Raw genomic sequence first — 56,146 nt, 5'->3', positions numbered from 1 at the left:
CAGGTGATGCTGACGCTGCAAAATACCCCCGACGCGTCGCTGTCCATGGAAGGCCTTGAAGCCACTGCGGACATGGGAAGGGAGCCGGGCGGGGCAAAGTTCGATCTCCTCCTGGACCTGGCCGAAACGGCCAGCGCCGGCATCTCCGGCTCGCTGGCCTACAACCCCGCGCTCTTCAGCCGGAGCACCGTGGAGCGGCTTGTTGAAGGGTTCACGCTGGTTGCCGGGCAGTTTGCCGACCACCCTGCCGTGACACTGGACCGCTTGCGTATTCAGACCCCAAGCCAGCATGCAGAAGTACTGGCACACAGCTCCGCCACGAAACTCGACGTTCCGTGGCCCACCATCCTGGACGCCTTCGCGCAGACCGCCGCTGCGAATGCGTCCCGCATTGCCGTGCTGACTGAAGGAACGTCCTGGAGCTTCCATCAATTGCAGGACCGGGTGGAAACCATCGCCAAGGGACTCACTGCCAGGGGCGTCCGTCCCGGTGACCGCGTGGCCGTGGCCATCCCACGATCCGCGGACGTGGTGGCCGCTGCCCTGGGCGTGCTGACTGCGGGTGCCGTATACATACCGATCGACCTCGCCTATCCCTCCGAACGGATCAGTATGATCCTGGAGGACAGCAGCCCGGCGGTAGTGATCGTTCATGGCCAAGCGGGTACCGGCGTCGAACCTTCCAAGGCGGTGACTCTCGGCAACCTGCTGGCGGCCGGGGAAAATGCCCCCGGAACGGCAACGGCAGAGTGCGCCCCCGGCGACCTCGCCTACGTGCTGTACACCTCGGGTTCCACCGGAAGGCCCAAGGGCGTTGCCGTGACCCACGGCGCCCTGGCCAACCTCTACGCACACCATCACCGCACCCTGTTTGCGCCGCGCCTTGCCGCGGACGCGGGAAACCCTGTTGCCGTGGCACACATCGCCGGGCTGGGCTTCGATGCTTCCTGGGACCCGATGCTCTGGATGGTGGCCGGCGCCGAACTGCACATGGTGGCCGACGCGGAGCGCGGCGACGCCGAAAGCCTCAGCCGCTACTGCCTCCAGCACGGAATCGACGTCCTGGAAACAACGCCGTCGTTCGCCGCGCAATTGCTGCAGTATGGCCTGCTTGACCAGCACCGCGAACAGCCGCTGATCCTCGCCCTGGGCGGCGAGGCCGTATCCGGCACCCTCTGGGATCGTCTGGCCTCAGACCCTTCCGTCCAGGCGTTGAACTTCTACGGCCCCACCGAGTTCACTGTTGATTCGGTGATGGCGGAAATCACCGGCACCAAGCCAGTGATTGGCAGGGCCGCGGGAAACACGTCCGCGTGGGTGCTGGACGCGTACCTCCAGCCGGTCCCCGCGGGGGTTCCCGGCGAGCTGTACCTGGCCGGCGACGGGATGGCGCAAGGTTATGACCAGCGGCCTGCCGAGACGGCCTCGCGTTTCGTGGCGAATCCCTTCGCGGCCGACGGAAGCCGCATGTACCGGACAGGCGACCTGGTGAGGCGCGACGCCACAGGTGTGCTGGAATTCCTTTCCCGCACCGATGACCAAGTAAAGGTCCGCGGGTTCCGGATCGAACTCGGTGAGGTGGAGTCTGCCCTGTCCAGCCATCCGGAGGTGCAGCACGTTGTTGCCGTCACCGATGGCGTTCCTGCCCAGCGAATCGTCGCCTATGTTGTGGGCGCAGTGGACACCGCCGAGCTACGGGCACACGCGGCCACCAGGCTGCCCGACTACATGGTCCCGGCCCTGATCATGCCTATTCCGGCGCTTCCACTGACCTCCCACGGAAAGCTTGACCGCAAGGCCCTTCCCGCGCCCGCGGCAATGGGCGCAGGTGAAGGAAAGGCTCCGTCCACCCCCGAGGAGCACGTCATGGCCGGAATCTTCGGTGAGGTTCTCGGGCTGGAGACGGTGGCCATGGATGATGACTTCTTCCTGCTGGGGGGACACTCCCTCCTGGCCATCACCATCATGGGAAAGATCCGGGAAGCCTTTGGCGCTGCCCTCCCGTTGCGGACGCTCTTCGATCAGCCAACTCCAGGGGCGCTGTTGGACGCAATCTCTGCCGGACGGTCGGCCGGGTCAACGCCCGACGACGGCCCGGCGGCTCCCGCTGGCCAGGCACCTCATGCTGAGCTGGCACCTCATGCTGAGCTGGCATCTCATGCCGACCTGGCATCTCATGCCGAGCTGGCATCTCATGCCGACCCCGCCCAAGAGACCGGCCCGACGCTCGCTGAGTGGCTGGAAACCGGAACGGCACGCCGCCATGGGAACCCAGCCCTGTCCTTCGCCCAGCAACGCATGTGGTTCCTCAATCAGCTGGATCCAGGCTCCGCCGACTACAACATCTCCCTGGCCGCCCAACTGGAAGGCGACGTGGATGAGCAGGCCCTCTCCGCCGCCGTCGATTCCTTGGTGGCCAGGCACGAGGTCCTGAGGACCAGCTACCCGGCAACTGCCGGCACCCCCCACCAGCTGGTCCACCCGGCCGGAGATGCGGGTGGGCTGCTGCGGATCATCCCGGTGGGCAGCGAGGATGAGCAAGCCTCCATCCTGGAAGCGGAAGCACGCACGGGCTTTGACGTCACCAGCGACCTCCCCCTGCGCGCGGTGCTGCTGCGCCGCGGTGACGGCCCCCGGCCTGCATGGATCCTCCAGCTGGTGATCCACCACATCGCCAGCGATGGTGCGTCCCTGGCACCGCTTGCCCGGGATCTTTCCGAGGCCTACTCGGCTGCTGTGACAGGAACCGGGAACAGCCGCGCCCCGCTCAGCCTCCAGTACGCAGACTTCAGCGCGTGGCAGCAGGAAGTCCTTGGTGCCGCAGGAGTGGCGGACAGCAAGGTCCGGTTCTGGCAGGAAACCCTGGCGGGCATACCCACCGAGCTCACCCTTCCAGCCGATCAGCGCCGCCCCCGTGACGCCCGGCAGCCCGGAAAACAGCGCACCTTTGAGCTCAGTACCGAAACTTTGAAGGCCCTGAACTCCCTGGCGGTTACCTCCAACGCGAGCCTGTTCATGACTCTCCACGGCGTCCTGGCCGGATTCCTGCAGCGCATGGGGGCCGGCGATGACATCGTGATCGGCTCACCCACGGCAGGGCGCGCGGACCCGGCCCTGGCGGACCTGGTGGGATTCTTCGTCAACACCTTGCCGCTGCGGATCAGCGCCGCCGGTTCTCCCACCGTGCGTGCCATGGTTGACCGTGCCCGCACCAGCGTGCTGGCAGCGTTCGATCATGACGACGTCCCGTTTGAACAGCTGGTGGAGGTACTGAACCCCGCCCGTGAGCTGGGACGGCACCCCCTGTTCCAAACGATGCTGACCGTGGACAGCTCCCCCGCTTCCGTTCCGGAACTGCCCGGCGCAACAGTCACAGCCCTGCCGGACAGCAGTTCGGGAGAGGCGAAATTCGATCTCTCCTTCACCTTCCGTCCCGCCGCCTCGGGCCTTTCAGCCACGCTGGAGTACAACGCGGCAATGTTCCAGGACGCCACCATCGAACGGCTGGTCAAAACCTTGGTGCGTTTCGTGGAGCGGGCTGCCGCTGATCCGGAGACCCGTGTTGCGGAGGTGCCCCTGCTTGACCCCGAGGAAGCCGACGCGTTGGCGGGGCTGACAGCGGGACGGCGTTCCGGCGTCGTACATCACCCGGAAGAGGCCGACGGCGTCCTGGCCGCCTTCGCTGCCAGTGTCCAGTCCGCCCCGGACTCCTTAGCGCTGGTCAGCGGGGACAGCAAGGTCACCTTCGCGGAGTTGGCAGACTCCGTGATCCGTGTGGCGGACGGACTTCACATGGAGGGGGTGGCCGCGGGCGATGTTGTCTCGGTGTTCCTGCCCCGGTCCGCCGGAACCGTCCAAGCGTTGCTGGGAGCAGTTGCGTCGGGCGCGGTTTACAACCCGATCGATACCGAGTACCCGGATGACCGGGTGGTGGCCATCCTGGAGGATGCCGGGCCTGCCGTGGTGGTCAGTTCCGAATCGGAAGCGGACCGCATGGCCGCTTTGCTGTCCACGGTTGCTGCGCGGAACCCTGGCCGTGCTGTTCCGCGCCTGGTGTTGCTGTCCGGACTCCTTGAGACGGCCGGGGCCTCGGGTTTCGGCTCGCCCCAGGAACTTCTTGAGCGCCAGCCAGCAGGACGCAACCTCGCCTATGTCATGTTCACCTCGGGATCCACGGGGAGGCCCAAAGGAGTGGAGGTCAGCCACGGCGCGTTGGCAGCTCTGCTGGAATCGCACGGTGAGACCCTCTTTGCGGGACTGGATCCCCACACCACCGGGGTCCAGCAGAGGGTGGCCCATACCACCGGAGTTGGCTTTGATGCATCGTGGGATCCCATCCTGTGGATGGTTGCCGGGCATCAGCTGCATATGGTGGGCGAGGATACCCGGCGGGATCCCGCCGCGTTGGCAGGCTACTTTGAAGAGCAACGCATCAGCGTCTGGGAAACAACGCCCGGGTACGCGAGGCATTTGCTGACCGAGCCGGCGTTCACCAGGGTGCTGGACGGAGACGGATTCAGCCTTGCCCTGGGTGGCGAAGCCTTCGATCCCGCCTTGTGGGACGCACTTTCCGCCAAGGACAACGTGACCGCCTGGAACCTTTATGGTCCTACGGAGGCCGCGGTGGATACCGTGCTGGCGCGCGTCAGTGACCACACGGCCCCGGTGCTGGGAGCTGCCACGTCCCGGACCGCGCTGTATGTCCTTGACCCTTTGCTGCAGCCGGCGCTGCCCGGAGTTTCCGGCGAGCTATACATCGCGGGCAAGCAGCTGGCCAACGGCTACCGGGGCCAGCCGGGACTGACGGCTGAACGCTTTGTGGCCGACCCCTTCAGCGCCGATGGCGGGCGCATGTACCGCACCGGTGACCTGGTGGTGCGGCACGCTGACGGGAGCATCGTCTTCTCCGGACGCAACGACAATCAGCTCAAGATCCGTGGGTTCCGTGTGGAGCCCGGGGAGATCGAGCAGGCCGCCACCACCGCGGTGGACGTCCAGGCCGCCGTGGTCCGGGCAGTGCCCTCCGGGGACAGCGTGCGGTTGGTGGCCTGGGTGGTCCCCACGGCCGGCGTTCCCGTTCATACCAAGGATGGCGCGGCGGACTTCGCTGACGGCGTGCGCGCCCACCTGCGGAACCTGGTGCCGGATTACATGGTGCCGGCGGCCGTGGTGGCCATCCAGGAGATCCCCCTGACCCATCACGGCAAGGTGGATTTTGCTGCCCTGCCGGAAGCGGACGGCGCACCGCGCACGTCCGGCAAGGTTCCGCGGACTCCACGGGAGCAAACGGTGGCAGCAATCTTCGCGGACGTATTGTCCCTGAACAAAGCCGGAGTGGATGAGTCGTTCTTCGAACTGGGCGGGCATTCGTTCCTGGCGCAACCGTTGATTGCCCGGATCAATGCAGCGCTGGGTACATCCCTGCAGGTCCAGGCCTTGTTCCGTGCGCCCACGGTGGAGGGGCTTCTGGCCGAAGCCGATCGGGGCGTGGACGATGGCGCCGCCGCAAGCCTGCGCCAGGTTCTTCCCCTGCGCACCAGCGGCACCAAAGCGCCCCTGTTCGCCGTCCACCCGGCGTCGGGTATCGCGTGGGGCTACGCTTCAATGCTGGGTTCGCTTGACCCGGAGCGGCCCCTGATCGGGTTGCAGATGCCGGGCATGGAACCGGGCGCAACCCACGCCGTCACCGCGATGGACCTCACGGAACTCGCGGACAGTTACATTGCCCGCATCAAATCCGTTCAACCGTCCGGCCCCTACCATCTGCTGGGATGGTCCTTTGGTGGGCATGTGGTCCACCGCCTGGCTACCCGGCTCCAGGAACGTGGCGATGAGGTTGCGTCGCTGGCCATCCTCGACGCGTTCCCCGGAAACCAGGAGAGCAACGATGATGTGGGGGCAGGTGCCGGAATTTGGGCTGCCTTCCTGGAGGCGCAGGGCTACGCCCTGGACGAGTCCGACTACGAGGATCTTGGCGCTGCCAAGGCCCAGGAGATCCTCCGCAGGAACCACAACCCGCTGGGTACCGTTCCACTGGACGCCGTGCAGGCCATGGTGGAGAACTTCCCCGTGCTGGCGCGGCTGATCAGGGAACAGGAACCTGCAATTTTCGACGGCGACCTGCTGCTCTTCCGGGCCACCGTGGAGGTCCCTGAGGGCACGCCGCGAGCGGATGCCTGGGAGCCGTACATCACCGGTCGCGTGACCGCCGTCGACGTGCCGGAAAGGCACTCCCGGATGTTAAGTGACGCAGCTCTCCCGGTAATTATGCCCGCCTTGGCCATCCAGCTGGGGGGTTGAGTCCGAACCACTGGAAACGCTCCGGAACCCGGTGCATTGTTTACGCCGGAACAACCCGAAAGGTCAATCCCCGTGACGAACCCGTTTGATGACACCTCAGCAACCTTCTCCGTCCTGGTCAACGAATACCAACAGCACTCCCTGTGGCCTTCCTTCGCGGCCACACCCAAGGGGTGGGTAGCCATGTTCGGCCCGGACAGCCGGGAAGCCTGCCTGGATTACGTGTCTCAAACGTGGACCGACATGGCGCCCCGCAAGGTTGCCGAGCTGGCTGCCAGCCAGTGATCCGCGTAGACAATGTCCGCAAGTCCTACGGCTCTTTCACGGCCTTGGATGGCTTGACCCTGGATGCCCCCGAAGGCACGGTGCTGGGATTGCTGGGGCCCAACGGCTCCGGCAAAACCACCACCGTCAAGGTGCTCACCACCTTGCTGACCCCGGATTCAGGGGACGCCTGGGTGGCCGGCCATTCGGTCCGCACCGACCCGGAACTGGTCCGCCGCAACCTCGGCCTCTCCGGGCAGTACGCGGCCGTGGATGAAAAGCTCACCGCTTTTGAGAACCTCCACATGGTGGGGCGCCTCTACGGAATGAACCGCCGGAACGCCACGGCACGTGCGCATGAACTGTTGGCAGACTTCCGCCTCACGGACGTAGCAGGCAAACGGGCCGGGGCTTTCTCCGGCGGCATGCGGCGGCGGCTGGACCTTGCCGGCGCGGTAGTGGCCCGGCCCAAAGTCGTGGTGCTGGACGAGCCCACCACGGGCCTGGACCCGCGGGGCAGGCTGGATACCTGGGACGTGGTGGCCGGGCTGGTGTCGGGAGGGACCACTGTCCTCCTGACCACCCAGTACCTTGAGGAAGCAGATCGGCTGGCAGACCACATTGCCGTGATCAACCACGGCTCCGTGATTGCCGAAGGCACTGCCAGCCAGCTTAAGGACCGGGCCGGTTCAGAACGGGTGGACATCACCGTGATGAATGCGGCCGATCTGCGCAGCGCAACCTCCGTGTTGATGGAGGCAACCGGCGGGGTTGCCATTCCGGAGGTGGACGAGGCCGCGTTGAGTGTGTCCGTTGCTGCCCCCGGCGGCCATGGCGTGCTGGTCCGGGTCCTGGCCGAGTTGGATGCACGGTCCCTTCCCGTGACCGAAGCATCCCTGCGCCGCCCCACCCTGGACGACGTCTTCCTCCAGCTCACCGGAGGCTCACCGCAAACCCCCCACCAGAACAGCGAAGACAAGGAAGGGGTGCCCGCATGAGCGTCATCACTGCCGCTGTCCGGGACAGCTCCGTCATTGCCCACCGCAACCTGCTCAATGTTCTCCGCACGCCCGGCGCCCTGGTCACCGGCGTCGTGCAGCCGGTCATGTTCGTCCTTCTTTTGGGCTTCGTCTTCGGCGGCTCCCTGGGTGGTGACCAGTACCGCAGTTTCCTCATTGGCGGCATCCTCGCCCAGACCCTGACATTCAACGCGTCCTTTACGGCCGTGTACCTGGCCAAAGACCTCCAGCTCGGACTCATTGACCGTTTCCGCTCCCTGCCCATGTCCCGGGTGGCGGTGATCCTGGGACGCACCACCTCGGACCTCTACACCAGCGTCATCTCCATCGCGGTTACCCTGCTGTGCGGGATTGCCGTGGGGTGGCGGATGAACACGGGGGCCCTGCAACTGCTCGCTGCGCTGGGCGTCCTGCTGCTCTTCGCCTTCGCGGTGTCCTGGATCGGGGCACTGATTGCCCTCACCGCCCGCAGCGTGGAAGTCGCGCAAAGCCTTGGCCTGGTGTGGCTCTTCCCTGTCACTTTCGTGTCGGGCGCCTTCGTTTCCACCGCTTCGCTCCCGGGTCCGCTGCGTGCCATCGCCGAATGGAACCCTGTGACGTCCGTGGCCACGGCCGTGCGTGGGCTCTTCGGAAACGCCGCACCATCAGGCTTCGTTGCGCCGGGTGGGTGGCCTGCGGACAACGCCCTGCTCTACGCCGTCGCATGCAGCCTTGCCATCATCGCGGTCTTCGCGCCCCTGGCGATCATGAAGTACCGGCGCATCAGCAAGCTGTGAACAGCAAGGCAGGGACCCCCGGCGTCGGATACTTGATCATGCCCTCCGCCGGCGTTGAGGCGGCCTGTTCCGGCGCCGGCGGCATGGACCGCTTCCTCACCGCCGCAGAAAAGAACGCACGACGGCGGTACCGCACCTCTGCGGACAGCCGCGACTATGCGGCGTCCCATGTACTGCTTCGCCTGCTCGCAGCACACCGGCTGGGCCTGGATGCCCTCGATTCGCCGGATCTGGACATCACCCGCCAATGCCCTGGATGCGGCAGTTCAGCCCACGGGAGGACGGCGATGCCTGGAATGTCGCTCAGCCTTTCCCGCAGCAACGGCCTGGTGATGGCGGCAGTGGGACCGGCCGCTGCCAGGGTGGGTGCGGACGTGGAACTGGTTCCTCCGGCACTCTTTGACGGCTTTGATGGCTACGTCCTTTCCCCCGGGACACCGGCCGCCAAGGATGTGCGGGAAAGGATGCGCCAGTGGGTTGCCAAGGAGGCCATCCTGAAGGCGGCGGGGCTGGGACTCAGCGTCCAGCCGTCCACCGTGGCACTGGTTTCCGACGGCGAATCGCGCGGGGTTCTTCGGGCGGAGTGTCCGGATCAACCCCTGGTGCACGGGCTCAGGGTTCATCCCGTCCCGGCCACCCCAACCCACCTGGCTGCCGTTTCTGCCAGGACCATCGACCCGCCCGGGTTGATGAATGCCGCCGAAGTACTGCCTTCCGGCGGTGCCCGGCTGGCTTCAATGAGCTTGCAAATCAGCAAGGCGTAGTGTTGAACACGGACGAAAAGGAGCAATTCATGAAGAAAATCCTCATGGTACTGACCAGCGTTTCCGAGATCGGCGATACCGGCGAAAAGACCGGCTACAACGTGGCCGAGGCAGCACATCCCTGGAAGGTCTTCAAAGATTCCGGGCATTTCGTCGATTTCGCCTCCATCAAGGGCGGCCAGCCACCCCGCGATGAGGTGGACACGGATGACCCCATCCAGGTGGCGTTCACCGAGGACGAGACCACCCGCGCCGGCCTGTACAACACCGCACGCGTGGACGTTGTTGACCCCGGCCAGTACGACGCCGTCTACCTGGTGGGCGGCCACGGAACCATGTGGGACTTCCCGGACAGCGAAGGGCTGCAGAACCTGGTTGCCAGCGTCTACAACGCCGGAGGCCTGGTGGGTGCTGTATGCCACGGACCGGCAGGCCTGCTGAATGTGGAATTGGATAATGGCTTCCGATTGGTCCAGGGCCGCGACGTCGCCGCCTTTACCAACGATGAGGAGGTGGCCGCAGGCAAGGACAAGGTCATCCCGTTCTTCTTGGCAGACCGGCTGGAAGAACAAGGCGCCCGCCACGTGTCCGCCGGTGTCTTCGAAGAAAAAGTCGTCGTGGACGAGCGCTTGGTAACCGGCCAGAACCCGGCCTCCGCCGCGGGAGTCGCCAAGGAGATGGAGAAACTCTTCGCAGAGGTCATCCATCAGGAAAAGGCTGAGGAGCAGCAAGAGGCCGAGGCCCTGCGTGCCGAGAAGGATGCCCAGAAGCAGGCAGCGGCAGACGCGGAAAACTGACCTGTTTTCCATCCAGGAAACGAACTGAGCTGGCGGCTCCCCATGTGGGGGGCCGTCAGCTCTTGGACCTAAGGAACTCTTTCACCCGTGAAACTGCTTCACTATGACGGAAATGCTGATGCGTTCGTCGCCTACAAAGAGGAGTCTGGACGGACGATCCCTCCGCTGCCGGCTGGCCCCGACGCGGTGACATGGTGGCACGCTTCCACAACGGGCCCGAATGAACGTAGCGCTGTGCAATCGGCTGTGACAGTTCCCGGGCGCAAGATCGCCCTTCAATCCCTACCAGAAGTCACTCATGTGGGACCAAGGAGTGCGGCTGAAAACTTAGCCCTCCACAGTCAGCAATTCAAGGATCGCGCATTCGATGGTCTTTTCAGAATTGACCTCCCACCCAACCTCAAGGTGCTGCCCGAGGCCTACGTCGAAAATTTTGGACAACGTCAGATGAGGGAATTCGAGTCCATGCTCCTGAACTCCGGGTGCGATCTGGCCTACACCCTTAATAACAAAGAGGCGGAAAACGAGTGGACAGCCATTATTACTCGTGAAGCATTGGGAAACATCTATGGCACTCCCGGCCCCGGCGTCACCATCGAAAGGGAACCATGGATCCCGCCGCCTTTTGACTTGTACAAGTTCGTCAGCCGAGGCACTCAGTAAAGTCTTCAGTCGTCAGATTCAAACCCACCCTGCTGCTACAGCTAGGCCACGCCCAGCATGGGCCCGAAGTTTGGACGGTCAGCGAGCCGGGGGTCTTCCCTGTCCGGAACCACCAGCACGGGCCCCTTCGCGTGATGCAGAACGCCGTCCGAGGTGGATCCAAGGAGCATTCCTGCGAAGCCACCGCGCCCGCGGGTGCCCAGCACAATCAGTTCCACACCGCGGCTGGTGTCCACCAAAACGTCCACCGGTGAACCATCCCGCAGTTCGGTCTCAATGGGAAGCGACGGGAAGTGGCTCTTCAGCCAGGCAGCACCGGCGTCCAGTTGGACCTTGATATCGGCAAACAGTGCATCCCGGTCCAACGGAGCAGGAACCCAGGCCAACGACCCGCTGTACTGGGGAACGGCGCAAATGACGCGCAGCTTGGCGCCCATGCGCTGTGCTTGCTCGGCCGCTTCCAAAACAGCTACACGGGCCTGCTCAGAGCCATCCACGCCCACAGCAACGATGTTCTCCACGGCCCGCGGGCCGGTCTTGGCGTGTTCGGCCTTGATGTGTTTGTCCTCGGTGCTCTCACCCAGCCTGTTGGCGCAGTAGAGGGGAACCGTAACCGTGGGGCACTTGGCGTGCGCCGGGAGTGCACTGCTGACAGAACCCAGCAAGCGCCCTACGAAGCCGCCGCGTCCCCGGCTGCCGAAGACCAGCAGGGCGGCCTCGGCGGAAAGGTCCAGGAGCACTCCGGCGGCGTCGCCATTCTCCACCGTGGCATCCACGTCAATGTTGTAGGAAGAAACCTTGTCCAGGGCCTGCTTGACGATGGCGTCAGCGCCCTCACGGATGACGGAATCGTCAACGGTAGCGTATCCGCCATCCAGCCCCGAGGCCGCAAAAATAGGAACCGAATACGCGGTCACAATGTGCAGGGGCAACTGGCGGCGCTCCGCCTCACGGGCCGCCCACACCAGGGCACACTGCCCATGCTCCGATCCGTCCACGCCCACAACGATTCCGCCGGGTGCTACAGCCTGGTCCTCGCCATCGTTTGGCACTTCACTGTGTCTACCGTGCTGGTCCATTGGGCCCGCCTCTCCACCTGCTGCTTGATGTTCCGGCTTATTCTGCCAGAGGTTTGGGGCCACCAAATCCCTGGCTCGACACATCCCATAAGCCGGGAAGAAGAACCCTGCGGATTCCGCCTTCCACAGCCCACTATTCTCGCTGGGAGGGGGCGAATCAAGACGCGTCGAAGCTATGTGCATAACGGTCCGGGCTCAGTTCCGGGGACGCCATGATCTGCTCTCAATGAACATCAAAAACACGATGCCGCGAAGGCTATCCTTGGCCGAAAAAGTTCGGTAGTGTTCGAGTCACCGAGTAGCCGGGAACAGTGTTTCAGCACACATCCTGGCTGCTCACTTGCGGCCGCTTGGGGAATCCGGACGCTTTCCCACGCGATGCCGCCAGGCACCCACGTCAAGGAGGAACCAAGCAGTGTCAGTCACGCCTGATTCCGGTGCGGAACGAACCACCACAGTAGTCATTGGAGCCGGCCTCTCCGGTTTGGCCGTTGCGAGCGAACTCAGCCGCTACGGAGTCGGATCAATTGTGGTGGAGGGCTTTGGTGGTCTGACGGGTTCCGGATCGTCCCCCCACACAGGGATGCTCCAACGCTGCGATGTTGCCGATCCCGCCATGCAGGAACGCAGCGAAATTCTCCGCCACCTGCGCAACTACGCAGCCAGCCACCAGCTTGATGTCCGCAGCACCACCCGCGCCGTCCGCCTTGATTTCCTGGGCGCTGACGCAGCCCAGCAGACTGCCCATGGGCTGGCCAGGAAGGTCGCCACAGCCAGCCTGAGCAACGGCCTTGCCTCCGGACCACTGGAAGTAGCACCCCGCCAATGGGCAGTCCACACTGCGCACGGGATCCTGCTGGCAGACCATGTGGTGGTGACGCGCTGCGCCCAGAGCCAACTGCGCCGCATGTTGGCCGAGCTGGGAATTGCCGTGGGACAGAACTTTGCGGCAGCCATGCGTGCACTGGGGATGCACCTGGTGGGAGTGGGAGAACTCATCACACCCACGCCCAAAGAGGTGCTCCGGCAAGCGAAAGCCGTGGGGCAAGCAATCTCCTCCAAGGTGGCGCTCCCGGCCGGACCCGGCATAGCCCTGGCCTGACGGCGAGCAGCAACCCTACATCACACTTTTCCGCACATAATTTAACGCCAAAGGCCGGTATTCTCCGAGGAAGTCATTCCTCGAAGAACACCGGCCTTTGAACTGAAGCGTGAGGCTTATGCGCCTGCGCGTACGTACGTAACGGGACCAGTTGCAGTCAACCAGCTGATGGGGTGGATACCCGTCTGGTTGCCGTTGATGCCACCGCTGATGGCCTGGCCGTTGCCGATGTAGATGGCTACGTGGCCGGACTGGACGATCATGTCACCAGGCTGGGGATCGCTGACAACCCGGCCGTAGTTCATGAACTGCATGGGGGCGAGGTCGCCAACAGGAATACCAGCGGAACCCAGCGCCCTTTCCACCATGGCGGTGCAGTCCTGCATGATGCCGATCTGGGCGTAAGCGGAAGCAACCATGGCTGCGTTCACTCCACCGACGGCGGGAGCAGCGGCTGCGGGTGCAGCAGCCGGAGCAGCAGCGGCGGGAGCAGCTGCAGCAGCCTTGGCAACGGGAGCCGTTGCGGCGGCGGGGGCGACGGCTGCCTTCTTGGCAACAACAGGAGCTTCAACAACCGGAGCCGGCTTTTCGATGACCGGAGCTGCTACGGAAGCAACGGCGGGACGCTCGAAGTTGACGGTGGCGGTGGAGAGTGCGGTGACAACCTTGGTGGGTGCCTCCGAGACGGTCTCTGCCACGGTGGCCGGGCTGGAGTCGCGCTGAACCGGAGCTTCAGCTGCGTGGGCAGCAATGGAGCCGGTCAGGACAAGGCCCGAAGCTGCCGCGATAACAGCTGCCTGGCGGCCAGCGCCGGAAGCGTTGCTGGCAACAGCCTTGGAGATGGAGATGAACGGATTAGGACGTACGCTGTCCGCCTTACGACGGCCGCGAAGAATGCTTGAAGACATGAAAAAAGCCTCTCCCGATGCCTGCGAGGTTAGCTGTCGGATTCGGATGGGAGTCACCCGGCCACTATCCCCCGCTGTTCAGCGGAAGCATCGTGGCTTCACCCCAAGGCGCGCTGGAAGCGGCCTAAATTGGGTTCCCCGTCTCTGCCGTTAGGTTTGTCTGCGAACGGATTCCGGACTGCGGCAGAGCTAGGCAATCAGGCCGGAAGTGCCTGCTACATGGAACAGGCACAGGTACAACCGTACGCGATGATCACGCCGAAGTCACATTTAAGTAACGGGAACTGTTATCTGGGCGTGTCGCGGTAACCGATTCGAGATTTTCGCAGCTACGTAGAAAACCTAGTTATTCCGCGGAATCCCGGTCTTCCGGCGCGTTGGACGCAGCAAGTTTCCTGCGTGCCGTAACAGCCAGGAAAATCACCAGGGCCAAAGCCACTACCGCCAGGACAACGATGCTCCAGGGGAAGGGCTGGGACGCATCCGCCGCCGGAGCGCTGGTTCCGGTCCCGGGAGCGGCGGTGCCCGCCGTCGGGACGGTGTCCGAAGAAGCCCCGGCCCACGGCGAGGCTGCAGCGGTGCCGCCGGTCGCCGTCGTGCTTCCAGTGGTGGCCGTAAACGTGAAGGTGCCTTCGATGGGGTGCGAGTCAGAGCTGACAACCCTCCAGGTCACGGTGTATTCGCCGGCCGGAGCGCCTTCACGCAGTTTTTGCACGGCCTGGTTATCGATGATCTCGACCGAGCCGTCGGCCCAGTTCTGGCCACCTGCGGTGACCGTTACGCCGGAACCGATGGCCAGCGGACGGTTGTTGAACGTGATGGAGACCGACGCCGGTACGGTGGCCACTGTGGTCCCGTTCGCCGGAGCCGAGGATTCGGCGACGTCGTGCGCAGACGCGGGGGCCGCGGAAAACAGCAGGGCGGACGCGAAGGCAAGAGCGGCGACGACGGCGGCCAGAAGCGGACGGACGGTACGCATGGGACGGTTTCTCCTAGTGTTGGCTTCCTTACAGACTAGGCGAATCGTCCGGGCCCCCTGTATTCGGCAACATAGGATTTGAGAGAACACTCCCCCCAATCCCCGGAGACCTTCATGCTGAAACAAGGTTCTGCAGTCGACCGCTACTTCAAGATCTCCGAACGCGGATCTACCTACTCGCGGGAAATCCGCGGCGGTTTTGCCACGTTCTTTGCCATGAGCTACATCGTGGTCCTGAACCCGCTGATCCTCTCCGGGGCAGACTCCAGCGGCGCATCTCTGGGCTTCACCGCCGTGGCTGCAACCACGGCCTTCGTGGCCGGCATCCTGACCATCCTCATGGGCGCCTGGGCCAAGCACCCCTTCGCCGTGGCTACCGGGCTGGGTGTCAACGCCTTCGTTGCCGTCACCGTGGCCTCCCACCCGGGCCTCACCTGGCCGGACATGATGGGCCTGGTGGTCCTCTCCGGCGTCACCATGCTCATCCTTGTATTGACCGGTTTCCGCACTGCCGTCTTCAAGGCCGTGCCGGAGGCGCTCAAGACGGCGATCGTGGTGGGCATTGGCCTGTTCATTGCGCTGATCGGCCTGGTGAATGCAGGTTTTGTGCGCCGCATTCCGGACGCCGCGGGAACAACTGTTCCCCTGGGGCTGGGTGTTGACGGAAAGCTGCTGGGCTGGCCCACCCTGGTGTTCGCCGTGGGCCTCATCCTCACCATCGCGCTGGTGGTCCGCAAGGTCCGCGGCGCCATCCTGATCGGCATCGTCGTTTCCACGGCACTGGCAGCCATCCTCGAATTCACCCTGCACATTGGCCCCAGCTTTGACGGCAAGAACGTGAACCCCCGCGGCTGGTCCCTGGTGGCACCGACGCTGTCTGAATGGGGCGCTCCTGACCTGTCCCTCATCGGCAAGGCGAACCCGTTCGGCGCGTTCCAGCACCTTGGTTTCATTGCCGCGGCGCTGCTGGCTTTCGTGATCCTGCTCAGCATCTTCTTCGACGCCATGGGCACCATGGTGGGACTCGCCAACGAGGCCGGAACGGTGGACAAGGACGGAAACATCCCCAACGTGGACCGCGTCCTGCAAGTTGACGCCCTGGGTGCGATTGTGGGCGGCGGCGCCTCGGTTTCCTCCAACCAGATCTTTGTGGAGTCCGGCGCAGGCATCGGTGAGGGCGCCCGTACCGGCTTGGCCTCAATCGTCACCGGCGCCCTCTTCCTGGTGGCAATGTTCTTCACCCCGCTGATCAACCTGGTCCCGTTCGAAGCCGTGGCTCCGGCCTTGGTGGTGGTGGGCTTCATGATGGTGTCCCAGGTGGGCAGGATTGACTGGCAGGACTGGGGCGTGGGTATCCCGGCCTTCCTGACCATCGCCCTCATGCCGTTCACCTACTCGATTGCCAATGGCCTGGGCGCCGGCTTCATCTCCTTCGTCCTGATCCGCACCTTCCAGGGCCGCGCCCGCGAAGTCCACCCGCTCATGTGGGTTGTTGCTGCCGCCTTCCTTTTGTTCTTCGGCATCGGCACCGTGGAAGAGTTGCTCGGCGTCAAGTAACCGCTCACTGGCGGGGCAAGTCCGGGGTTTCAGACACGGCCCGGCCCGGGATGCTGGTGTCCGCCGCTTTGTTGGGGTGTGCTTGAAGGATGGATACCAGCTCTCCCTCCGTGGATGTCCCGTCGACCCCTTGGACCGGCCGTTTCGACGGTGACGGCCCGGAGCATCGCCGCTGGTGGCAGGCCGTGGAACCACATTCGACGGCGGCCACCGCAGCGGCGGCGAGGCCCGCCGTCGTGCTTGGCTTCTGCAGCGACGCCGGCGTCCTCCGCAACAAGGGTCGGGTGGGCGCGGCCAAGGCACCGGCCGCCATCAGGTCCGCCTTGGGTCCGCTGGCGTTCCACCTTGACCGGGACGTGTTCGACGCCGGTGACGTGGTGGTGGAGGACGACTCACTGGAGGCGGGCCAAGAGCGCGCTGGACGCGCCATTTCTGAACTGCTCGACGCCGGTAACCTCACCGTGGTGCTGGGTGGCGGGCATGAGACTGCGTTTGCAAGCTACCTTGGTGTGGCCGGCTCCGAAGCGGTACGCGGCAAACGACTGGGTGTACTGAATCTGGACGCCCACTTTGACCTGCGCGATGAACCCACGCCGAGCTCCGGAACGCCGTTCCTTCAGATGGCCAACGCGGAAGCTGCCGCTGGGCGCGAACTGCAGTACGCCGTCGTCGGAATCTCAGAGCCGAACAACACACGAACCCTCTTCGACACCGCAGATCGCCTTGGTGTGAAGTACCTGCTCGACGAGGTGTGCTCGCCCGAGGCCGCAGAGGTTTTTGTTACCGACTTCCTGGCGGACGTTGATGTGCTTTACCTGACGATCGACCTTGACGTCATGCCGGCATCCGTGGCTCCCGGGGTGAGCGCGCCTGCCGCGTATGGCGTGCCGCTGCCGGTGATCAGCGCGATCTGCCGGCAGGTGGCTGCGAGCGGGAAGCTGCTCCACATGGATGTCGCAGAGTTGAACCCGGAGTTCGACATTGATTCCAGGACTGCGAAGGTTGCGGCCCGGTTGGTCAACACACTGCTCGCGTAGGCCCCTGTTGCTGGTCTCCTTCTCCGCTTAGCCTATGGGCAGGGAAGGATGGCGATGAGCGCAACTCCTGTGCAGGACAAGTGGGCCTGGGCCTGGGGACTGGTGGCTACCGGTCTTGGGCTGGCCGCACACCTGTCCGCAGGTGGCAGCGCCCCGGCCCTACCGGTCCTCTTGGGGTTCGCTGCACTCTGCTGCCTCGCCGCCCAGCTGACCGCCCGCTGGGTCCATGGGCCGCTCATTCTGCTGCTGATCTCCGGCGTAGCCCAGCAATTGCTGCACTTCGGTTTCGAATCCTTCGGAGGCTTTTTCCCGGGCAACGGCTCCCTGGGCCATCTGCACGGCAGCCCGGACCTTCCGATCGCGCCCACCGGTGCGGCCGCAAGTGGGGGCGACGTTCACCTGATGCTCTACACACACATGGCTGCGGCGATCGTCACACTGTTGCTTGCCGCGGGAGTTTCCAAGCTGGTGGCATCGCATCGTGCTGGGTCGCTTCGAGGAGCGCATCACAGCCCCTGAACCTTCGCTTGGCAGTGGTGCTTTCCCGCGCCCCACTCTGAGACACAGGTCACTCGCTTGCCAGTCATCTTACATTTTTTCGACACCCAGCGATTATGATTGATGGGTCGCCCTCGCAAGCGGCAAGTACTAGGAGGCCCCCCAATGACACCTGTTATGACTTCAGAACGCGAAATTCATCTGTCCTTTTCCAAGGCAGATGAGATCCACGACGGACTTGAACGCGCCGTGGAATCCTTAATCGCGAACGCGGCAGCAGACGCTGCCTGCGGCATCGTGGTGACCCGGCACCAGCCTGGCACCTTCACTGTGGCGCTGGACGAATCCGTTCCCTTCGGCCAGATCCACGAAGTCCTCGCCGCCTGACTGCTTCCGCACTCAGGCTGCGAAGCCAAAAAACGGGGCCCGTTGCCTTCCGCCACTACTACCTGCGGAAGGGAACGGGCCCCGTTTTCTGTTAAAGCCTGGTGGCTAAGCCCGGCGGAGGGTCACGCCGTCGGACTTCATGAAAAGTTCCTTGCCCTCCTCGGTGACGCCCTGCCCCGAGTGCTCCAGCCACACAACGTTGCCGCTGCTGGAAACTTCCTCGATCCGTCCAGTGGCAATCACATGGGCGTACTTGACCACTTCCACGGCCTCCCCCACTGTCAGCGTCCTCCAGTCGGAAACCGTTGCCGAGTGGGCGCTTCGCCTGGACAGGACTGCTCCGCGTGCCTTCATTGAACTTCTACCCCTTTGTGGATGTTCTTTTTGAGCCCACGACATCTTTGGCGTGGACGTGACGTGCACCATAAGTTCTACTACATTTGGCACGCCCCGGCGCCTGCGTTGCGAACAAACACCGGGGCGTGACACATTTGCCCATCAAGTGAGCGTTTTATTCGACGTCAGGCCAAAATCCCGACCGCGGATTCGGCGGCCGCGCGGACCGCGCCGGAGCCAACCAAACGGTCAGCCGCTTCCAGTTCCGGCGAAAGGAACCTGTCGGTTCCCGGCCCCTGAACTACCTCGCGAAGTACCTCAAGCACGGCTGTACCGGCCGGACCCGGGGTTAGTTCGCCGTCGGACATCTGCGTGCGCATGTCGATGGCGCGGGCGCTGGTGACAAGCTCGACGGCGAGCACGCGGCGGAGGTTCTCCACGGACTTGCGCAGCTTCCGGGCTGCGTGCCAGCCCATGGATACGTGGTCTTCCTGCATGGCGGAGCTTGGGATGGAGTCCACCGACGCCGGAACGGCCAGTCGTTTGTTGTCCGACACCAGGCCGGCCTGCGTGTACTGGGCAATCATCAGGCCGGAATCGACGCCGGGATCCGCAGCGAGGAACGCCGGGAGACCGTGTGAGCGGGCCGGGTCCAGCATGCGGTCCGTGCGGCGCTCCGCGATGGAGCTGAGGTCCGCCACGGCGATGGCCAGGAAGTCCAGGACATAGGCCACGGGGGCGCCGTGGAAGTTGCCGTTGGACGTGACGCGGCCATCCGGGAGGACCACCGGGTTGTCGATCGCTGCGGCGAGTTCGCGGGAAGCCACCAGTGCGGCATGGTCCACGGTGTCGCGGACAGCACCGGCAACCTGCGGTGCGCAACGCAGTGAATAGGCGTCCTGCACCTTGGTGTCGTTGATCCGGTGCGAGGCCACGATGGGCGAGTTGGAGAGCACGCGCAGCATGTTGTCCGCGCTGGCAGCCTGGCCCGGGTGCGGACGAAGGGCTGCGTGGAGCTCGGGCAGGAACACTTGGTCGGTGCCCAACAGGGCCTCAACACTGAGCGCGGCAGTGACGTCCGCCGTCGCCAGCAACATGCGGATGTCGGCAATGGCCATCAGCAACATGCCAAGCATGCCTTCGGTGCCGTTGACGAGGGCAAGGCCCTCCTTCTCGGCGAGGGTGACCGGCTCGATGCCGTGCTGCGCAAGCAGCTCAGCAACCGGCGGCTGGCCGGCGGTTCCGTACAGTTCGCCGTCGGGACCGGTTGCTTCGCCTTCGCCCATGAGGACCAGGGCGCAGTGGGACAGCGGCGCAAGATCGCCGGAGCAGCCCAGCGAACCGAACTCGCGGACCAGCGGCGTGATGCCGGCGTTGAGGACGTCCACCATGGTCTGCAGGACCACCGGACGGACGCCCGTGCGGCCCGATGCCAGGGTCTTGGCGCGGAGGAACATGATGCCGCGGACCACTTCGCGTTCAACAGCCGGGCCCATGCCTGCGGCGTGGCTGCGGATCAGCGATTTCTGCAGCTGGGTGCGGAGGTCGTTGGGGATGTGGCGGTTTGCCAACGCGCCGAAGCCCGTGGAGATGCCATAGGCAGGGATGTCGCTGGTGGCCAGATCGTCAATGTGGGCACGGACCTTGGCCACGTTGTCCAGGGCTTCCTGGGAGATGGTCACCTTGGCGTCGTGGCGTGCGACGGCGACGACGTCTTCCGGGGTGACCCCGCTGGAGCCGAGGGTGACGGTGAGCTGTTCGTTGGACGTAATAGTCATGGTGTTGCCTACTTCTCGTTCATGGGGATGCGGACGCCGCGTTCGTTGGCGACCTCGACGGCGCGGTCATAGCCAGCGTCGACGTGGCGGATGACGCCCATGCCGGGGTCGTTGGTCAGGAGCCGTTCGAGCTTTTCTGCGGCGAGGTCGGTGCCATCAGCCACGGAGACCTGTCCGGCGTGGAGGGACCGGCCAATGCCGACGCCGCCACCGTGGTGGATCGATACCCAGGTGGCACCGGAAGAGGTGTTGATCAGGGCGTTGAGCAACGGCCAGTCAGCAATCGCATCGGAACCGTCAGCCATGGACTCGGTTTCCCGGTACGGGGAAGCCACCGAGCCGGAGTCCAGGTGGTCACGGCCGATTACGATCGGGGCCTTGACCTTGCCCTCCTTCACAAGCTGGTTGAACAGCAGGCCGGCCTTGGCCCGTTCGCCGTATCCGAGCCAGCAAATACGCGCCGGGAGGCCTTCGAACTCCACCCGGTCCGCCGCGGCGTCGAGCCACTTGTGCAGGTGCTTGTTCTCCGGGAACAGTTCCTTGATGGCCTTGTCAGTCACGGCGATGTCTTCCGGATCACCGGACAGTGCCACCCAGCGGAACGGGCCGAGGCCCTCGCAGAACAACGGACGAATGTAGGCCGGAACGAAGCCGGGGAACTCGAACGCGCGCTCGTACCCGCCCTTGCGGGCCTCGTCACGGATGGAGTTGCCGTAGTCGAAGACCTCAGCGCCGGCGTCCTGGAACTCCACCATGGCCTGTACGTGGCGGGCCATGGACGCCTGGGCCTTCTTGGTGAACCCTTCCGGGTCAGCCTCGGCTTCGGTGTGCCATTCGGCCACCGTGATGCCTTCGGGCAGGTAGGACAAAGGATCGTGCGCAGAGGTCTGGTCGGTGACCACATCGAAGGTGATCTCCCCGGCCTTGTGGCGGCGGAGGAGTTCCGGGAACACCTCTGCGGCGTTGCCGACGTAGCCAACAGACCAGCCCCGGCGTTCCTCCTTGGCTTTCTGGACCTTCGCGATCGCGGTATCCAGGTCCGTTTCGACTTCGTCAAGGTAGCGTTTGCCGGCACGGCGACGCAGGCGGGTTTCGTCGACGTCGACAATCAGGCAGGCGCCATCGTTCAGCGTGACGGCCAGCGGCTGCGCGCCGCCCATGCCACCGCAACCACCGGTCAGGGTCAGCGTCCCCGCCAACGGACCTTCGTTTGAGCCTTCAGCGGCAGGCGCCGGGTGGCCGGCGGTGTTCTGCCTGGCGGCAGCGAGCTTGTTTCCGACGGCGGCAAAGGTTTCGTACGTGCCCTGCAGGATGCCCTGGGTCCCGATGTAGATCCACGACCCGGCGGTCATCTGGCCGTACATCATGAGGCCCTCGGCTTCGAGGCGGCGGAACTCGGGCCACGTTGCCCAATCCCCCACCAGGTTGGAGTTGGCCAGCAGCACACGGGGAGCCCATTCGTGGGTGCGGAACACACCCACCGGCTTGCCCGACTGGACCAGGAGGGTCTCGTCCTTCTCCATGGTCTCCAGCGTCCGGGTGATCGCATCGAATGCTGCCCAGGACCGGACTGCGCGGCCGGTTCCGCCATAGACCACAAGATCGTCCGGACGCTCAGCGACCTCAGGATCAAGGTTGTTCATGAGCATCCGCAACGGAGCTTCGGTCTGCCACGACTTGGCAGTGAGTTCAGTCCCCCGGGCGGCCTTGACCGGACGGGCACCAGTTGTGAAATCGGCGGGTGCCATGGTGGCTCCTTCGTCTGTGGGAAGTATTGGGTGGAAAGATCTTCTGCTTCTACTAAAGCCCCTTAATGGCCCCGCAGGAACGGCTTAGGAGAGGGTGCTGTCCGGTATCACAGACAGTTACCGGGGTGCCAAGGGACCCATATTCCGCAGGGTCGCGGCAAGCTACCCTGCGGGTCTTCCGTGGATCCGGACGGACAGTTCGTCCGCCGCTTTCCGGATCCGGGCAGCCAGCGCCGGCCGCTGCTCACTGGAAACTTTGTCCTCCAGGAACGTCACGGCCACTGCCGCCGTCGGCCATCCAACATGGTCCGTCACGGCAACGGCAATGGAACCGAATCCGGGCGTCACTTCGCCGTTTTCCGTGGCGTAGCCGCGCTGGCGTACCTGGTCCAGGTGGGAGGAGAGCGTGGAGTACTTCATGATGGGCGACTCCACCTCATGCCGGGCCGTGAAGGCAGCGGCATTGGGGTACAGCGCCCGGACCTGGGACTTGGGCAGTGCGGCGAGGATGGCCCGGCCGGAGGCGGTGAGGTGGCTGGGGAGGCGCACCCCGACGTCGGTGACCAAGCTGGGGCGGTTTTTTGCCCGTTCCTCCACGATGTACAGGACGTCGCGGCCGTGGAGAACGGCAAGGTGGGCGCTTTCCCCGAGCACGTCCACCAGGGCGGCCAACATGGGACGGCCAAGCCTGGACAACGGTTCCTGTCGGGAGTACGCCGAACTGAGCTCGAAGGCGCTGATCCCCAAACCGTAGCGCTGCTCCTCATGCAGGTGCATCACAAAGCCGTTGGCCTCCATGACCCCCAGCAGGTGGTAGACACTGGAACGCGGCAAGCCGAGCGCCGTGGCAATGTTGGACGCCGCCATGGGGCCTCGGCGGGAGGCCAGCAACTTGAGGATCCTGAGGGTGTTCTCGGCCGCAGGAACCTTGGATGTCGCTTTGCCAGTGGGGGTGCTGATGGTTGCCATGGGTCCTCGCTGCTCGCCTTTCACGGGCCCGGAACGAATCTAGTCCGGGATACCGTACTCAAGCGTGCACCCAAGTGGTGGCAGGCACCAGCCGGTTGACGAACTTGAGTGTCTGAAATACCAGACACTCACGGCGTGGGGGCCGGCGTGTTTCAGCTCTTTGCGGGAGATCCCTTGCGGCGCAAGAGGAACGTGATGGCCCCCGCGGCTGCCAGAACCAAAAGGACGATCAAGCCGATGGTCCAACCATTGACACCGGTGGCAGAGGCGGCCAATGGCGCGGCCGCCTCTTGGGACTCGGAATCAACCGTAGGCGAACCATCCGCCGACGCATCGTTGTCCGCCGATGCCGGAGGCACCGAGATGCTGGGCGCTGGCACGGGAGACTCTGTGGCCGACTCCGGTGCAGGCTCACTGTCCGGAACTTCGACGGCGGGTGCGTACTCGCGCGGCCACGGAACCACGTTGGGGACCTGGCCGTTGCCGTACTCCTGGGAGGCACTGACAGTGCCCGAGCCCTTCGCAGCCTCGGCAGCCCTGGCAGCTTCAGCCTGGCGAGCCTCTTCTGCGGCACGCGCTTCGGCGTCCCGGCGTGCTTGTTCGGCGGCACGGGCTGCCTCCGCAGCAGCGGCAGCTGCCTGGCCGGCGTCGAGCTTGGCCTTATCCGCCAGCCCCGCAAGCTCGGTGAGCATGGCATCAACCGAGGCAATGTGCTCGGTTGTTGCGTTGTCCCGCTCCAGTGCGGCGAACTGGCCTGCCGTGGCGAATACCTGGGCATCTGCGCGGCTGCCGTCCAGTGCAACGTTCGCCGCGGCGCGAAGCTCCAAACCGGCGTCGTCCATGGTCTGGTAGGCCAGAATCCGGTTGTCCAGCTCCTGGGCGTCAGCGTAGCCATATTCCAGGAAGTAGCGGGTATCGGCGTGGCTTACTGACTCAAGAGCAGCCTTAGCGGCCTTTTTGACGTACGGACCGCCTGCAGACAAGGCTTTGTAAGCCGCTTGCCTGTCACCCTCGAAAGCGGAAGGCCTCACGGCGTCCTGCTTGATGGCAGCTGCGTAGCCGCTGCCAATGAAATTCTTCACCGCCGCATCGCCGCTGGCCAAAGCCGTCTCCGCGGCCTTCTTGACCTCCGGAGTCCCCACGAGGGCCAGATCAACCGTAGCGAGGCGGGCTTCCTTGATCAGCGCATCAAGATCCGCTCCGGGCGCGGACACCACAGCGAGCACCCCGGGCACTTCCTTGGCGGCCTTGGAGAATGCTTCCTTGAGCGGCTTCTGGTCAGCCATGCTGTTGTTGTCCGCAACCTGGCGCGGGGCAGCCTGCGCTGTCAGGAACTTCCAGTCGGCCAGCAGCCGCTTCTCATCGGCGTCCCGGGCGGTAACGGCTGCACCGCGGGCAGTCACGACGGCAGCTTGCGCACGGTCTGCGACGGCGGCCGAACCCAGGGGGTTGTCTTTGATGTCTGCCTTGACCTGCTGCAGCAGGCCAGAGACCGTGGAGAACTCGGTGTAGTGACCAGCTGCGACGAACTGGCCATAGCGCAGGTAATCGGAAACCTTCGCCGCGTCGGAGTCGGGGTCGGACGTGGCAAGGACAGTCTTCGCTCCTGCTGAAACGGCAGGGTTCGGAGAGGCAATCAGCGCGTACGCGGCCTGCCGGTCCGACACCCTGGCCTCGGTCATCCAGCCAGAGAGGACAAACTCTTCGATTGCTTCGGGGCCCGCGTCAATGCTGGCGGAAGCGGCCCGGCGGATAGGACCATCCAAGTTGAGGAACTGAGTAGCAGTGATGCGCAGGTCAAGGTCCCAGGTCCGCCACCATCCCTGAGCCAGGAAGTCGTTGATGATGACGGGATCGTTGCGGTCCAGGATGCGCTGCGCAGAAGCCCTGACTTCCACGCTTCCCCTCGTCGTCAGGTCGGTAACCAACTGCTTGCGGTCCGCCGCCAGCGGAGCGTCCTGCCCGGCGTCGACGAACGCCTGAACCGCGTCCGGGCCTCCGGCCAGGGCCACAGCGGCGGCGGCGCGTGTTGCGGGGCCCGCCGTCTTCCACAACCGGACCACGCCAGCGGCGTCAACGACCCGGGAAACATAGGGAACCGGGGCCTGCGCCGCGGTGGGGACCTCGAAGTCCGGGATGTCATAGGCCTGGGCGGGCGCAGCGAAAAGCAGCGAAGCGCCGGCAACGGCGGTCACCAGGGCGGCGGCCAGAAAGCGGCGGGCGCGGTGGATGGCAGAGTTCAAGAGAGTCCCCCAAATAAGGATGCGGCGGCAGCGCAGGATTCAAGGGGGCGACGCGTGATGCGAGGGATGCCTGACCGTGTGATGTGCTGTCCGCGGCCATCATATCCGACTGGGGACTATGACTTTTACCAGTTTTCGCGCCTCGCAGGGCAGCCCGGTTCCGCGAGTGTCTGCGATCAAAGACACCAAAGCCGCGTGAGTCCCATCACAAGCTCCTTGAAAGTGATCTGCTGGATAGCGATCCCCTCCCAAAGACGAGAAGGTTTTACTATGCAACAAACCAAGCTGGCTGCGGAGAGTTCTGTCCTCCAAGCCGCAGGTACGGCGCTCAGCCGAGGCCTCAACGTCCGTCACATCCGCTTCATGGCGCTTGGATCCGCGATCGGCACCGGCCTCTTCTACGGCTCAGCCTCCGCCATACAAAAGGCCGGACCGGCGGTGCTCCTGGCCTACATCATTGGCGGTGCGGCCGTCTTCATGGTGATGCGGGCGCTGGGTGAGATGGCCGTCCGGCACCCTGTTTCCGGGTCCTTCGGCCAGTACGCCAGCCGCTATCTGGGTCCGTTCGCCGGATTTGTGACCGGCTGGACCTACGTGTTCGAGATGGCGATCGTGGCTATTGCCGACGTCACCGCGTTCAGTATCTATATGGGGTTCTGGTTCCCCCAGGTGGACCGCTGGATCTGGGTGCTGGCCATCATCCTGTTCCTGGGCGCCATGAACCTGCTCAGCGTCAAGGTGTTCGGTGAGCTGGAGTTCTGGTTCTCCCTGATCAAGGTGGTGGCCATCATCGCCATGATCGTAGGCGGCGCGGCCATTGTGATCTTTGGTTTTCAAACGGGCGACGGCGGCGCTGTGGCACCGGGTTTGGGGAACCTGGTGAATCACGGCGGCTTCTTCCCCAACGGCTTCGAGGGCCTGCTGGCCGCGTTCGCCGTGGTGATGTTTGCATTCGGGGGGATCGAGACCATCGGCATCACCGCGGGCGAGGCCCGGGATCCCAAAAAGGTCATTCCGCAGGCCGTCAACACCGTTCCCGTGCGGGTTCTCCTTTTCTACGTGCTGACCCTGGGCGTGCTGATGAGCATCTTCCCCTGGAACGAGGTAGGCAGCAGCGGCAGTCCGTTTGTGCAGATTTTCGACGGCCTGGGGATCCCTGCCGCACCGCACATCCTCAACGCCGTGGTCATCACGGCCGCGCTTTCTGCGATCAACAGCGACATCTTCGGGGCCGGACGCATCCTCTTCGGGCTGGCCCAGCAGGGCCACGCACCCAAGAGCTTCAGCAAGATCTCCCGCCACGGCGTTCCGTGGATGACCGTGGTGATGATGGGCGGCATCCTGCTGGTGGGCGTCGTGCTGAACGCGGTCATTCCGGAGGACGTGTTCGTGCTCATCGCATCCATCGCCACCTTTGCCACCGTGTGGGTTTGGGTGATGATCCTGGCTTCGCACGTTGCCATGAAGCGGGAGATCAAGCGCAAGGGCCTGCCGGCGTCGGAATTCGGTTCGCCGCTCTGGCCTTTTGCGTCCATCCTGACCATGGCGTTCATGGCCATGGTGATCGTGATCCTGGGCGTCTTCGAGGACACCCGCGTGGCTCTGTACGTGGGCGGAACCTGGCTGGTGCTGCTGCTGGTGGCCTACAAGCTGTGGGTCCGCGGAGGCGGATTGCGACGGGCCGAACTGGTGGACGAAACGGCCGCCCTGCCGGTGGTGAAGGCACGTTAGTTTGTGAGGCGTGCGGGCTTGTGTCCCGGCAACGGTGGTGCTTTGGATTGGTAGCTATGCCCGGTGGGAGTGCGGACCTGAAGTGTATGCACGTCACCGGGCATGCTGGCCGCGGCCCAACCCGGATTTTCCTTGGTGTGGTTGCAGGCTTCGCACAGCCCCATCCCGTTGGGGAGACGTGTGCTGCCTCCTGAATGCCAGGGAATGACATGGTCGATGTGCCGGATGGGCGCGTCACAGTAGGGGGTACGGCATGTGTTGTCCCGGATGTGGATGAAGCTCCGCAACCGTTGCGGAAAGAATCGTGCTTTTGAGTCCATGGTCAGGAGCTCGCCACTGCCGGGAGCGGTGTATAGGCGGCGGAGCATCACTGCAAATTCGCTGCGGTCCGGGTCGTTGACCAAGAGCGCCCTTGCCCATTCCGCGGGGACGATTCCGTAACCATCAAGACGGGCAGGCTCGGTGTCGCCCTGGAAGAGCGTGCGGTCCGTGATGACGAGGTTGAGGTTGATACCTGCGACACCACCCGGAGTGCCCGTAACGCGTTCGGTCAGGGTGTCTGCCATGACTTGGCCTCGGGTCCGCTCATCCCCACTGGAGCGGACGGAATCAGCCGTCCGGGTCAGCGCGGCATAAACGGCCACCCCTTGGGCGACCGGGAGCAGTGCGGTGAGGTACGTCATGGTGTCCGGAGCAGGACGCAGACTGACTGTCCGTTCCGTGGCGGCATGGCTTGCTCTTTGCGCCACTGACCTCGGGTCACGGCGATACGCGGCGGCTCTTGCAGCGGAGATGATGGCCTTATCTCCGGCCCCGTCGAATGTCCCGGTGTCAGGGGCCAGTTCCTCGTCCACCGCGGCCCGGTCTTCAACGGACAGGCAGGCTGTTTCCTTCACCAGCAACGTAGCCCGCCACTCGTTCAACTGGCCCGACTCCAGCGCTGCCAGGGTCCGCGGCATCTCCATGACCAGCGCCTTGGCGAGCCCCAAGAGTCTTGATCCCTTGTGGGGCGACTCGCGTCGCGCCATCGCCACCTGAGCAGCAACGCCCATCCCGCGCTCAGCCGCAGGAATCCCGGCATGGGCCTGCTCCGCCCGCTGCGCCAGGTCAAATGCCACTGCAGCACGGGCATGCCGGGCGGAAATTGCAGACTTCAATTCCTCAAGATCGCGTATTTCATCGATAAGCCCCGGGCTATCGGAAGCGATCGCAAGCGACTCGAGGGCAAGGACGAGGCCCCGAACGCCCATGCCGACTGTGGGCACTTCAGGAGCAACCGCTGGAGCAGCCAGGACGCGGGCAGGAAGCGGCGGCCAAGCCACTGTTGCCCGCTGCGATCGCTGAATTCCGTCCATAAAGACACTCTTCCAGCGGCCTTGTCCGAACGTCAGACCCAAAGTTATCTATGTGGAAAACCCAAGTGACAGTTGGTTCCAATGCTCTCGCCGAGCATTGGAATCAACCACCAATCTGCGGGTTGTTCTAGAGGGAGGAAGTTGCCGACCGTACGGCCTCGGACAGCGGAGTCGTCGGGCGCCCGATCAACTTCTGGAGATCACCGCTGGTGACCAGCAGATCGCCACGGGCGATTCCCAGATCGGAGTCTGCAAGGATTTCGGCGAAGGCGCCCGGCACACCGACGCCCTCCAGCATCTGCTGGTAATCGGAGGCGGGAAGATCGTTGTAGGTCACCTCGCGGCCGGCAGCATCGGAAATCTCAGAGGCCAGCTGGCCCATGGTGAACGCGTGGTCTCCGCCAAGTTCGTAGACCTTTCCGGCCTGGTCATCTGCCACCAGCACCGCGGCCGCAGCGTGCGCATAGTCAACACGCGCAGCTGCGCTGACCTTGCCCTCGCCGGCACTTCCTGCGATGGCACCCTGGGCAAGGGTGCCCGGCAGCTGCTCGGTGTAGTTCTCCAGGTACCAGCCGTTGCGCAGCAGGACGAACGGGATACCGGATTCCTTGAGGAGCTCCTCCGTTGCCTGGTGCTCAGCGGCCAGCTTCATGCCCGTGGTGTCAGCGTTGGCAATGCTGGTGTAGGCCAGCAGCTCCACGCCCTCCGCCTTGGCGGCCTCAATAACCGTGCGGTGCTGCTCCACGCGCTGGCCCACTGCGCTGCTGGAGATCAGCAGCACCTTGGTAGCGCCCTTCAGCGCCGCGGCGACTGATGCCGGGTTTTCGTAGTCCATCTCTTGGACCGTGACGCCGCGTTCGGCAAAGTCAGCCAGCTTCTCCACCGAACGTCCGGTGGCCACGATGTCCCCCGCGGGAACGTTACGCTCCAGAAGGGCCTCGACAACATGGCGGCCAAGCTGTCCGGTTGCTCCAGTGATAACGATGCTCATGGGTGGTTCCTTTCAACGGAAATTTTGCTCTGTCATGGTGGACAACGAGCCGCACTTCCCGAAACTTCCCAAAAGTTAGTACGCACTTTGAGGTAAGGTACTGACATGAAAGTAAGTGACCTCCCAGCGAGGTTGCCGGCAACCATCGCCGACGGCGTGTTCCCGGCTGGTTGTCCCAGCCGGACGGTGCTGGACCACATCACCAGCAAATGGGGTGTGCTGATCCTGCTGTCACTCTCCGAAGGCGATCAGCGCTGGAGCGAATTGCGCCGCCGGGCCGAGGGCATCAGCGAGAAAATGCTCGCCCAAACCCTGAAGACACTGGAGCGGGACGGACTGGTCCGCCGTGACGCCCAACCAGTCATCCCGCCCCGCGTGGATTACAGCCTCACCGAACGCGGCCGCGAGCTCAGCACGCTGCTCATTCCCCTGGTGACGTGGGCCTTCGATAACGCCGACCAGATCATCAACGGCCAGAACTAACCCGGGCGGCCCCTTACCTGGCCGACCAACCGCCGTCCATGGTGTAGCTCGCGCCGGTGACCATACCGGCGTCGTCGGAGGCCATCCAGGCGGCCAACGACGCCACCTCCGCTGGTTCCACCAACCGCTTCACGGCGGATTCGGTAAGCATCACCTTGGCCAGGACTTCGGCCTCGGGGATCCCGTGCAACCGGGCCTGGTCTGCGATCTGGCGTTCCACCAACGGCGTCCGGACATAGCCCGGGTTGATGCAGTTGGAGGTGACGCCGTGTTCGCCACCCTCCAAGGCCGTAACCTTGCTGAGCCCCTCCAGCCCATGTTTGGCGGAGACGTAGGCGCTCTTATAGGCCGAAGCCCTGAGTCCATGGACGGAAGAGATGTTAATGATCCGCCCGAACCCATTGGCGTACATGTGCGGCAGGGCTGCCCTGATGAGGAGGAACGGCGCTTCCAACATCAGGGACAGGATCCGCCGGAACTCCGCGGGTTCGAACTCCTCGATCGGCGCAACTTTCTGGATGCCTGCGTTGTTGACCAGGATGTCGCAGTCCAGGCTCAACGCGCTGAGGGCGTCCGTGTCCAGCAGATCCACCGCCCAGGCCGTGCCGCCCAACTCGTCGGCCAGCGTTGCAGCTCCGGAGGCATCGACGTCGGCCACTACCACCTTCGCCCCGCGGGCGGCGAGCGCCCGGGCACAGGCGGCCCCGATCCCGCTGGCCCCTCCGGTCACCAGTGCTTTGCGTCCGTTCAAGGAGTTGTCCATCAGATCAGCCTTTCGTGCCTTGGTGTGTTCCCGCGGTGGCCAGTCCGTGGCGCTCGGCGTCAGCCTGGTCCACGGCCTCCAGCGCGATGCCCTTGGTTTCCTTGAGCGTAAGGACGGCGACGGCGGTAATCGCGCAGGCGACCACCAAATAGATCGCGGTGGGGAGCCAGGAGCCGGTGTCCTTGAGCCACTGGGTTGCCAGGAGCGGAGCCAGGGAGCCAGCGAAGATCGAGGTGACCTGCGAGCCGAGCGAAACACCGGAGTAGCGCATGCGGGTGGGGAAAAGCTCGGACATGATGGCTGGCTGCCCTGCATACATGAACGCGTGGAGGCAGAGGCCGATGGTCACGGCGAGGACGATGATCACGGCATTCTTGGTGTCGAACATGGGGAAGGCAAAGAACGGCCAAGTGGCGCCGGTGATGGCACCGATCAGGTACACGGGCTTTCGTCCCCATGCGTCCACCAAGCGCCCGATTTGCGGGATCACCAGGAAGTGGATGACGTGGGCGATCAGCAGCGCAAGCAGGAGCGATGACGTGTCGTACTTGTGGACACTCTTGAGGTAAACAATCGCGAAGCTGACCACCAGGTAATACATGATGTTCTCAGCGAATCGGAGACCCATGGCCTGCAGGATGCCCTTCGGGTACTTGCGGATGACCTCGCCCACGCCATAGCTGACGGCTTTGGACTCCTCCACTTGGGCTTTGGCTTCCAGGAAGATGGGGGCCTCGGTGACGTGCGTCCGGATGTAGTAGCCAACAAAAACGATCACTGCGGAGAGCCAGAAGGCCACGCGCCAGCCCCAGCCGAGGAACGCTTCGCTGCTCAGCGTGGTGGACATGACGAAGAGGACCAGCGTGGCCAGGAGGTTGCCCACCGGCACTGCCGCCTGCGGCCAGGAGGACCAGAAACCACGGGACTTGTTGGGACTGTGCTCAGCCACGAGCAGTACTGCGCCGCCCCATTCGCCGCCAAGGGCGAAACCTTGAATGAAGCGGAGGGCCACCAGCATGGCCGGTGCCCAGTAGCCGATGTCCATGAAGCCGGGGAGGCAGCCCATCAGGAACGTGGAGACGCCAACGATCACGATTGTCAGCTGCAACGTGGGTTTGCGGCCCAGCTTGTCGCCGATCTGGCCGAAGACGATCCCGCCCAGCGGCCGGGCAACGAAACCTACCGCGTAGGTGATGAATGCCTGGATGATGCCGTCCAGTTCGTTTCCGGTACTGGGGAAGAAGTACTTTCCGAAAACCAAGGTCGCGGCGGTGGCGTAGAGGAAGAACTCATACCACTCCACCACCGTGCCCACCATGGAGGCTGCGACGATCTTCTTCAGGCCGGAGCCCTTGCCGGCGTCTTTACCGGCTCTTGATGCGGAGCGCTGCTCTACGCTCATATCCATCTCCTCAGTGTCCTCTTTGACCCTTGTGAACGTGATGTGATCCACAACACGACATGCTCCACTGAGTATTGCCGCAGATTCACCGCGCCTCAATGACCAAAGTGGCACTGAGTATGTGCAAAATTGCAGATATGAAACCGAATCCGGACGACCTCCTCATCCTGCTGGCCGTCTCGCGTTCAGGAAAATTTACGACGGCGGCACAGGCCTTGGGACTGAACCACACCACCGTTTCGCGCAGGATAGCGGCGCTGGAGAAGGCACTCGGCGGCAGGGTCCTCGCGCGTGCGGCCGGTGGCTGGGAGGTGACGGAGTTGGGCGCCGACGCCGTGCAGGTCGCCGAGCGGATCGAGGCAGCGGTGGGTGCGCTGGGACCCAGCGACCGCGCACCCGACCCCATCACCGGCGTCGTGCGCATGACCGCAACCGACGGTTTCAGCGCTTACATCGCAGCACCGGCCGTAGCCCGTCTGCGAAGCGAGCATCCCGGGCTCAGTGTGGAGATCGTGACGGTGACCCGGCGGGCCCTGCAACAGCGCTCCGGCCTGGACATTGAAGTGGTGGTGGGCGCGCCGCAGGTGCATCGCGCCGAGGCCATCCGGCTGGGTGAGTACCGGCTGGGGATGTATGCCTCGCGCGCCTACCTGAAGGACCACGGCACGCCCTCCAGCGTCGAGGAACTCACGCAGCACCAACTGGTCTACTTTGTGGATTCCATGCTGCAAGTGGACGACCTGGACGCGCCCCGCCGGCTGGTCCCCACCATGCGGGACGGACTCAGCTCAACCAACGTGTTTGTCCATGTTGAAGCCACGCGGGCCGGGGCCGGGGTAGGTTTCCTGCCGTGCTTCATGGCCGATCGGCACCCTGATTTGGTGCGTCTCCTGCCGTCCGACTTCGCCGAACTCCTCCCCTACTGGATGGTCCTCCGCCCGGACTCCATGCGCCGCCCCGCGGTAGCCGCCGTCGTGCATGCCTTGCGGGAGGAAACGGAGCAGCGGCGGGAAGAGTTGCTGGGCGCGAACTAGCGCGCCGGGTTCAAGAGCGGGATGCGGTTCAGAGCGGGATCACCAGCGGCGTGTGGCTCACGGGGTCATCGATCACGAGGCACGGCAGGCCGAATACGTGCTCCACCAGCTCTGCAGTGACCACATCGGCTGGCCGGCCCTCCGCAACCACTGCCCCGTCCTTCATGGCAATGAGGTGCGTGGCATAGCGGCAGGCGTGGTTCAGATCGTGGAGCACGGCCACCAGGGTATTGCCTTCGCGATTGAGACGCCGGAACAATTCCAGGAGCTCGATCTGGTGCGCGATATCCAGGAACGTGGTGGGCTCGTCCAACAGGAGCAGCGGGGTTTGCTGCGCCAGCACCATGGCCACCCACACACGTTGCCGCTGCCCACCGGAGAGCTCGTCCACCAATCGGCCGGACAATCCGTCAACATTCGTGGCTTCCAAGGCCTGAACCACGGCGGCCTCATCTGCCTCGGACCATTGGCGCAACAGCTTCTGGTGTGGGTACCGCCCACGGGCAACGAGGTCCGCCACGGTAATTCCATCGGGCGCTATGGACGTCTGCGGAAGCAAGCCAAGCGTGCGGGCAACTTCCTTGGCACCGTAGGACGAGATGCTCTTGCCATCCAACAGCACAGACCCCGAGGTGGGCTCCAGCAGCCGGGACAGCGCACGCAAAAGCGTCGACTTACCGCAGGCATTCGGGCCCACGATCACCGTGAACTCGCCATCGGGAATGCGCACGTGCAGCGCCTGGGACACCGTGCGGCCCGCGTAGCCGAGACTCACGTTTTCGGCGCTGAGGCGCGCGGCCGCCGTCAGCGGTCCAACAGAAGCAGGGACATCCAGCACATCAGTCACAGCAATCTCCTTCAATTCTTCACTCATTGCCGCTTCACCTCACGGGCAAGAAGCCACACGAGGTAGCAGCCACCGATGCTGACGGTCACTACGCCCACGGGCAGCTGGATGGGGGCGAAAAGGTTCTGCGCCACGATGTCGCTGGCCACCAGCAGGAACGCGCCCATGGCAGCGGACGGAACCATTCCCACCGACGCGGAGCGGGTCAGGCGGCGCGCCAGTTGCGGGGCGGCCAAAGAAACGAAGGCGATGGGACCAGCCGCGGCGGTGACCATCGCGGTCAAAGCCACGCCCACCACTGCGAGGACCAGCCGCGAGCCTTCCAGCCGAACGCCCAAGGCCCGGGCGGCGTCGTCGCCCATCTCCAAAAGCCCCAACCGCCTGCCGTACAAAGACAGCACGGCCAACAGCACCACAAAGACGATCACCACCGGCAGCACCTGCTCCCAGCCGATCTTGTTCAGGGAACCGGCACCCCAGACGGCAGCAGACATGGCCTGCTCCAAGGACGCCTTGAGGATCATGAACGTGTTCACCGACGCCAACATGGCGCTCACGGCGATGCCGGCGATGATGAGCCGGAAACCCTGGATGCCCTTCTTGTAAGCGAACAGGTAAACCAGCGCGGCAGTCACCAGCCCACCCACCAGCGCACCCGCAGACACAGCAAAGTAGCCCCCACCCATCAGCAGGATGACCACCAGCGCACCCGTGTAGGCACCGGTGTTGAAGCCGATCACGTCCGGGCTTCCCAGCGCGTTCCGGGTCAGGGACTGGAAGATTGCCCCGCTGACCCCTATGGCCGCCCCCAATAACAGGGCCAGGAGGACGCGGGGCAATCTCCACTCCACCACCACCATGTGCACGGCGCCGCTGGAGTTTCCCAGCAGCGCAGACACAACGTCCGGTACCGCAACGCTGAACTCGCCCAGGCCAAGGGCGACGACGGCGAGCGCCAGGGCGGCGGTGACGAGGACGGCGGTGACAACCAGGGTGCGGACGTCGACGCGAAGTGAGACGCGACCACCAAAACGGCGGACAGCGAAAGTCCGCCGGCCGAAGTCGATGGCGGGCGCAGGGTGAACGGCTGGCGCAGGATCAATGGCTGGCGCCTGTTCAACAGAAGTCACAGGGCGCTCACTTTCCGGCGGCGAATGAGCCAGATGAGGACGGGCGCGCCCACGAAGGCAGTGACGATGCCCACCTGCATCTCGCCGGGGCGGAGAACCAGGCGTCCCAGGATGTCGGACACCAAAAGCAGTACTGGCGATAGCACCAGGGTGTAGGCCAGAATCCAGCGTTGGTCCGGGCCAACAATCCATCGGGCAACGTGCGGGACCATGAGGCCCACGAATCCGATGGGGCCTGCGGCTGCGGTCGCGGCGCCGCAGAGCAGGGTCACTGACACGATGGTCCAGACGCGGGTGCTCACAATGTTGGCCCCGAGTGACTTGGCGGTGTCGTCGCCCATGGCCACGGCGTTCAAGGGCCGGGCCATGGCAAGGGCGATGAACGTTCCAACAAGGATGAACGGGGCCACGGTGGTGAAGATCTCCCAGGTGCGGTTGCTCAGCGTTCCGGCACTCCAACTGCGCATGCTGTCAAAAACGCCTGGGCGCAGGAGCGTGATGCCGGATGAAATACCGCCCAGCACTGCCCCGAGGGCAACCCCGGCGAGGGTGAGGCGGAGCGGGGTGGCCCCGCCCCTCCCCCGTGAGCCGATGAAATACACCGCCACGGTGGCCACTACCGCTCCAAAGAAGGAGAACCAGATGTACTCCTGGATGCTGGTGACTCCGAAGAGCGCCACTCCCAGGACAACAAAGAAGCCTGCACCGGCGTTGACGCCCAGGATGCCGGGGTCCGCCAACGGGTTGCGCGTCAAGGCCTGGATCAACGCTCCTGACAGTCCCAGGGCAATGCCAACCACCACGCCGGTGACGGTTCGGGGCAGGCGGAGGTCGTGGATGATCACGTGCTCCGGGGAGCCGTCGTACGCCGTGATGGCGGGCCAGAGGTTGGCCAGGTCCACGTCCTTGGAGCCAACCACAAGGCTCAGCCACAAGACCAGTGCCAACGCGCCAATGGCTGCGAGCAATCCCAGCAGCCGGTACCGGTTGACGGACACCAAGCCTGCGGGGCGCACGTCCTGGGCAGAAACCGGCGCCACGTCCAGCGTGTCCGCCGCCGAAGCTGCGGCAACAGGACGCGGCGCCATGGTTTCGGCCGCCATTTAGAGGCCCAGCAATTCGAACTTGGCGTCCTGCAGGTCCACGATCTCCTCGCGATCCCGCGACTCGTTGGACCAGAGGTCGTCGAACCAGCGGCGGGTTTCGGCGTCGAGGTTCTCCCACCGTTCTTCCCAGGCCTCACTCTTGTCCGTCCAGTAGCCGATCAGCTTGTAGGACTCGGGAGGGAGCTTAAGGTCGTGCCGGAGGTGCTTGCGGATCCCGCGCAGCACCTTGGTCTCGCCTGCTACCCAGATATAGCCAATACCGCCCGGCAGCTCCATGGAGCGCAGCACTTCGCCCAGGCGGGACTGGCTGTGGCCGTTCCCGCCGTAAATCCAAGCGACCTCGGTACCGGCGCCCAGCGTCAGTTCCTGGTGGTGCGATGGATCCTCAACTTCGATCAGGACCCGGGTCCGGACACCCGGCGGCGTCTGCTCCACCAGGCGCGCCACTGCCGGGAGGCCGGTGGCGTCGGCCAGCAGGATCTGCCACTGCTGCCCGGCCGGCGGCTCATACAGTCCAGTGGGTGAGTTAAGCCCGACGACGTCACCCACGTGGGCGCGCTGCGCCCAGGAAGCTGCCAGTCCGCCGTCGTGAACTACGAAGTCAATGTCCACGGTCCCGGCCGCGGCGTCCACACCGCGGACCGTGTAGGTCCGCATGGCGGACGGCTCGACGCCCTCGGACCAGTCCCAGGAGTCACCGGTGGAGATGGGCAGCCGAGCCTCACGCGTGCCAGGATCGGGCAGGAAGACACGGAGGTATTCATCGCCGACACCCGTGGTATCAAAGCCGGCCAAGCCGGGACCGCCGAAGGTAATCCGGACCATTCCGGGCGTGAGCAGACGGGTGGCGGTGACCTCAGCCCGGTAGATGCTCATCATGACAGGAGCGCCTTTTCGAACTTCTCCAAGAGGGCGTACTGGCCGCTGGGCGAGCCGTAGATCATCTCAAGGTCGTACGTGTGGATCTGCTTGTTGGCCACAGCGGGCAGTGAGGTCCACAACTTGTTGTTGGCCAGCGGAGCGAAGGCATCCGGGTTGGCGCCATCCTTCTCGGGGACCTCAGTGGTGATGATGGCGTCGATGCCGTTGAGCTGTTCGAGCTGCTCGGCACTGAGTTTGACCCCTTCGCCGTCGGCCAGCGGGGACACCTTCAATCCGAGGTCCCTGATGACCAAGCACGGCGTTCCGTAGCAGTTGACCGAAACCTGGTCCTCGTAGTAATCCACGGGGCCGATCACCATGTTGCTCTTCCCGGCCTGGGCCAGGCGCTTCTTCACGTCATCAACCTTGGCCTGGTACTTGTCCATCCAGGCCTGGTACTGCCCGGTCTTGCCGAAGGCCTCGGCAACGGTCTTGAACTTGGTGCGCCAATCGCTGCCATCGAAGCCGTTGAACGTGTAGGTGGGGGCGATGTCGGAGAGCTTGCCGTCAAGTTCCTTCTCATAGCCCAGACCGTTCAGGATGACGTCCGGCTGTGCTTTGAGGATGGCCTCGAAGTTGAATTCCGGGTAGTTGGTGAACGGAGTGATGCCCTTGAGGGCGTCTTGGTTGAAGAAGTAGGGGAAGCCCGAGTAGCCGCTGTCCCGGATGGGCTGCTGGCTGGCGAGCGGGATGCCGAGCGTGATCAGCATGTCCAGGTCCGTGGTGTACATGCCCAGGGCCTTCTTCGGTTCCGCAGGGATGTTCACCTCTTTGACTTCGCTGGTGACCGTGCGGGTCGCCGATGTGGTGCTTGCGCTGGCATCTGTGCTGGCGCTAGCCCCTGTGCTGGCGCAGCCGCTCAAAAGCAGAGCTGCGGATGCCAAGGCCGCAACGGCGGCAGACATGGTTTTAGTGCGTGAAATCACTACGGTCCTCTTGATTTTCAGGGGAGACGGAGAGCTCCCATGGCAGCCGCAAGATAGCTCAGCAGGCCGCCGAAGTTAGGTATACCTACCCTAACAACGCGACTGCGGCGAGAGCTGGCGGATTCTATTCGGAACCGGCCAAAGAGTGGTGGTTTCCGGCCTTAAGCGAGGACACGTACCAACCGGGAGTGTGCCCCATCACCTTCCTGAACACCTGCACGAAGGCGCTGGGATTGTTGTAGCCCACACGCCGGCTGACGGAAGAAACCGGGTACCCGGCCGCCAGCAACCCCAAGGCAACACGCACCCGCGCGTGTATGCGCCACTGGGCAAACGTCATCCCCGTCTCCTTGTGGAACAGGCGGGACAGGTTGCGGACGCTGATGGCAACCTCCGCGCCCCACTCCTCCAGCGAGCGGTCCAAGGCGGGATCATCCAGGAGTGCGCGGGCAATAAGCTCCAGCCGCGGATCCTGGGGCATGGGCAACAGCATGGGCCGGGCATCCACCACATCCAGCAACCCCACCACCACCTGACCGGAGCTTTCCCTGATGGAGTCATCCATGTCGAACATGCTCATGTGGCGCAGCAACTCCTGTGCTGCTGCAGGAACGGTGACTGCCGTGGTTCGGCTTTCCAGCTCCGGCGCAACCCGGGCACTGAAGTGCGAGCAGTAGAAGCCCGTTCCCTGGGTGGATTTCACCGCATGAACCACGCCCGCCGGAATCCACAGCCCCAGGGTGGCCGGGACAGCAAAAAAGCCGCCATCAGCTTCCACGGTCAGCACTCCACGGGCACCCCACAGCAATTCGTGGGTCTGGTGGACGTGCTCCGTCCAGGTGGCAGGGGTGGCGCATTCGAAGTATCCCGTGGAGACCTGTCCGGATTGCGATATGGGCTGGCTGGTCATGTGGCCTTCTTGAAGTTAGGTGAGCCTTACCATGGTAAGCATGCCTTCCAGTTCCGCCATTCAGTCCTGCCCGCCCGGGCGTAACAAACCAACGCCCCCTTGGAAGGCCTCCCGCCTGTTCAACTACGCACTGTTCGCCAACGGCCGGTGGAAGCTGTTCCTGATGGGCTGCGCCGGGCTGGGCCTCCACCAAGTCAGCGAAGCGTTGGTTCCCGTGACCATCGGCGCTGCGGTGGACAATGCCATCCAACCGAACAATGCCGCAGCCCTTCTGTGGTGGATCGGCGCCCTGGCGGTGGTGTTCGTGGTGCTGGCCCTTTCATGGCGGCTTGGCACCCTGGCCACCGAGCGTTCCTTCCTGGACGGCTCCCACGACCTCCGGCAGTTGGCAGTGGAGCGGATCCTGCACCCCCGCGGCATGGCCAGCCGACGCGCACCCGGCGAGGTAGTGGCAATCGCATCTTCCGACGCGGACAGGGTTGCCGGCTTGTCCTGGCTGATCGCCGGCGGGCTCGCGGCTGCTGCGGGCGTCGTGACGGCGGCAGCGTCCCTGCTGATGATTTCAGTGCCGCTGGGCATCGCCGTCCTGGCGGCGACTCCCATCGTGCTGGTGGTGATGCACCGCCTGACCAAACCCCTCGAAGACCGGAGCGACGTCGAACAGTCCTCCGCTGCCCGGGCCGGTGCTTTGGCGACCGACTTCATCACGGGATCGCGGCCCCTCAAAGGCCTCGGAGCCGAAGAGGCAGCGGTTTCCCGCTACCGTGCTGCCAGCCGGACATCATTGCAGGCAGGCTTGCGGGCCGTCCGTTCCCGTTCCGCCTACAACGGCGCCAGCACCGCTCTCTCAGCCGCCTTCCTGGCCGGCATCGCCTTCTACGCCGCATGGTTTGCCGTGCAAGGAAGCATCACCGTGGGGCAGTTGGTGGCTGTTGTCGGGGTGGCCCAGTTCGTCCAAGGACCCATGGCCTCACTTGGCTTCCTCAGCGTGGAACTCGCGCGCAAACGCGCCTCGGCGGCGCGCATCGCCGTGCTGCTCGCCGAACCGGACGCAGTTCCGGCACCTGAACGGGCAGAACACACGACGGCGACACCCGGCCCAGGCGCAAAGCCCGCCTTGGTTCGGCAGGAAGCTCCGTTGCTCGAACTCCTGGACCACCCAGCGGCGGGCGCTTTCCCGCCCTTCACGGCGTCGCCGGGGGAAATCGTGGGCATTGTGCTCCCGGACGGGACCCAAGCCCGCCGGCTGGTGGACATCCTGGGATTCCGCTCCCCCGCTCCCCGTGGCTTGGTGGCCATCGACGGCCGGGACGCAGCAGGCCTGGATCCCGTTCACGCCCGCTCCGCAGTGTTCGCAGACAGCCATGACGGCGTGCTGTTCCGCGGCAGTGTCCGGGAGAACGTCGCAGCAGGAAACGACGCACTGGAGGAGCGCGCCATGGCCGCTGCCGCCGTCGACGACTTTGTAACCCAGCTGCCCGAAGGCACGGAAACGGTACTGTCCGGCCACGGCCAGAGCCTGTCCGGCGGCCAGCGGCAGCGCCTGGTCCTGGGCCGTGCACTGCACCGACAGCAACCCGTGCTGGTCCTGCACGACCCCACCACCGCCGTCGACACCGCAACCGAAGCCGTGATCGCCCATGGTTTGCGGAACTTCCCGGACAAGGCCTTGGTGCTGGTGACCACCAGCCCCACACTGCTGGCCGCCTGCCACCGGGTGGTGATGGGCGGGGGCAGCGCTGAGGCGCAAAGCGGCACCCATCGCGAACTCCTGGCCACGTCCGCAGACTACCGCCAGGTGGTGGGCGCGTGAGCACCGGAATCCTTCCCATTGCCACGCCACGCCAGACCCGGAAGGCCATGTGGCGCCTGCTGGCGCAACGACCCGGGAGGCTCACCCTGACCATTGGGGTGCTCTTGGCGGCGTCCTGCTGCGGGCTGGCAGCGCCGGCCATCCTGGGCGTCATGGTCAACATTGCGGCGGGCGGAGGAGACGTCCTGTCCCTCCTGTTGCTGGCCGCAGGACTGTTGGTGGCTGGCGGCCTGGGTGCCTTGCTGGGTATTTTGGGCCAAAACATGCTGGCCAGGATCTGCGAAGAGGCGCTGGCAAGCCTGCGCGAGGAAGTGTTCGCCGCCGCTGTCCGCAAACCGCTGGGGCAGCTCGAAAAGGCAGGCATCGGCGACGTCGTGGCCCGCGTATCCGGCGACGTTGAGGCAGTCAGCGACGCCATTTCCGGCGTCCTCCCGGCGTTCACCAGCGCTGCCTTCACCATTGCCGTCACGCTGCTGGGCCTCAGTGTGATCGACTGGCGATTTGCCGCGGCCGTGCTGATTGCCGCGCCGTTGCAGGTGTTCACCCTCCGCTGGTTCCTCAAGCGGACCGAGCCCATCTACAGGACCGTCCGGATCACCGAGGCAGCCAGGACCGAGCAGATCATCGAGACGGTCCACGGCTCACCGTCCGTCCTGGCCCTGGGTCTCGGATCGCGCCACGCAGACCTTGTTGCGGCAGCCTCCCGCGAGAACATCGGGCACGCGCTCAAGGGCGTCAACTACCTGACGCGCTTCTACAACCGCCTCAACATGGCCGAGCTGATCGGCCTCTCCGCGGTGCTGGTGGTGGGGTTCTGGCTTCATGCCGAGGGCGCTGTGACAATCGGCGCTGCCACTGCCGCCGCACTGTACTTCTACCGGCTTTTCGATCCGATCGGCTTGGTCCTGGGACAGTTCGACGAACTCCAGAAGGCTGCAGCCGGGCTTGGCCGGATGTTCGGGCTGACCATGTCCGCTGCGCCGGAGGCCACCCCCAGCCCAGCCAAGGCTGCTGATTCAGGCATCATCCTGGACGGCGTCACCTTCTCCTATCCCGGGCAGCGCCCCGCGCTGGAAGGCGTCTCGCTCACAGTGAAGCCCGGTGAGCGGGTGGCGATTGTGGGAACGTCGGGTGCCGGCAAAACCACCCTCGCCAAGGTGATCATGGGCCTGGAACATCCGGACAGCGGAACTGCCTGGGTGGGCGGGCTGGATTCAACCGCCGCGGCTCCAGCGGACCTGCACCAGCGGATTGCGATGGTCAGCCAGGAGGTGCACGTTTTCTCCGGCACTCTCGCCGAGGACCTCCGGCTGGCCAGGCCCGGAGCTTCCGTGGCGGACCTCCAGCTGATTCTTCAGGACGTGGGAGCCTCCTGGGTGGAGACGCTCGACGACGGATTGGAGACCCATGTGGGTGCTGGTGGCCACGGGCTCACACCGGAGCAAGCTCAACAGCTGGCCCTTGCCCGGTTGATGCTCAAGGACCCGCCCATTGCGGTCCTGGATGAGGCCACCGCGGAAGCCGGCACGGGCTCCGCAACCATGCTGGACCACGCCGCTGAGGCTGCCTTGGCCGGCAGGACATCCGTGGTGATCGCACACCGCTTGTCCCAGGCCGCTTCCGCGGACACCGTGGTGGTGATGGAACACGGCCGGATCATGGAGTCAGGATCGCATGCCGATCTGCTGGCTGCAGGCGGACGCTACGCCACCTTGTGGGAGGCGTGGAACAGCTCATTCAGCCGGAGTTGAGGTGGGTTCCGGGTCATGACGCTCGGGCGTGCCCGCCGCGAAGGCGCGCACCTTGGCGTCATTCCATATATGCGCCGGTACGCCACCGCCCAGGAGCCTGCGGGCAAGGGTGGGATCGTCCCCGAAGGGAGTGTGGCTTCCGGCCATGATCATGTTGCCGTAGCGGCGTCCTTTGAGCATGGCCGGGTCCGCGATGATCATGGTGTGTTCAAAGGTATCGGCGATGGTGGCGGCGTCGGCCCTGGCGTTCTTGAGGTCCGGAGCGTCCCCGGAGTTCACCACGTACAGTCCATCCGGGGCCAGCACTGAGTCCGCGTGTGCCGTGAATTCGCGGGTGGTCAGCGCGCGGGGCGTGAAGGCGCCGGCGAAGACATCGCGGATGATCAGGTCACGGGTGTCCGGAGTGAGCGATTCGGTCACTTGCCGGGCCTCACCCACCCGGATCCGCAGTAGGGGTGCTTTGGGGAGGTCGAACCAGCCGCGCACGTAATCGGCCAGCTTTCCGTCCAACTCCACCACCACCTGCCGTGCGTCAGGGTAAGCGGCATGGAAGTACCGCGCCATGGAGCATGCTCCCCCGCCCAGGTGCAGTGCGCGGAGCTTGGGCTTCTGCTCCCGCGGCCACCGGGATTCAACCAATGCCGCGATCCAGCGCATGTATTCAAAGTCCAGGAACAGCGGATCAGCCAGGTCTATGTGCGAGCTCATCACGCCGTTGATCTTCAGCAGCCAGCCGTTGGAGTTGTCCTGGTCCTGCAGCAACTCGCAGTCGCCGGTATCGATGTAGTAGACCCCTGCCACCGGACCGCTGGGGCGGGTGCCGGAAGGCACCTCGACTACACCCGTCGTCGGCCTCTTACCGCGTTTTGCCACTATTTCCGTCCTGCCCACGTCATGCTCCCAGCCTAGTGGAGCAGTCATGCGGGAGTGTCCGACAACACATTTAGTAAGGCTACTTACAGATACGGCCGCGTGAGACCTAAGATCGGTTCATGGATCTTGGAGCAACACTGTGGGCTGAGGTGCTGACCGTGCTGGTGGCATGGCTCACCGTGGTTTGCCTCCTGGTGGCACGCGTGCCCAAACTGCCCGGCCTCCTGGATCCCCTGCCGGAGGACCAGGACGCCGAAGAGCACGCGCCCCCGCCGCGGCAGGGCGAGTAAAACCTTCTACCGCAGAGGCACGACGCCGGAACGCACCATCCTGTGTTCGGGCAGTGAGTGCCACGATGGATCGCAGAGTTGGCGCTTGCCGTCCGGTACGAAGCCGTTGCGGCGATAGAAAGCCTCCGCGCGAGGATTGTCATCCAGCACCCAGAGGTATGCCGGCCCATCGCCAATGAGCGCATCCACCAGGCCCTGGCCCACTCCACGGCCATGGACCCGCTCCAGCGTGTAGAGCATGAAAAGTTCCGTAGCGCAGGGGCTGTCGTCATCCGTGCCCGGACCTGCTGCCCCCAACCCCACCAATTCGCCCTCGGGATCATGGGCCAGTACGCGGGTGTGGCCGGCAGCGATGAACTTGCGGTAGCGTGCAATGCGTTCCGGCAAACCCGCTTCCTGCTTGGCAAAGAACTCTGCAGGCAGCAAGTGGCCGTAGCTCTCGCGCCATGATTGAACGTGCATCAGGGCCATGGCCTCGGCGTCCTCAACAGTCGCCGGGCGGAACGTGAAATCCATACTTCACAGTACCTTTGCCACGGCGAAACCATCCCAGCCTTTGCTCCCCACCGTCTGGATGGCGGTAGCGTCCAGGCGGGGATCCCGGCCCAGCATCTCCAGCATCCGGACAATTCCCGGGGCATTGACCTGGTCCCGGGCCGGATCCAGGATGGCGCCGTCCCAAATGACGTTGTCCACCACAATGACCGTTCCCGGGCGTCCAAGACGGATGGCCCAGTCCACGTAGTTGGCGTTGTTTTCCTTGTCCGCGTCAATGAATACGAAGTCGAACGGCTCCTCCCCGGCCAACGCCGGCAACGTGTCCAGGGCCGCTCCCACACGGATGTCCACCTTGTAACCCACCCCGGCGGCATCCAGGTTTGCCCTGGCAACATCGGCGTGCTTCCGGAGGTATTCGCACGTGACTATCCGGCCGTCGTCGGGCAGTCCCTGGGCCATCCACAGACTGCTGAACCCGGCCAGCGTGCCGATCTCCAGAACCCGCCGGGCGCCGGAGATTTCCACCAGCATCCGCAGCAGCTTGCCCGCGTTGGGGGCAACCTCAATAGGCGGCATACCCGCCTCCATGGCGGAGCTCACCGCACGCCGGTGGGAGGCATCGGGATGCACGACGACGTCAGTCAGGTACTGCTCCACGTCGCCCCACCCGGGCTGGGTCACGTGTTCGATCATGAGCCCAGTGTTGCACTCACGCCGGAGACAGGAAAGGACTATTCCGAGGCGGAAATGGCGTCTTCCAAACGCTCAACTTTGCCGGTCAGCTCGCCGCTGTAACCGGGACGGATATCCGCCTTGATCACCAGGGAGACGCGGCTGCCAAACCTGCCAACGGCCTCGGTGGCGCGCTTGACGACGTCAAAGACCTCATCCCACTCACCCTCAATGGTGGTGAACATGGAGTCGGTGTGGTTGGGCAGTCCGGACTCCCGGACGATCTTTACGGCCGCTGCCACGGCGTCATGCACCGAGGCCTCGGGGTTGGTTGCGCCGTCATGGGAGGACGCGGGCTGGCCGGAGGGGGCAACTGAAAATGCAAGCAACATAAATCCAGTGTTTCACGTACCGATTTGTCATATAAGAACGTACTCCCGCGTAACAACAGGGCGGGGCCCCCGCGTTGCTACCCTGACAAACATGGAACAGCCCTCTGAACGCAAGCCCCTCAGGGCAGACGCCGCACGGAACGTGGACAAAATCATCACCGCCGCCCGGCAATGCTTCCGCGAGCACGGTCCCGAAGTACCCCTGCAGACCATCGCCGCCACCGCCGGGGTGGGACCCGCAACGCTGTTCCGCAACTTCTCGGACAAGGAGCAACTGGTGCTGGCCGCATTGTCGCGGCAGCTGCGCCAGAATGTGGATCCGGTGGCGGAAGCAGCCCTGGACGGAATGGACGCCGCGGAAGGACTCATCAACGTCATTGACGCCGTGATGCAGGTAGCCAGCGAGGACGCCAACCTCCTGGACGCCGTCGCAGGCCGCCGCGGGCTCCTGATCGGGATCACCCGCGGCATCATTGGCTCCATCGACACCTTGCTGCAGCGTGGCCAAGGACAGGGTTCCCTGCGGCGCGACATCACCATCGAGGACATGGTCCGGCTGATCGCCATGCTGATCGGCGCTGTGGACACCATGGAACCGGGCTCCGAGGCGTGGAAACGGCCGGTGGCATTGGTAGAAGATGCCATCCGTACCGAACGGCCGTCACGCCCACTCCCCGAGCAGTCGGACATCCCCGGCGTCACGCTGACAGCGGCTGAGTAGCGCTTAGCCGCTGACCGGTTTCCGCGGCGTTTCCGCAGCCCGGCAGCTAGCCCCAGCCGAGCAGGCGCAGGATTGCAGCTGCGGCAGCTCCTGATATCACCACCACAAGGAAGGGCGCCCGGAGCCACAGCGCGACAGCGGCCGCCACCAAAGCGCCCATGCGTGCGTCCAGCACCAGCCCCTGGCCGGAAGCCACCGCATTCACCACCGTCAACGATGCCAACAACCCGATGGTCATGGTCCCGGCGACGTGCATGATCCGCGGGTTCTCCAGCAACCTGGCCGGAACAAAGTAGCCCACCAACTTGGTGACATATGCCAGAGCGCAGGCAATCAGGATCCACAGCCACAGGTTCATTGCGCACCTCCGTGCTCGCGCGGGTGCTTGTCCGGTTGCTTGTCCGGGTAGGGATCCACGTCCGGTTCAAGGCCCTCATCCAAACGCGCATGGCTGAACCAGCCGATGGCGCCGGCCACAACGGCTGCCACCAGGATCGGCACACCGGACGGCACAAACGGCACGGCAAGGACGGTGGCCAAAGCGCAGGCAGCGGCGATGGCCCACGGTTCCCGGCCCTTAAGCCGTGGCCACAGCAACGCCAGGAACGCCGCGACAGCGGCCCCATCCAGCCCCCACTGTTTGGGATCGCCCATGGCATCACCGGCCAGCGCCCCGATCGCCGTGAAAATATTCCACAGGATGAATATGCCAATGCCCGCGGTCCAGAAACCCCGCCGCTGTTCGTCCACGTCTGACTGCCCGGACGCCGTCGCCGTCGATTCGTCAATGGTGACGTGCGCAGAGAGGTAGCGCTTCCAACCCCCGGGACGCAGCATGGCGTTGATCTGCATGCCGTAAATACCGTTCCGCAAACCCAGCAGTGCGCTGGCAGTCATGGCGGCCACACCGGAACCGCCACCTGCCACTACGCCGATGAAAGCGAATTGGGAGCCACCGCTGAACAGGAGAAGGCTCAGCACCATGGTCTGCCAGAAATCGAAACCGGACGCAACAGACAGTGCGCCAAAAGACACCCCATACAGGCCGGTGGCGATGCTCAAGGACAGGGCTACCTTGAAGGCCGGCGAATCCTTGAGCCGCAGGGGAACGGCTCCCCCGGTCATTTCCTGAGGCTCCAGGACCACAGGATCAGCGGAATCTGGAGGGGAAGGCGCCCGGTGTGGATCTTGCGCTCAGCCTTGGTGCCAGTGGGTCCGTAGGCCCGCCTGAGGGCGTCTATATGCCCGGCAAGGAATGCGGTGAACATGGCCGTGGTGGCGTCGGCGGCAACCTTCCGGGTAGCCGGTATCAACAGCCCGACGGCCGCAACGCCCTCGATCAGTCCGGACGATGCTATCCATTCATCGCGGGACATCAAGGCCAGAGGCCCGTTGGAACCGGAACCGGGCCCATCAGCGCGGCACAGATAGTCCGGGACCACCGGGTAATAAAAGCGGGGCGTACGGAAGTGCTTCATGGCGCTGGCCATCAGCAGGGCGCTGAGTGCTGCTGCGGAGACGGTCCGGGTTGCTTGGGCTGACCAGCGAAGTGACATGGGATAACTCAATCACACGGCGCGGGCCACCCAAAGTCAGCTGGAGACCATGAGCTGGGCAAGGACCTGCCCGGGTTTGTTGGTAGTGATCTCGTGGATACCCAGGCCGTGGCAGAGCGCCACGTCCTTCTCCGAATCCACCGTCCACACCCTGAAGACCCGTCCATCGTCCATCCAGCGCTGCACATTGCGTGCATGCTCGCGGACATAATCAATCCCGGGGCCGGCGATTCCCACCGTGCCCTGGTCCAGGATCTGCTCGGCGTCCTCCTGCATGGCCTTCATGACGTTGGCTACTGCCCCGCCGGTAAGGAAGCCCAAGCCAAGTTCCTCGCGGATTTCCTTCATTGTGTAGTCGTCCACCAACTGGCAAATGTGTGCAGCAGGCACAGACTCCAGGAGCCGCTGGATGGAGTCGGAATCGAAGCTCATGAAGGAAACCTGAATATTCTCCAGACGGGATTCTTCCGGCGTCCAGCCCTCCTCGGCCAGGAGTTCCAGCACCCGTTCCTCCAGCTTCAAGCCATAGGGGCTGGGATGTTTGAGTTCAATCGCCAATCCAACATCCCGTCCAGCACTGCGCAGAATGTCCAAAAGCTCCGGCAACGTCAGGATCTGGTCTGCGACACCACCGTAGGCCTCAGGGATGCGCGCGCCCTTCCACGAGGAGAAATCCAACCCGCGGAGTTCTTCCAGCGTCCGCTCGGAAACAGGGCCCGTACCGGTGGAGGTGCGGTCCAGGTCTGCATCATGGATCAACACCACGTGTTGATCGCGGGTCAGGTGGACATCGCATTCAACGCCATCGGCACCGTCCTCCAGGGCCTTCAGGTAGGCCGCACGGGTGTGTTCGGCAAAAGCTGCGCTGGCCCCCCGGTGGGCGTAAACCTTTGGCCGGTCCAGGGCGAAGTGGTCGCTCGTCATGCAGACACGGTAACCCACCCGGGGGTACTGGCGGGGGCTACGCTGGGCTAATGCAGGTGAACTCTGAACGAATCCCAGCCGAAGACCTCACCACCCACCCCCTCAAGGGAACCCCGGAGGCAGGTACCGCCCCCACACCCCACAACACCGCCGTCGAGCTTTCCGCCAGCGACCAGGAGAAGGCCGTGGCCCTGCGGCGCATGAAGCGGCTGGCCCTTGGCCTGCTGATCGGCATGGCAGTGATCTTTACGCTGGCCTTCGCGTTCCAGAAGCAGTACCCCTGGCTCGAGTACGTCCGGGCTGCAGCCGAAGGTGGCATGGTGGGTGCCCTGGCCGACTGGTTTGCCGTGACCGCGCTCTTCAAATACCCCATGGGATTGAAGATCCCGCACACCGCGATCATTCCGCGGCGCAAGGACCAGATCGGTGAATCGCTGAGCGACTTCGTGGAGAGCAACTTCCTTTCCCAGGAAGTTGTTCAGGAGAAGCTGGCCAGCATCGACATTGCCCGGAAAGCCGGCACCTGGCTCTCCTCGCCGGGCGGCGCAGACCGCGTTGCCAAGGAAGGCGGCGCGGTGATCCGCGGCGCGTTCACAGTGTTGAACGACGACGACGTACAGGCCGTGATCGAAGGCATGGTCCGGAAGCATCTGCTGACGCCGCCGTGGGGACCGCCCGTGGGCAAGCTTGCTGAAAGGGTGTTCGCCGACGGCCACCACCACAAACTTGTTGACCTGCTGGTAGATCGCGCTGCCGACTGGGTGGATGCCAACCATGACACTGTGAACCGCTTGGTCTCCGACCGTTCACCGCTCTGGGTTCCCAACTTTGTGGACGGGCTGGTGGGTGACCGCGTTTATGTGGAGCTCGCCAAGTTCATCAGGGCAGTGCAATCGGATCAGGACCACCAGGTCCGGCAGTCAATCGATGCTTACTTGACCGACCTCGCCCAGGACCTGCAGCACGATCCCGCCATGATTGAGCGGGCAGAAGCCATCAAGGCACAAATCCTGGGTGACCCGGAGGTCCGTGAGCTCGCTTCCCGAACCTGGGGAACGGTCAAGACCGCGCTGCTCAGTGCCGTTGATGATCCTGACAGCGAGCTGAGCCAGCGCTTCAAGGGTGCCGTCCGCGATTTCGGTGGACGTTTGGTCAACGACGACGAACTGGCGGGCAAGGTCAACGCCTGGATCGGCGATGCTGCAGGCTACTTGGTGGACACGTACAGGTCCGATATCGCAGGGGTCATCTCCGACACCGTGGCACGGTGGGACGCCGAGGAAACGTCCCAGAAGATCGAGCTGCAGGTGGGCAAGGACCTCCAGTACATCCGCATCAACGGGACCGTGGTGGGTGCCCTTGCCGGGCTGGCCATCTTCACGGTTGCGCACCTGTTGTTCGGCTAGGCGAACGCCTCGATCTCCACGCCTGCTTGTTCCAGAGCTTGCCGCACGGCGGTGGCCATGGCCACCGCCCCTGGAGTATCTCCGTGAATGCACAAGGAGTCTGCCTGCACCTGGACCACCGATCCGTCCACCGCCACCACTTCCTTGCGGGTAGCCAGGCGAACTGCCTGGGCTGCCACTGCGGCGGGATCGTGCAGGACTGCACCCTCCTGGCTGCGCGGAACCAACGTCCCGTCCGGCAGGTATGCCCGGTCCACAAAGGCCTCGTGGAACACCGGGTGCCCGGCGTCCTCAGCCAGTTTCAACCACGCAGAGCCAGGCAGTCCCAGAACAGGAAGGCCGGGGTCATAGGCATGGACAGCTGCCACCACGGCTTCGGCCTGCTCGGCGTCCTGAACAATCCTGTTGTAGAGCGCGCCATGGGGCTTCACGTAATCCACTGACGCTCCCACCGCGTGGGCCATGCCGTCCAAGGCACCCAGTTGGTACAGCACGTCCCCGAACAACTCGTCAAAGCTCATGTCCAGCGAGCGCCGGCCGAACCCGGCCAGGTCCCGGTAGCCCACGTGGGCACCAACCCTGACGTCCAGGTCAAAGGCCGCGCGGCAGCTGTCCAGCATGGTGAGGGGATCCCCGGCATGGAAACCACACGCAACGTTGGCGCTGCTGACAATAGTGAACATCGAGGCGTCATCGCCCATGGTCCACGAGCCGAAGGACTCGCCCAGATCAGCGTTCAGATCCATGGGAACCACCTTCCACAACAGGGAGTTCGCCCGGGATTTCCTGGGCGTCCGGAGCGGGCTGGATGGCGCCCTTGGAAGCATTGGGCAGCAACTCCCCGGGAACAGTGTCCGGGAGCGTGCCGAAGGCTTCTTTGGCATTGGCCACCACGGCGCGACCCATCATGAGGTTGCCTGCACCGCCCACCACCGCTCCTACACCGAACGGGAGTGCGCGGCCCAGGAAAGCACCGCCTTGCTTCTTGAGCAGATTCTTCAGGAAGGCCTTCTGGATGGCATCGCGGACCACGCCGAATCCGCTCCCCGGGATCTTCCGCGTGAGCGTCTTGCCCCAGGCGTTGGTGACACCTTTGCTGCGCCCCAGCGATTGTCCGCTGAGGGCGCCCAGCAGCGACGTACCTTCCTCGCCCAACATGATGGCCATGACCATGGTCCGGGACCGTTCCGGATCGGTGAGCCGGATGCCGTGAAGCTCGGCCAAGGAGGACGCGTAGAGCGCAGTGGTCTCCAGGAACCCCACCGTGGCCAACGCTGAGAGTCCCAGCGATGCTGCGGTGCCGATTCCGGGAACGACGGCGGTGGCGCCTACTGCGGCACCGCCTCCGGAGATGGCAAACAGGTAGTGGCGCTCAAGTTTCGCGGCGAGTTGCGTCGGGGAGTCATTGGGGTACCTGCGTTGCAGCCTGCGCAGGTTGGCCAAAACCAGCGGGCGCTGTACTTCAACCGCTTTGAGCAGCACATTGTGCACTCCGGGCTTGGCGTTGCCTTGGGCGTCAAACACTGCGTTGTGGGCTGTTTCCTGGGCGATCTTCACCGCCGGGTTGGGGCGCTTGGGCATCTTCACTTCTCCTTGGCAGTCTGTGATCCTTCTGGGGAACTGCTGGGTTCAGACTATGTCACGCCCCTGCATCCCCTTCGACCCTTTCCGCGCTATGTGGACAATTTCCGCGCAGGGCGAATCTACAGGGGCCTGAGCGACCTCCAAGCAAGACCTTCCGCAGCTCCATCAGCCGGGTCTAGGCTGGTGGGATGGCTGCGTTGAGAGCGCTGCGACCCTTTGCACACCGGGAATTCCGGGTGCTGATTTCCGCGCTGTCCATTTCAATCTTTGGCTCCGGCATGTGGGCCGTGGCCATGGTGTACGAGGTCATCCACCTGGGTGGCGGTCCGCTGGAACTGTCCTTGGTTGCCACCGCGGCGAGCGTTGGCCTGGTGGCGTTCGTGTTGGCCGGAGGGATCGCGGCGGACCGGTTCCCACAGCGCCTGCTGATCATCGCCGTGGAAGGCGCCAACCTGGCGGTCATTGCCGCCGTTGCCCTGTTGGCCATGCTGAACGTGCTCCAACTGTGGCATCTGGCCATGGGCGCCTTTGTGCTGGGCATGGGCCAGGCCTTCTTTTTCCCGGCCTATTCGGCGATGCTTCCCCGCATTCTCCCGGCCGAGGACCTCCTGGCAGCCAACGGCATGGAGGGCACGGTCCGGCCCGTCCTCCAACAGGCGGCCGGGCCTGCGTTGGCCGGCATCCTGGTGGCGTCGTTGACGCCGGCGCACGCTATTGCCGGGGTTGCCATCTGCCACTTCCTGGCTTTTGCGATCCTCAACTTTCTGAGCCGGCAGTCACGCCTCGCGGAAGCGCCTGATGCAGCCGCCGGCGGATCCGGAGCGGAGGGGAAATCATCGTTCTTCCGGGATCTCAAGGAAGGTTTCACGTATACGCTGCGCACACCGTGGCTGCTCTGGACCCTGATCTGGGCGTGCTCGTCGGTGCTGTTCCTTATTGGCCCCATCGAGGTCCTCCTCCCCTTCGTGGTCCGGGACCAGCTGGGCGGCGATTCGCGGATGTTCGGTTTCCTGCTGGCAATCATGGGCGTGGGCAGTGCCTCGGCTGCCCTGGTGACGGCGACGCTCCGGCTTCCACGCCGGTACCTCACGGTGATGGTGGTGACGTGGGGTTTGGGAAGCCTGCCGGTGGTTGCCATTGGCTTCATGACCGAGTTTTGGATGCTCGGGGCAGCCATGGTGGTGTTCGGCGCCACGGAGGGTGTCGGCATGGTGATTTGGGGAACGCTCCTTCAACGCCGGGTTCCCCGGCATTTGCTGGGCCGGATCTCCAGCCTGGATTTCTTCGTTTCCTTGGCGCTCATGCCGGTATCCATGGCCCTGGCGGGCCCCGTCGCGGAGGTGGTTCCCATCTGGCTGATCTTCTTCATCGCCGGACTGGTGTGCCCCATCATGGCTTTCGTGGCACTTTTTGCCGCCCGCATGACCACTGACGAGATCCAGAACCCGCTGTCCTCTGAACCATTGGAACCAGAAACTGCTGACACCCGGCCGGGCGCCATATAGCCTGACCACACCGTCAAGAAAGGACAGGTCATGGCAGCTGGAACAGCCGACGATCCGTGGCAACTCACCACTCCACCCGGGTCATCTACCTACACCATGCACAAGGATGAGACCGCGGATCCGCCCGTGATTGTTTGCCAGGTGGGCTCCACCAAACTGCTCTACCAGCTCCGTGCCATCGAGGACCTCCACGCCTGGTTGGTGGAGCAGGGCGGTTGGGTGCCCCTGGGTGCCGCGGACGAGGGCAAGGAAGCTGTGCCCGGAACCGTTGAAGCATGGGGCCGCAGCGAGCACAACCCCGTGGGCGGTTGGTACGGCCTTCGCAAGGGTTACCGGGGACGGTTCGGAATGTACATGCCGCCACTGCTTGAGGCCCTGGGGCTGGCCGAGCTGACCCATGAGAAGCGGAACAACACCATGAAAGCGATCGTCAGCGAAGGATAGCTACCCGGGCGCGGGGCCGGTGGTGCGGCGGACCACCAGGTGCGGTGTCCGCACCAGGTGGCCGGCCGACGTCGTTCCCTCCAGCCGGTCCACCGCCCGGTCCACTGCGGCACGGGCAAGCAACGGCGCATCCTGGCTGATGGAGGACAGCTGAACGTAACCGAGCCGCGCGAATTGGCTGTCGTCGTAGCCCATGATGGAGACGTCCTCTGATACGCGCAGCCCGGCAGCCCGGAGACTCTCCCACACTCCCAGCGCACAGCGATCGTTGAAAGCCACGACGGCGGTGGGCAGGTTTGCTTGCAGGCTACGGCCGGCGCGCAGCCCGTCTTCCTCGGTGGGTCCGCCTGTGACGATGTGGGGATCAAGGCCACGGACCTTCATCTCCTGCGTGAACGCGGCTCTTCTTTGTGGCCCGGACACTGCGTTACCACCGTCAACGTGCGCAATCCGCCGGTGTCCCAGTGAAAACAGGTGTTCCACGGCCAGGGCTATCCCTGCGTGGTCGTCGCTGCTCACCGAATCCACAGCAGGCCCAACGTCGTCACGGAGGAGACTCACAACTGGCATCCGCAGGGCGTAGCCGGCCAGCTCTTCCGGGCTGAGGTGTGGCGACACCATGATCAGCGCCTCGCAGCCCAGGTCCAGCAGGGACTCCACGGCGGCTGTCTCGGGGCGGCCGTTTGCCACCGCGCTGAGCGCGATGTCGTAGCCACGGGCAGTTGCCCCGGCATAGGCAGCATCCACAAGTTCCGCGTGAAAGGCTTGGGACGTTGTGTAGCTGACGCCCAGCAGCCGTGTTCGGGTTGACCGCAGGAGCCTGGCGCGGCTGTCCGGGCGGTAGCCCAGTTCCTTTGCAGCTTGCTGGACCTTCAGCCGGGTGGCTTCGGAGGCCCCGGGGGCATCCCGCATGATGATGGATACCAAGGCACGCGATACGCCCGCGGCTTCAGCCACGTCCATGAGGGTGGGACGTTTCCCGGCCATGGCTCTCCTTTGCTCGGAGCCAGTCTATAGAAGCGTGCCCGCCGGGTTATTTGCCGGCATCAAGGGTGCCGATTTGTTGACCGTCCTGGCCGAACACCGCCAGCTTGCCGTCTTCCTGGATCCTGGCCGTGGCCGCGCCGGACAACCAGGCGTCAATTCCAGGGCAGGCCATCCGGGTTGAAGCGAGGCCAAAGGTGGCCGTTTTGGCCTCTTCCTTCCAGGAGCCCATGAGCCTGTTGCAGCCATCCGTTCCCGAAATGGAACCGTCCGTGTGCAGATCCAAAGAAGGTTTCTGGAGGTTGCCGGGTTCACCCCAGACCCCAACAAAGGGGCTGCCGCCACTGCCTGCGCACCCTGTGAGGGCGACCCCGAAGAACAGTGCAAGGGAGGTGATCCTGGCCCTGCGCATCCGACTCGGCGTCATCATGCCGCCAGTTTAGGGTGGCACGGGCAGTAATGACAGAGCTGGCCATGCTTGGCGGCGGGGCTGCCATGCGTGGGACTCACGGGCCCGGGAAGACCGATCGTGCGGCCGGTCGCGACTCAGACGACCGACCGCACTAGCCCGGTTAACGCAGCGATGGCGCCCCGGGCGGGCCCCAGAACCCGCCACACCCATCGCTGCAACTCCGCCGATGGACCGCGACGCAGCCGAAAAGGGCAACGGCGCTGAACACGTTCCAACGGCATGGGCACTGTTTATGTGCCGTGACCTGCCGGAACGTGACGCGCCAAGCCTGTAAAGATTCCCAACGCTCACTTTGTCCCACCCAACACTCCGCGCCAACAGGGGCAATCGGAAGCAAACCTCCCCGAAACGCATCACTTTCAGGCAGCACCAGCCACCACTAGGTATCAGGGATTTCTAACAAGCCACCACCGGGAGCATGACGTGACACCACACCATGGGATGACCGTGCCAACAGACCTCAGCCTGGTCACCGAGCCTGGCATTCACCTGCTCCTCATGGCGGGGCTGGTCCTCCTGGCAGGGCTCGCCGGCACCGGGACCTTCGTCATTCTCCTGCTGATCACGCCGCTGGCGAAGTTGGCCTTGGACCACACCCGCGCCACCAGGGGTTTCGGCGCACCCAGCACTCGGGGGACCGAAGACGCCGGGTCACGCGTTCCGGCTTCCAACACCCATGGAAGGAAAATCTACTAGAACGATCTAGACGAGGATAAGCCGGCATGGGACCATGGGTTAACTAGAACGATCTAGAAGACTGACTCGAGGAGCCACAATGACGTACCTTCAGCATCCGGTCACCGAAGACCGGCCCGTCCGCATCGCCGTGATCGGGGCCGGGTGGATCGGCGCATTCCACGCTGAATCAATTGCACGCCGCCTCCCCCACGCACGGCTGGAAGCTTTGGCAGATCCTGTGCTTCCGGCACTCGAATCCCTGGCCAGCCGCTTGGGCGTCAGCAAAATCAGCACCGAGGTGGCTGACGTCCTGGCGGACCCGGACGTCGATGCTGTCCTGATTGCCACCCCCTTGCGGTTTCATGCCGACTTGATCACGGCAGCGGCCAAGGCAGGCAAGGATGTCTTCTGCGAGAAGCCCGGTGGACGGACCATTGCGGAGATCGACGCTGCAATCGACGCAGCGGAAAGCGCCGGCGTCGTCCTGCGTTTCGGATTCAATCGGCGCTACTCTGCCGACTTTGCTGCGGCGCGGAAGCTGATCGACTCAGGCGTTGTGGGCACCCCTCAACTCCTTCGCTCCCTGACGCGCGATCCCGGAACCGAGGCAGGCATTCCAAACCCCGGGCGCGTGGCTCCGGGCACGATTTTCCTGGAAACCCTGATTCACGACTTTGACACCCTCAACTGGCTCAACCCCGGCGCCGTCCCGGTGAAAGTCCATGCCGTGGCCGACGCCCTGGTGGCTCCCGATGCCAAGGAAGGCGGCCTGCTGGACAC

Annotated in this window: 54 protein-coding genes and 1 riboswitch (2 of these 55 only partly in view); of the genes, 24 read left to right on the top strand and 30 right to left on the bottom strand. The window is 64.4% G+C overall.

Annotation, left to right across the window (positions count from 1 at the left end; all coding sequences use genetic code 11):
- From JOE60_RS01940 to JOE60_RS01910, 7 genes are all read left to right on the top strand, one after another.
- Positions 1-6,300: the 3' portion of a non-ribosomal peptide synthetase gene (locus JOE60_RS01940; RefSeq protein ID WP_167265427.1), read on the top strand. 4,260 nt of this gene lie to the left of the window's left edge; the window shows 6,300 of its 10,560 coding nt (coding positions 4,261-10,560); its start codon lies beyond the left edge, outside the window; it ends in the stop codon at positions 6,298-6,300.
- 72 nt (positions 6,301-6,372) lie between these two features.
- On the top strand, positions 6,373-6,585 hold the full coding sequence (locus JOE60_RS01935; protein ID WP_142936941.1) for an MbtH family protein: 213 nt from the start codon (positions 6,373-6,375) through the stop codon (positions 6,583-6,585).
- Positions 6,582-7,562: an ATP-binding cassette domain-containing protein gene (locus JOE60_RS01930; protein ID WP_167265429.1), complete on the top strand. Its 981-nt coding sequence runs from the start codon at positions 6,582-6,584 to the stop codon at positions 7,560-7,562. Before JOE60_RS01935 ends, JOE60_RS01930 begins: the two co-directional genes overlap by 4 nt.
- Positions 7,559-8,359: an ABC transporter permease gene (locus JOE60_RS01925; protein ID WP_167265431.1), complete on the top strand. Its 801-nt coding sequence runs from the start codon at positions 7,559-7,561 to the stop codon at positions 8,357-8,359. The genes JOE60_RS01930 and JOE60_RS01925 overlap by 4 nt, the downstream gene beginning before the upstream one ends.
- Positions 8,356-9,123, top strand: a complete 768-nt coding sequence (locus tag JOE60_RS01920) for a 4'-phosphopantetheinyl transferase family protein (protein ID WP_167265433.1) — start codon at positions 8,356-8,358, stop codon at positions 9,121-9,123. Before JOE60_RS01925 ends, JOE60_RS01920 begins: the two co-directional genes overlap by 4 nt.
- Before the next feature lie 29 nt (positions 9,124-9,152).
- The gene (locus tag JOE60_RS01915) at positions 9,153-9,920 is read left to right on the top strand and encodes a type 1 glutamine amidotransferase domain-containing protein (RefSeq protein WP_167265435.1); all 768 of its coding nucleotides are present in this window, start codon (positions 9,153-9,155) and stop codon (positions 9,918-9,920) included.
- An 87-nt stretch (positions 9,921-10,007) separates the two neighbouring features.
- On the top strand, positions 10,008-10,583 hold the full coding sequence (locus JOE60_RS01910; RefSeq protein ID WP_167265437.1) for a hypothetical protein: 576 nt from the start codon (positions 10,008-10,010) through the stop codon (positions 10,581-10,583).
- A gap of 41 nt (positions 10,584-10,624) precedes the next feature.
- Here JOE60_RS01910 and JOE60_RS01905 read toward each other — a convergent pair whose 3' ends face one another.
- Positions 10,625-11,662 (bottom strand): universal stress protein, encoded by a 1,038-nt coding sequence (locus JOE60_RS01905; RefSeq protein ID WP_167265439.1) that lies wholly within the window; start codon positions 11,660-11,662, stop codon positions 10,625-10,627.
- Positions 11,663-12,077: 415 nt separating this feature from the next.
- On the opposite strand from JOE60_RS01905, the gene JOE60_RS01900 reads away from it, so the two are divergent.
- A complete protein-coding gene (locus tag JOE60_RS01900; RefSeq protein WP_167265441.1) occupies positions 12,078-12,764 on the top strand; it encodes an NAD(P)/FAD-dependent oxidoreductase in 687 nt (228 codons plus the stop codon).
- Between the two features lie 116 nt (positions 12,765-12,880).
- Here JOE60_RS01900 and JOE60_RS01895 read toward each other — a convergent pair whose 3' ends face one another.
- Together JOE60_RS01895 and JOE60_RS01890 are read right to left on the bottom strand one after the other, a co-directional pair.
- Positions 12,881-13,672 (bottom strand): NlpC/P60 family protein, encoded by a 792-nt coding sequence (locus JOE60_RS01895; RefSeq protein ID WP_167265443.1) that lies wholly within the window; start codon positions 13,670-13,672, stop codon positions 12,881-12,883.
- Positions 13,673-13,676: 4 nt separating this feature from the next.
- Positions 13,677-13,839: riboswitch (cyclic di-AMP (ydaO/yuaA leader) on the bottom strand.
- Between the two features lie 179 nt (positions 13,840-14,018).
- On the bottom strand, positions 14,019-14,651 hold the full coding sequence (locus JOE60_RS01890) for a copper resistance CopC family protein (protein ID WP_167265445.1): 633 nt from the start codon (positions 14,649-14,651) through the stop codon (positions 14,019-14,021).
- A 114-nt stretch (positions 14,652-14,765) separates the two neighbouring features.
- Here JOE60_RS01890 and JOE60_RS01885 point away from each other — a divergent pair, with 114 nt between their 5' ends.
- The 4 genes from JOE60_RS01885 to JOE60_RS01870 all read left to right on the top strand — a co-directional run bounded on the left by JOE60_RS01885 (position 14,766) and on the right by JOE60_RS01870 (position 18,130).
- Positions 14,766-16,208 carry an NCS2 family permease gene (locus tag JOE60_RS01885; protein ID WP_167265447.1) on the top strand — a complete coding sequence of 481 codons (1,443 nt, stop codon included), beginning with the start codon at positions 14,766-14,768 and terminating at the stop codon, positions 16,206-16,208.
- An 89-nt stretch (positions 16,209-16,297) separates the two neighbouring features.
- Positions 16,298-17,245, top strand: coding sequence for a formimidoylglutamase (gene hutG, locus JOE60_RS01880; RefSeq protein WP_167265449.1), 948 nt, complete (start codon positions 16,298-16,300; stop codon positions 17,243-17,245).
- A 54-nt stretch (positions 17,246-17,299) separates the two neighbouring features.
- Positions 17,300-17,764 carry a hypothetical protein gene (locus tag JOE60_RS01875; protein ID WP_167265451.1) on the top strand — a complete coding sequence of 155 codons (465 nt, stop codon included), beginning with the start codon at positions 17,300-17,302 and terminating at the stop codon, positions 17,762-17,764.
- A gap of 144 nt (positions 17,765-17,908) precedes the next feature.
- The gene (locus tag JOE60_RS01870; protein ID WP_167265453.1) at positions 17,909-18,130 is read left to right on the top strand and encodes a hypothetical protein; all 222 of its coding nucleotides are present in this window, start codon (positions 17,909-17,911) and stop codon (positions 18,128-18,130) included.
- 105 nt (positions 18,131-18,235) lie between these two features.
- On the opposite strand, the gene JOE60_RS01865 is transcribed toward JOE60_RS01870, so the two are convergent.
- The 5 genes from JOE60_RS01865 to JOE60_RS01845 form a co-directional block, all read right to left on the bottom strand.
- On the bottom strand, positions 18,236-18,484 hold the full coding sequence (locus JOE60_RS01865) for a hypothetical protein (RefSeq protein ID WP_167265455.1): 249 nt from the start codon (positions 18,482-18,484) through the stop codon (positions 18,236-18,238).
- A 167-nt stretch (positions 18,485-18,651) separates the two neighbouring features.
- Entirely contained in the window at positions 18,652-20,244 is a 1,593-nt protein-coding gene (hutH, locus tag JOE60_RS01860) for a histidine ammonia-lyase (RefSeq protein WP_167265457.1), read from the bottom strand.
- 8 nt (positions 20,245-20,252) lie between these two features.
- Positions 20,253-21,992 carry a urocanate hydratase gene (locus JOE60_RS01855; RefSeq protein WP_167265459.1) on the bottom strand — a complete coding sequence of 580 codons (1,740 nt, stop codon included), beginning with the start codon at positions 21,990-21,992 and terminating at the stop codon, positions 20,253-20,255.
- Between the two features lie 162 nt (positions 21,993-22,154).
- Positions 22,155-22,961 (bottom strand): IclR family transcriptional regulator, encoded by an 807-nt coding sequence (locus tag JOE60_RS01850; protein ID WP_167265461.1) that lies wholly within the window; start codon positions 22,959-22,961, stop codon positions 22,155-22,157.
- A 152-nt stretch (positions 22,962-23,113) separates the two neighbouring features.
- Complete coding sequence (locus tag JOE60_RS01845; RefSeq protein ID WP_167265463.1) at positions 23,114-25,204, bottom strand: ALF repeat-containing protein; 2,091 nt, start codon at positions 25,202-25,204, stop codon at positions 23,114-23,116.
- Positions 25,205-25,474: 270 nt separating this feature from the next.
- Between JOE60_RS01845 and JOE60_RS01840 the strand changes: the two genes are divergently transcribed.
- Complete coding sequence (locus tag JOE60_RS01840; RefSeq protein ID WP_167265465.1) at positions 25,475-26,935, top strand: amino acid permease; 1,461 nt, start codon at positions 25,475-25,477, stop codon at positions 26,933-26,935.
- Here the strand turns inward: JOE60_RS01840 and JOE60_RS01835 are convergent.
- Entirely contained in the window at positions 26,932-28,185 is a 1,254-nt protein-coding gene (locus JOE60_RS01835) for an HNH endonuclease (RefSeq protein ID WP_239528927.1), read from the bottom strand. The genes JOE60_RS01840 and JOE60_RS01835 overlap by 4 nt on opposite strands.
- A 232-nt stretch (positions 28,186-28,417) precedes the next feature.
- Positions 28,418-29,281 carry an SDR family oxidoreductase gene (locus JOE60_RS01830; RefSeq protein WP_167265468.1) on the bottom strand — a complete coding sequence of 288 codons (864 nt, stop codon included), beginning with the start codon at positions 29,279-29,281 and terminating at the stop codon, positions 28,418-28,420.
- 105 nt (positions 29,282-29,386) lie between these two features.
- On the opposite strand from JOE60_RS01830, the gene JOE60_RS01825 reads away from it, so the two are divergent.
- Positions 29,387-29,764 (top strand): winged helix-turn-helix transcriptional regulator, encoded by a 378-nt coding sequence (locus JOE60_RS01825; RefSeq protein ID WP_167265470.1) that lies wholly within the window; start codon positions 29,387-29,389, stop codon positions 29,762-29,764.
- Positions 29,765-29,777: 13 nt separating this feature from the next.
- Here the strand turns inward: JOE60_RS01825 and JOE60_RS01820 are convergent, their stop codons facing one another.
- On the bottom strand, positions 29,778-30,527 hold the full coding sequence (locus tag JOE60_RS01820) for a 3-hydroxybutyrate dehydrogenase (protein WP_167265472.1): 750 nt from the start codon (positions 30,525-30,527) through the stop codon (positions 29,778-29,780).
- 4 nt (positions 30,528-30,531) lie between these two features.
- Entirely contained in the window at positions 30,532-31,929 is a 1,398-nt protein-coding gene (locus tag JOE60_RS01815; protein WP_167265474.1) for an MFS transporter, read from the bottom strand.
- A gap of 137 nt (positions 31,930-32,066) precedes the next feature.
- Between JOE60_RS01815 and JOE60_RS01810 the strand changes: the two genes are divergently transcribed.
- Positions 32,067-32,963, top strand: a complete 897-nt coding sequence (locus JOE60_RS01810) for a LysR family transcriptional regulator (RefSeq protein WP_167265476.1) — start codon at positions 32,067-32,069, stop codon at positions 32,961-32,963.
- 28 nt (positions 32,964-32,991) lie between these two features.
- Here the strand turns inward: JOE60_RS01810 and JOE60_RS01805 are convergent, their stop codons facing one another.
- From JOE60_RS01805 to JOE60_RS01780, 6 genes are all read right to left on the bottom strand, one after another.
- Positions 32,992-33,837 carry an ABC transporter ATP-binding protein gene (locus tag JOE60_RS01805; RefSeq protein ID WP_167265478.1) on the bottom strand — a complete coding sequence of 282 codons (846 nt, stop codon included), beginning with the start codon at positions 33,835-33,837 and terminating at the stop codon, positions 32,992-32,994.
- The gene (locus tag JOE60_RS01800; RefSeq protein WP_420851369.1) at positions 33,834-34,940 is read right to left on the bottom strand and encodes a FecCD family ABC transporter permease; all 1,107 of its coding nucleotides are present in this window, start codon (positions 34,938-34,940) and stop codon (positions 33,834-33,836) included. The genes JOE60_RS01805 and JOE60_RS01800 overlap by 4 nt, the downstream gene beginning before the upstream one ends.
- Positions 34,937-36,043, bottom strand: a complete 1,107-nt coding sequence (locus JOE60_RS01795) for a Fe(3+)-siderophore ABC transporter permease (protein WP_167265480.1) — start codon at positions 36,041-36,043, stop codon at positions 34,937-34,939. The genes JOE60_RS01800 and JOE60_RS01795 overlap by 4 nt, the downstream gene beginning before the upstream one ends.
- On the bottom strand, positions 36,044-36,925 hold the full coding sequence (locus JOE60_RS01790) for a siderophore-interacting protein (RefSeq protein ID WP_167265482.1): 882 nt from the start codon (positions 36,923-36,925) through the stop codon (positions 36,044-36,046).
- Positions 36,922-37,893: an ABC transporter substrate-binding protein gene (locus JOE60_RS01785; RefSeq protein WP_338112554.1), complete on the bottom strand. Its 972-nt coding sequence runs from the start codon at positions 37,891-37,893 to the stop codon at positions 36,922-36,924. Before JOE60_RS01785 ends, JOE60_RS01790 begins: the two co-directional genes overlap by 4 nt.
- 124 nt (positions 37,894-38,017) lie before the next feature.
- A complete protein-coding gene (locus JOE60_RS01780) occupies positions 38,018-38,803 on the bottom strand; it encodes a helix-turn-helix domain-containing protein (protein ID WP_167265484.1) in 786 nt (261 codons plus the stop codon).
- Between the two features lie 40 nt (positions 38,804-38,843).
- Here JOE60_RS01780 and JOE60_RS01775 point away from each other — a divergent pair, with 40 nt between their 5' ends.
- Positions 38,844-40,616 (top strand): ABC transporter ATP-binding protein, encoded by a 1,773-nt coding sequence (locus JOE60_RS01775; protein WP_239528788.1) that lies wholly within the window; start codon positions 38,844-38,846, stop codon positions 40,614-40,616.
- Positions 40,613-42,367 carry an ABC transporter transmembrane domain-containing protein gene (locus tag JOE60_RS01770; protein WP_167265489.1) on the top strand — a complete coding sequence of 585 codons (1,755 nt, stop codon included), beginning with the start codon at positions 40,613-40,615 and terminating at the stop codon, positions 42,365-42,367. The genes JOE60_RS01775 and JOE60_RS01770 overlap by 4 nt, the downstream gene beginning before the upstream one ends.
- On the opposite strand, the gene JOE60_RS01765 is transcribed toward JOE60_RS01770, so the two are convergent.
- Positions 42,350-43,240, bottom strand: a complete 891-nt coding sequence (locus JOE60_RS01765) for a spermidine synthase (protein WP_167265754.1) — start codon at positions 43,238-43,240, stop codon at positions 42,350-42,352. The two genes, JOE60_RS01770 and JOE60_RS01765, sit on opposite strands and share 18 nt — an antisense overlap.
- Before the next feature lie 119 nt (positions 43,241-43,359).
- On the opposite strand from JOE60_RS01765, the gene JOE60_RS01760 reads away from it, so the two are divergent.
- The gene (locus tag JOE60_RS01760; protein WP_167265491.1) at positions 43,360-43,530 is read left to right on the top strand and encodes a hypothetical protein; all 171 of its coding nucleotides are present in this window, start codon (positions 43,360-43,362) and stop codon (positions 43,528-43,530) included.
- A 6-nt stretch (positions 43,531-43,536) separates the two neighbouring features.
- Here JOE60_RS01760 and JOE60_RS01755 read toward each other — a convergent pair whose 3' ends face one another.
- The 3 genes from JOE60_RS01755 to JOE60_RS01745 are packed head-to-tail and all read right to left on the bottom strand — an operon-like array spanning position 43,537 to position 45,092.
- Entirely contained in the window at positions 43,537-44,046 is a 510-nt protein-coding gene (locus tag JOE60_RS01755; protein WP_167265494.1) for a GNAT family N-acetyltransferase, read from the bottom strand.
- Positions 44,047-44,049: 3 nt separating this feature from the next.
- On the bottom strand, positions 44,050-44,721 hold the full coding sequence (locus JOE60_RS01750; protein ID WP_167265496.1) for an O-methyltransferase: 672 nt from the start codon (positions 44,719-44,721) through the stop codon (positions 44,050-44,052).
- A gap of 38 nt (positions 44,722-44,759) precedes the next feature.
- Positions 44,760-45,092: a thiamine-binding protein gene (locus JOE60_RS01745; protein WP_167265497.1), complete on the bottom strand. Its 333-nt coding sequence runs from the start codon at positions 45,090-45,092 to the stop codon at positions 44,760-44,762.
- Between the two features lie 91 nt (positions 45,093-45,183).
- Between JOE60_RS01745 and JOE60_RS01740 the strand changes: the two genes are divergently transcribed.
- On the top strand, positions 45,184-45,813 hold the full coding sequence (locus JOE60_RS01740; RefSeq protein WP_167265499.1) for a TetR/AcrR family transcriptional regulator: 630 nt from the start codon (positions 45,184-45,186) through the stop codon (positions 45,811-45,813).
- A gap of 46 nt (positions 45,814-45,859) precedes the next feature.
- On the opposite strand, the gene JOE60_RS01735 is transcribed toward JOE60_RS01740, so the two are convergent.
- From JOE60_RS01735 to JOE60_RS01720, 4 genes are read right to left on the bottom strand one after another with little or no spacing between them, the layout of a single operon-like run.
- A complete protein-coding gene (locus JOE60_RS01735) occupies positions 45,860-46,171 on the bottom strand; it encodes an AzlD domain-containing protein (protein ID WP_167265501.1) in 312 nt (103 codons plus the stop codon).
- Positions 46,168-46,938: an AzlC family ABC transporter permease gene (locus JOE60_RS01730; RefSeq protein WP_167265503.1), complete on the bottom strand. Its 771-nt coding sequence runs from the start codon at positions 46,936-46,938 to the stop codon at positions 46,168-46,170. Before JOE60_RS01730 ends, JOE60_RS01735 begins: the two co-directional genes overlap by 4 nt.
- On the bottom strand, positions 46,935-47,369 hold the full coding sequence (locus JOE60_RS01725; RefSeq protein WP_167265505.1) for a DoxX family protein: 435 nt from the start codon (positions 47,367-47,369) through the stop codon (positions 46,935-46,937). The genes JOE60_RS01730 and JOE60_RS01725 overlap by 4 nt, the downstream gene beginning before the upstream one ends.
- 36 nt (positions 47,370-47,405) lie before the next feature.
- Positions 47,406-48,293 carry a glycerophosphodiester phosphodiesterase family protein gene (locus tag JOE60_RS01720; RefSeq protein ID WP_167265507.1) on the bottom strand — a complete coding sequence of 296 codons (888 nt, stop codon included), beginning with the start codon at positions 48,291-48,293 and terminating at the stop codon, positions 47,406-47,408.
- A gap of 50 nt (positions 48,294-48,343) precedes the next feature.
- Here JOE60_RS01720 and JOE60_RS01715 point away from each other — a divergent pair, with 50 nt between their 5' ends.
- Positions 48,344-49,699: a DUF445 domain-containing protein gene (locus tag JOE60_RS01715; protein WP_167265509.1), complete on the top strand. Its 1,356-nt coding sequence runs from the start codon at positions 48,344-48,346 to the stop codon at positions 49,697-49,699.
- Here the strand turns inward: JOE60_RS01715 and JOE60_RS01710 are convergent.
- Positions 49,696-50,445 (bottom strand): LamB/YcsF family protein, encoded by a 750-nt coding sequence (locus JOE60_RS01710; protein WP_167265511.1) that lies wholly within the window; start codon positions 50,443-50,445, stop codon positions 49,696-49,698. The two genes, JOE60_RS01715 and JOE60_RS01710, sit on opposite strands and share 4 nt — an antisense overlap.
- The gene (locus JOE60_RS01705; RefSeq protein WP_167265513.1) at positions 50,429-51,280 is read right to left on the bottom strand and encodes a hypothetical protein; all 852 of its coding nucleotides are present in this window, start codon (positions 51,278-51,280) and stop codon (positions 50,429-50,431) included. The genes JOE60_RS01710 and JOE60_RS01705 overlap by 17 nt, the downstream gene beginning before the upstream one ends.
- A 191-nt stretch (positions 51,281-51,471) precedes the next feature.
- Between JOE60_RS01705 and JOE60_RS01700 the strand changes: the two genes are divergently transcribed.
- Positions 51,472-52,788 carry an MFS transporter gene (locus JOE60_RS01700; protein ID WP_167265515.1) on the top strand — a complete coding sequence of 439 codons (1,317 nt, stop codon included), beginning with the start codon at positions 51,472-51,474 and terminating at the stop codon, positions 52,786-52,788.
- Between the two features lie 30 nt (positions 52,789-52,818).
- Positions 52,819-53,232: a DUF6855 family protein gene (locus JOE60_RS01695; RefSeq protein ID WP_167265517.1), complete on the top strand. Its 414-nt coding sequence runs from the start codon at positions 52,819-52,821 to the stop codon at positions 53,230-53,232.
- On the opposite strand, the gene JOE60_RS01690 is transcribed toward JOE60_RS01695, so the two are convergent.
- Together JOE60_RS01690 and JOE60_RS01685 are read right to left on the bottom strand one after the other, a co-directional pair.
- On the bottom strand, positions 53,233-54,219 hold the full coding sequence (locus JOE60_RS01690) for a LacI family DNA-binding transcriptional regulator (protein WP_167265519.1): 987 nt from the start codon (positions 54,217-54,219) through the stop codon (positions 53,233-53,235).
- 46 nt (positions 54,220-54,265) lie between these two features.
- Positions 54,266-54,646, bottom strand: coding sequence for an META domain-containing protein (locus tag JOE60_RS01685; RefSeq protein ID WP_239528787.1), 381 nt, complete (start codon positions 54,644-54,646; stop codon positions 54,266-54,268).
- A gap of 465 nt (positions 54,647-55,111) precedes the next feature.
- Between JOE60_RS01685 and JOE60_RS01680 the strand changes: the two genes are divergently transcribed.
- Entirely contained in the window at positions 55,112-55,384 is a 273-nt protein-coding gene (locus JOE60_RS01680) for a hypothetical protein (RefSeq protein ID WP_167265521.1), read from the top strand.
- A gap of 79 nt (positions 55,385-55,463) precedes the next feature.
- Positions 55,464-56,146 carry the 5' portion of a Gfo/Idh/MocA family oxidoreductase gene (locus tag JOE60_RS01675; protein ID WP_167265523.1) on the top strand. 457 nt of this gene lie beyond the right edge of the window, so the window shows 683 of its 1,140 coding nt (coding positions 1-683); the start codon lies at positions 55,464-55,466; the stop codon falls past the right edge of the window.

Origin of the sequence: Paenarthrobacter ilicis (assembly GCF_016907545.1) — a bacterium.
Classification (GTDB): domain Bacteria; phylum Actinomycetota; class Actinomycetes; order Actinomycetales; family Micrococcaceae; genus Arthrobacter; species Arthrobacter ilicis.
Note: the sequence above shows the minus strand (reverse complement) of the source record. Positions and strands in the feature narration are given on the sequence as shown.

Excerpts from the sequence above, each read along its gene's own strand:
- JOE60_RS01825 (WP_167265470.1), top strand. The coding sequence starts at position 29,387 with ATGAAAGTAAGTGACCTCCCAGCGAGGTTGCCGGCAACCATCGCCGAC.
- JOE60_RS01790 (WP_167265482.1), bottom strand. The coding sequence starts at position 36,925 with ATGATGAGCATCTACCGGGCTGAGGTCACCGCCACCCGTCTGCTCACG.
- JOE60_RS01885 (WP_167265447.1), top strand. The coding sequence starts at position 14,766 with ATGCTGAAACAAGGTTCTGCAGTCGACCGCTACTTCAAGATCTCCGAA.
- JOE60_RS01710 (WP_167265511.1), bottom strand. The coding sequence starts at position 50,445 with ATGGATCTGAACGCTGATCTGGGCGAGTCCTTCGGCTCGTGGACCATG.
- JOE60_RS01700 (WP_167265515.1), top strand. The coding sequence starts at position 51,472 with ATGGCTGCGTTGAGAGCGCTGCGACCCTTTGCACACCGGGAATTCCGG.
- JOE60_RS01865 (WP_167265455.1), bottom strand. The coding sequence starts at position 18,484 with ATGAAGGCACGCGGAGCAGTCCTGTCCAGGCGAAGCGCCCACTCGGCA.
- JOE60_RS01890 (WP_167265445.1), bottom strand. The coding sequence starts at position 14,651 with ATGCGTACCGTCCGTCCGCTTCTGGCCGCCGTCGTCGCCGCTCTTGCC.
- JOE60_RS01755 (WP_167265494.1), bottom strand. The coding sequence starts at position 44,046 with ATGGATTTCACGTTCCGCCCGGCGACTGTTGAGGACGCCGAGGCCATG.
- JOE60_RS01695 (WP_167265517.1), top strand. The coding sequence starts at position 52,819 with ATGGCAGCTGGAACAGCCGACGATCCGTGGCAACTCACCACTCCACCC.
- JOE60_RS01715 (WP_167265509.1), top strand. The coding sequence starts at position 48,344 with ATGCAGGTGAACTCTGAACGAATCCCAGCCGAAGACCTCACCACCCAC.
- JOE60_RS01905 (WP_167265439.1), bottom strand. The coding sequence starts at position 11,662 with ATGGACCAGCACGGTAGACACAGTGAAGTGCCAAACGATGGCGAGGAC.
- JOE60_RS01815 (WP_167265474.1), bottom strand. The coding sequence starts at position 31,929 with ATGAGCGTAGAGCAGCGCTCCGCATCAAGAGCCGGTAAAGACGCCGGC.
- JOE60_RS01780 (WP_167265484.1), bottom strand. The coding sequence starts at position 38,803 with ATGACCAGCCAGCCCATATCGCAATCCGGACAGGTCTCCACGGGATAC.
- JOE60_RS01750 (WP_167265496.1), bottom strand. The coding sequence starts at position 44,721 with ATGATCGAACACGTGACCCAGCCCGGGTGGGGCGACGTGGAGCAGTAC.
- JOE60_RS01805 (WP_167265478.1), bottom strand. The coding sequence starts at position 33,837 with ATGAGTGAAGAATTGAAGGAGATTGCTGTGACTGATGTGCTGGATGTC.
- JOE60_RS01810 (WP_167265476.1), top strand. The coding sequence starts at position 32,067 with ATGAAACCGAATCCGGACGACCTCCTCATCCTGCTGGCCGTCTCGCGT.
- JOE60_RS01875 (WP_167265451.1), top strand. The coding sequence starts at position 17,300 with ATGAGCGCAACTCCTGTGCAGGACAAGTGGGCCTGGGCCTGGGGACTG.
- JOE60_RS01895 (WP_167265443.1), bottom strand. The coding sequence starts at position 13,672 with ATGTCTTCAAGCATTCTTCGCGGCCGTCGTAAGGCGGACAGCGTACGT.
- JOE60_RS01730 (WP_167265503.1), bottom strand. The coding sequence starts at position 46,938 with ATGACCGGGGGAGCCGTTCCCCTGCGGCTCAAGGATTCGCCGGCCTTC.
- JOE60_RS01850 (WP_167265461.1), bottom strand. The coding sequence starts at position 22,961 with ATGGCAACCATCAGCACCCCCACTGGCAAAGCGACATCCAAGGTTCCT.
- JOE60_RS01745 (WP_167265497.1), bottom strand. The coding sequence starts at position 45,092 with ATGTTGCTTGCATTTTCAGTTGCCCCCTCCGGCCAGCCCGCGTCCTCC.
- JOE60_RS01840 (WP_167265465.1), top strand. The coding sequence starts at position 25,475 with ATGCAACAAACCAAGCTGGCTGCGGAGAGTTCTGTCCTCCAAGCCGCA.
- JOE60_RS01870 (WP_167265453.1), top strand. The coding sequence starts at position 17,909 with ATGACACCTGTTATGACTTCAGAACGCGAAATTCATCTGTCCTTTTCC.
- JOE60_RS01740 (WP_167265499.1), top strand. The coding sequence starts at position 45,184 with ATGGAACAGCCCTCTGAACGCAAGCCCCTCAGGGCAGACGCCGCACGG.
- JOE60_RS01725 (WP_167265505.1), bottom strand. The coding sequence starts at position 47,369 with ATGTCACTTCGCTGGTCAGCCCAAGCAACCCGGACCGTCTCCGCAGCA.
- JOE60_RS01735 (WP_167265501.1), bottom strand. The coding sequence starts at position 46,171 with ATGAACCTGTGGCTGTGGATCCTGATTGCCTGCGCTCTGGCATATGTC.
- JOE60_RS01835 (WP_239528927.1), bottom strand. The coding sequence starts at position 28,185 with ATGGGCGTTCGGGGCCTCGTCCTTGCCCTCGAGTCGCTTGCGATCGCT.
- JOE60_RS01690 (WP_167265519.1), bottom strand. The coding sequence starts at position 54,219 with ATGGCCGGGAAACGTCCCACCCTCATGGACGTGGCTGAAGCCGCGGGC.
- JOE60_RS01760 (WP_167265491.1), top strand. The coding sequence starts at position 43,360 with ATGGATCTTGGAGCAACACTGTGGGCTGAGGTGCTGACCGTGCTGGTG.
- JOE60_RS01685 (WP_239528787.1), bottom strand. The coding sequence starts at position 54,646 with ATGATGACGCCGAGTCGGATGCGCAGGGCCAGGATCACCTCCCTTGCA.
- JOE60_RS01820 (WP_167265472.1), bottom strand. The coding sequence starts at position 30,527 with ATGGACAACTCCTTGAACGGACGCAAAGCACTGGTGACCGGAGGGGCC.
- hutH (WP_167265457.1), bottom strand. The coding sequence starts at position 20,244 with ATGACTATTACGTCCAACGAACAGCTCACCGTCACCCTCGGCTCCAGC.
- JOE60_RS01915 (WP_167265435.1), top strand. The coding sequence starts at position 9,153 with ATGAAGAAAATCCTCATGGTACTGACCAGCGTTTCCGAGATCGGCGAT.
- JOE60_RS01830 (WP_167265468.1), bottom strand. The coding sequence starts at position 29,281 with ATGAGCATCGTTATCACTGGAGCAACCGGACAGCTTGGCCGCCATGTT.
- JOE60_RS01925 (WP_167265431.1), top strand. The coding sequence starts at position 7,559 with ATGAGCGTCATCACTGCCGCTGTCCGGGACAGCTCCGTCATTGCCCAC.
- JOE60_RS01775 (WP_239528788.1), top strand. The coding sequence starts at position 38,844 with ATGCCTTCCAGTTCCGCCATTCAGTCCTGCCCGCCCGGGCGTAACAAA.
- hutG (WP_167265449.1), top strand. The coding sequence starts at position 16,298 with ATGGATACCAGCTCTCCCTCCGTGGATGTCCCGTCGACCCCTTGGACC.
- JOE60_RS01855 (WP_167265459.1), bottom strand. The coding sequence starts at position 21,992 with ATGGCACCCGCCGATTTCACAACTGGTGCCCGTCCGGTCAAGGCCGCC.
- JOE60_RS01720 (WP_167265507.1), bottom strand. The coding sequence starts at position 48,293 with ATGACGAGCGACCACTTCGCCCTGGACCGGCCAAAGGTTTACGCCCAC.
- JOE60_RS01705 (WP_167265513.1), bottom strand. The coding sequence starts at position 51,280 with ATGCCCAAGCGCCCCAACCCGGCGGTGAAGATCGCCCAGGAAACAGCC.
- JOE60_RS01795 (WP_167265480.1), bottom strand. The coding sequence starts at position 36,043 with ATGGCGGCCGAAACCATGGCGCCGCGTCCTGTTGCCGCAGCTTCGGCG.